The organism is Methylobacterium soli (assembly GCF_008806385.1).
Classification (GTDB): domain Bacteria; phylum Pseudomonadota; class Alphaproteobacteria; order Rhizobiales; family Beijerinckiaceae; genus Methylobacterium; species Methylobacterium soli.
In genome coordinates this window covers 55,787-109,617 of sequence record NZ_VZZK01000019.1, presented here as the reverse complement: position 1 = coordinate 109,617, position 53,831 = coordinate 55,787, and the positions used below count along the sequence as shown (strand labels likewise).

Here is a 53,831-nt window from a genome sequence, read left to right as displayed (position 1 = left end):
ATCAACGTGGCCGATCGTCCCAATGTTGCAGTGCGGCTTCGTGCGCGAAAACTTCTCTTTGGCCATCGTCTCTTTCCTGCGGCAAGGTCCGCTGCGGCGCGGACCTGAACGGTCGCCCTCAAGTCTGCGAGCCGGGCGAAAGGCGCGGACCGCTTAGAGGGTCGCCGTCCTTTGATCAAGGGGCAGCGCTCACGGAGCCCGGGCGCTGCGTGAAACGCCTCGGGCCGCGATCACTCGGCGGCCTTCCCGTATGCCTCGGGCGGTGGACAGCTGCACATCAGGTTGCGGTCGCCATAGGCATTGTCGACGCGGTTGACCGGCGGCCAGTACTTGTCGATCCCGAGGGTGCCGGCCGGGAAACAGGCGGCTTCGCGCGAGTAAGGCCGTTCCCAGGCTCCGATCAGGTCCTGCACCGTATGAGGGGCATTCTTGAGCGGGTTGTTCTGGCGATCCGACCGCTCCTCCTCGATCGCCCGGATCTCCTCGCGAATCGCCAGCATGGCGTCGCAGAAGCGGTCGATCTCGGCCTTGGTCTCGGATTCGGTCGGCTCGATCATCAGGGTGCCGGCCACGGGCCAACTCATCGTCGGCGGGTGGAAGCCGCAATCGATCAGGCGCTTGGCGATGTCGTCGACGCTGATGCCGGCGCTCTTCTGGAACGGCCGGACATCGATGATGCATTCATGCGCGACGCGGCCGTTCCGGCCGGCATAGAGGACCGGGTAGGCGGGCTCCAGGCGCTTGGCGATGTAGTTGGCGCTCAGGATCGCGATGCGGGTCGCCTGCGTCAGCCCGCGCCCGCCCATGAGCAGGCAATAGCTCCATGAGATCGGCAGGATCGAGGCCGAGCCGAAGGGTGCCGCCGAGACGGCGCCCTCCCCGCCCGTCTCCGGATGGCCGGGAAGGTGCGGGATGAGATGGGCCTTCACGCCGATCGGGCCCATCCCGGGGCCCCCGCCCCCGTGCGGGATGCAGAACGTCTTGTGCAGGTTGAGATGGCTCACGTCGGCGCCCACGGCGCCGGGCTGCGCGAGCCCCACGAGGGCGTTGAGGTTCGCCCCATCGAGATAGACCTGGCCGCCGTGGGCGTGGACGATGTCGCAGATCTCCCGCACCCCCTCCTCGAACACGCCGTGGGTCGACGGATAGGTGATCATGCAGGCCGCGAGGTTCGGCCCGTGCTGGGCGGCCTTGGCGCGGAAATCGTCGAGGTCGATATTGCCGTGCGGGTCGGCGCCGACCACCACCACGCTCATGCCGCACATCTGGGCGGAGGCCGGGTTCGTGCCATGCGCCGAGGACGGGATCAGGCAGATCGTCCGGTGCCCTTCCCCGCGGGCGAGATGATAGCCCCGGATGGCCAGGAGCCCGGCATACTCGCCCTGCGCGCCCGAGTTCGGCTGCATCGAGATGGCGTCATAGCCGGTGACGGCGCAGAGCTTGGCCGCCAGATCGTCGATCAGTTCGCGGTATCCCGCTGCCTGGTCCGCCGGCACGAAGGGGTGGATCTCCGAGAATTCTGGCCAGGAGATCGGCAGCATCTCGACCGTGGCATTGAGCTTCATCGTGCAGGAGCCGAGCGGGATCATCGCCCGGTCGAGGGCGAGGTCGCGGTCGGCGAGGCGGCGCATGTAGCGCGTCATCTCGCTCTCGGCCCGGTTCATGTGGAAGATCGGGTGGGTGAGATACTCGGAGGTGCGCACGAGGTCCTGGGGCAGCCGCGAACCGGGCCAGCCCTCATCGCAGGTCAGGTGCTCGCCGCCGAAGGCCCGCCAGACCGCCTGGATGATGTCGGGGCGGGTGCGCTCGTCCACCGTGATGCCGATGCGGTCGGCGCCGACCTTCCGCAGGTTCACGCCGTTCGCGACGGCATTCCCGAGGATCAGGCCCTGGAACGGGCCGACCTCGACCGTGATCGTGTCGAAGAAGGTCGCGGGCTGCACCGTGAAGCCGATCTGCGTCAGCCCTTCGGCGAGCCGCACCGCATCGCGATGCACCCGCTCCGCGATCGCCTTCAGGCCGCGCGGCCCGTGATAAACCGCGTACATCGAGGCGATGACGGCGAGCAGCACCTGCGAGGTGCAGATGTTCGACGTCGCCTTCTCGCGGCGAATGTGCTGCTCGCGGGTCTGCAGGGCGAGCCGGTAGGCGCGATTGCCCTTGGCATCCACCGAGACGCCGACGATGCGGCCGGGCAGCGCGCGCTTATGCGCGTCGCGGGTCGCCATATAGGCCGCGTGCGGGCCGCCATAGCCCATCGGCACGCCGTAGCGCTGCATCGAGCCGACCGCGATGTCGGCGCCCATCTCCCCCGGGGGCTTCAGCAGGGTGAGGGCCAGCGGATCGGCCGCCACCGCCGCCACGGCCCCGGCCTCATGCAGAGCCGCGATCGGTCCGGTGAAATCGTGGATCTCCCCGCAGACGCCCGGATACTGGAAGATCGCGCCGAACACCGCCGTCGGGTCGAGATCCGTGAAGGGGTCGCCGACGACGATGCGCCACCCGAGCGGCGCGGCGCGCGTCTTCAGCACCGCGATGGTTTGCGGCAGGCAATTCGCATCGACGAAGAAGGCATCGGCCCGCGTCTCCGCGCCGCGGCGGGCCATGCCCATCGCTTCGGCGGCGGCCGTCGCCTCGTCGAGGAGTGAGGCATTGGCGACGTCGAGCCCGGTCAGGTCGCAGACGAGGGTCTGAAAGTTGAGGAGCGCCTCGAGCCGCCCCTGGCTGATCTCCGGCTGATAGGGCGAGTAGGCGGTGTACCAGGCCGGGTTCTCGAAGATGTTGCGCTGGATCGCGGGCGGCATCGTGGTGCCGTGGTATCCCTGTCCGATCAGCGAGACGAGCAGCCGGTTCTTGTCCGCCGTCGCGCGCATGTGCTCGATCACCCGCCGCTCCGTCAGGGCGCGGCCGAAATCGAGCCGCTCGTCCTGACGGATATTTGCCGGCAAGGTCTCGTCGATGAGGCCCGGGAGATCGGGCGCGCCGACCACGGCGAGCATCTCGGAGATCTCCGCATGCGTCGGGCCGATGTGACGGCGATTGGCGAAATCGTAGGGGTCGTACCTGTCAGCGCTCATGGAAGGGTTCCGGCTCGACGTTGCGGCGGGTGGGCGGCGGGGAGGGCTGCGCCTGGAGCGAGCCCTCCGTCGCGACGCCCTACTTGGCGAAGGCGGCGTAGGCCGCCTCGTCCATGAGGCTGTCCAGCGCGCCCGGGTCGGCGAGGCGGATCCTGTAGAGCCAGCCGGCACCCTGCGGGTCGCCGCCGACGATCGTCGGATCGTCCACTACCGCCGGATTGACCTCGGTGACCTCGCCGGAGACCGGCGCGTAGACGTCGGAGGCCGCCTTGACGGACTCGACCACGGCCGCGCCTTCGCCCTTCTTCAGCGCGGCCCCGACCTTCGGGAGTTCGATGAAGACAAGGTCGCCGAGCTGCTCGGCGGCGTGGGTGGTGATGCCCACAGTGGCGATGTCGCCTTCAAGCTTCAGCCACTCGTGCTCCTCGGTGAATCTCAGCATGGTCCGTTCCTCAGGGATTGATCGGGGGTCAGCCGCGCTTGAAGCCGGCCGGGACGAAGGGAAGGCGGGTGACGGCGAGCGGCAGGCGCCGGCCGCGCACTTCGGCGAAGACCTGGCGGCCGGGCTCGGACAGGGCCGTCGGCAGGTAGCCCATGGCGACCGGCGCCTCGACGCTCGGCCCGAAGCCGCCCGAGGTGACGGCTCCGATGGGCTCAGCTTCGTCCAGATCCGCGAAGAGCGGGGCTCCCGCCCGAACCGGCATGCGGCCCTCCGGCCGGAGGCCGACGCGCAGCCGGGCCGGGCCGTCGGCGATCTCCCGCAGGATCCGCGCCGCGCCCGGGAAGCCGCCCGCGCGGGCGCCCACCTGCCGGCGCGCCGGCGAGACCGCCCAGGTCAGGCCCGCTTCGATCGGGCTCGTCCCGGGATCGATGTCGGAGCCGTGCAGGCACAGGCCCGCTTCGAGGCGCAGCGAATCGCGGGCGCCGAGCCCCACCGGCATAACCTCCGGGTGGGCGAGCAGCGTCTCGGCCACGAACGCCGCGGAATCGGCCGGAAGCGAGATCTCGAAGCCGTCCTCGCCGGTATAGCCGGATCGCGTCACGAGGGCCGGCACGCCGCCGACCGCCATCTCTCGCACATCCATGAAACGCATGGTCGCGAGGTCGGGGGCGAGTGGCGCCAGGACCGCTTCCGCCTTCGGGCCCTGCAGGGCGATCAGGGCGCGGGGCAGCATCTCGATGCGGATCGATTCGGGAAGGTGGGCGCGCAGATGCGCCGCGTCGGCCGCTTTCCGGGCGGCGTTGACGACGAGGACGAACCGGTCACCCAGATGAGCGATCATAAGGTCGTCGAGGATGCCGCCATCGACATCGGTGAGCAGCCCGTAGCGCTGCCGCCCCGGTTTCAGCCCGAGAATATCGGCGGGGATCAACGTCTCGAGGGCGCTCGCGACCGCGGCCGGATCCTCGGCCCGAAGGGCGATCTGGCCCATATGGGAGACATCGAAGAGCCCTGCCGCCGATCGCGTGTGGAGATGCTCCTTCAGTAGCCCGGCGGGGTATTGCAGCGGCATGTCGTAGCCCGCGAAGGGCACCATCCGGGCGCCGTGCAGCAGGTGCAGCGCGTGGATCGGCGTCCGTTCAGGCTCGCTCGAAGGCGGGAGGGTATGGGCAGCCGGAGCAACGGGCTCGACAGCATCTTCGTGCATCTGGATTCTCCACGACAGCCAGCATCGACACAGCTCGCGCGAGCCATGCCTTGCCCCCATCTGTCGCGGTTACCTGAGAGCTTCTCTCAACCGATTGTAGCGGTTGAGATTTCTCCTTCGGTGGACGCCTTGCGGCGCCTCTCTCCAGATTGTCCAACGATACGGTGATTGTGCCTGAGAGTTTCCGGGGGTGGTTGCTCCGTCGGCGCCATGGCTCGAACTGATCGGATGGATCTGCGCGGCCTGGGCTCTCCCGCATCGTCGTTTCGGACGCTGCAAGCCTGTCATGCTGCGGCGCATCGTGCAAGCGCGCTCCGCCTCCGACGCCAACGCTCACGCTGATTTGTCAGGTGACAGGCTCATGCCGCGGGGCGATGACCTTGCCGGATCAATGTCGCCTGTCCGGTCGACGTCGCCGCGCCGCAGCCTCTGCATCAGGCTTCCGAACGGAGCCCAATCGGTACGCAAGCGCACGAGGTTCGTGTCCTGGACCCTCCTGCACTCACGTTGTGGTGAGAAAACAACCGTTACTGAGCATCCAGCCCTGCGTTTCAGCCGCATGTGTGGCCCGGCGGGCATAGGGGACGTTCTGGCTGCGCCCTAAACTTAGCCGCATCATCCTCCGGCCTTCGGGACAGCAGACACATGATCAAGAAGCTTCTTCTCGCGAGCGCCGCCACGGCCCTCGTCGTCGGGTCCGCCCACGCCGCCGACCTGCCGCGCCGGGCGGAGCCGCCGCCGGTCTTCACGCCGATCCCGGTCTTCACTTGGACCGGCTTCTATGCCGGCCTGCATTCCGCCTACACCTTCACGGACCGTCAGCGCGTCAACACCATCGGCAACACCGCCGCGACCGCCGCGAACGTTGCGGCCGGGCGCCGGGTCCCCGCCGTGCTCACCACGACCGACGGCATCGCCAATATCGGTGGCGGCTTCGGCTACAATTATCAGTTCACGCCGGGCTCGGGCTTCGTCATCGGCTTCGCGGCTGACTGGACCTGGACCGATCTGACCAAGAACCGCTTCGTGCTCGGCGCGCCCTTCCCGGGCACCGTGGCGCCGAACCCGGCCTCCTACCGCCAGAGCCTCGATTGGCTCGGCACGCTCAACGGCAAGGTCGGCTACGCCTTCGACCGGTTCATGGTCTACGGCCTCGGCGGCTTCGCCTACGGCAACGTCTTCTACGACGTGAACTTCTACACCCCCGGCAACGCCCTTCAGTTCGCGGGTCGCTATGACGACCTCGAGACCGGCTTCTCGTATGGCGGCGGCGTCGAGTGGGCGATCCCCACCGACAGCTTCCTGAACCGCTTCGCCATCGGCTCGCTGCTCGGCATCAAGTCCGAGGCCGTGACCCTCAAGGCCGAGTACCTTCACTACGACCTCGGCAGCCGCAACGTCCTCGTGGCCGCGATCCCGAATGTCGGCACCGGGTCCTACACGGCGCGCTTCCGCACCGAGGGCAGCATCGTCCGCGCGGGTCTGAACTACAAGTTCAGCGCCTACTAAGCGTCGGATCCCTTCGATCCTTGGATCGCGAAAGGGCGGGCGTCCGAGAGGGTGTCCGCCCTTCTTGTTTGGGCTCGGGAGAAGGCCCGCAATATTCTGTCGGCGCCGATGAAGCCGGTGGAGTCAGCCTGATGGGGGCGGCCGCCGTCGGGGCCTAGCTGTCGCCGGGCTCGGGGGGCAGGCGCCGCTCAAGGCAGCCGAAATCGAGGTCTCGCGCGCATCTCGACTGGGATTCAGGAGAGCAAACCGCGACCGGATCCGTCAACCGAAGCGGCCGGGCGCCGAACCGACGCTTTCCGGGGCTCGCCTCGCCGAAGCTTTTTACGGTCCGCGGCTGATCGCGCTTGCCGCGGTGTCGGCCGCACGCATCAGGGGCGGGCGATGTCTCTCACGTCTGCGCGAGCCGGCCCGATATCCAGCGCTCGGCCTCGCCGAGGTCGCGGAAGATGGGCTTGCGCGGGTCGTCGACGCACCCGAACCCGACTTCCAGGAACCACTTGCCCGCATCCGACTCGTGCCGATCCGAGAGACGCACCAGCACCGCGACGAGACGCTCGTCGTCGAACACCAATCGGCTCTCGGTGTCGTCGCTCCCCGTTTCGACCTGCGCGGGCTGGAGGCGAAGGGTCATGCGGCCGCCCGTTCGCCCAGATGTAGGTAATTGGCCTTGAACTCGGCCATGGCTTTCAGACGGGGCAGATTCAGGATCTTCAAGCGCTTGCCCCGCAGTTCGATCAACCCCTGCCGCCTGAGGTCCTGCAGCACGCGGTTCACGTGGACGTTCGACAAGCCTGTCGTATCGCCGAGATCGGCCTGCGTGATGGGCAACTCGTAACTGTCTTCGCCAGCAAGGCCAACTGCGCGCAGGCGCAGGAGAAGTTCACAGAACAGATGGGCGATGCGCTCGATGGCCGAGCGGCAGCCGACATTCACGAGCCATTCACGAAGCGTCGCCTCGTCCACGAGGCGCGCCAGGCGCAGCGAGCGGGCGACGCGCGGATGGTTCTCGAGGAGATCACTGGCCGTCTCGGGTGAAATCCGAACGATCGTGCAGGCCGAGAGCGTGGTGATCGTGTGATCCATCGTGTCGAGGAGCGCCACGTCGAGGTCGCACAGGTCCCCGGGCATGAGATAGGCCATGATCTGCCGCGCGCCACTCGCCCGCAACTTGTGCCGGCAGGCGATGCCGCTCATCACCAGGAACACGCCGTCCGGGGCGTCGCCCTCGCGGACGAGGTCGGTATGCGGGGGAACGACACGGGGATGGGCGCTGATCTGCGCCAGCATCGCGCGGTCCTCATCCGTCAGGGCGGTGAAGCACTCGAGCTTGCGGATGAAGGGATTGCTGGCATCGCCTGCCTGGCCCGCCCATCGCACCGGGGCGTCGAGGGCCGATCCGCCGCTCGCCGATGCACAGATCTCTTCGAGGAGCGCCACGATATCGGAGGGCAGAGCCGGCTTGGCAAGGCATGGCACGCCCTGCAATTCCTGCGCGCGCGGCTCGGTGAGCACCGCGTCCGCATGGATCAGGAAAGGGACGCCGCAACGGCGCAAAGCCGCGGTCAGGACGAGGCTGCTTTGATCCTTCAGCGGGAGCCCGAGGATTGCGACGGTCGGCACCTGTTGCCGAAGCAGCGCGAGGGCGTCGGCCGCGCTGGCGAATGGCCCGAGGACCCGGTAACCGGCATGCTCCAGAGCGTCCTTGAGGTCCACGGCTACCAAGGCATCGCGTTCGGTCAACAAGACTACGGGCGGCTGATTCATCAATCCCTGCTGACTACCCGACGAACGGTCTGCCTATCGCGATCATGCCTCGCGAAGATTAGGAACGGAAGTTGTAAACATAGAATGTTATCCGAGCAACCGATCCTGATGCCCGGTGTGGTTTCAAACGGTCGAATAGCGCCCAAGCGACCGCTTAATTTAACCCATGTTGATTTGTGACCGATCATATTCATTCCTATGACATCGCGCGCAGGTCGATCGCGCAGAGGCGAAAGGCAAGGCAGCGTCCGCTCTTGCCTCAAGGGAAGCAAAAATCGGTTTCAAGGCCGAAATGCTGTGAGCCAAACCGACCGCAGTAGATCGTGGCGAGCGAAGATTATGGGCTCTTGCGAAGATGTCTTGAATTTAGCGGGCCAACTCTGTATCAGATTTTGATCATTGCTAGGGTCCATGGCGGGTATCTCTACTTGCTGCGAAGCAGTGTTGGCTCGCGCACTCGGAAAAGCTTGATTGGCCGGATCGCGATCGGATTGGCCGACCCGGAAAGAATGGTACGAGCGGCGCCGGGTCTCCTCGGCTATGCCTGAGTTTCCGACGACCCCATCATCCAAGGTCCCGGCGCTGCCGCCGCATTCCTTCCGGCAAGCCGAAGCCGGCGCGTCACGGGCTTGGCCGGGCGCGGGACCGGCCGGCGGACGAACCTGCCGAGCCGCATGGACAAGCTGGTCGTCGCAGGCGCAATTCTGTTGCTGATCGCGCTGGGGTCGATCCCCCTGCCCGCTCACTGTCCTCTGCTGCGCGCGGCGCCCGAGCCGCGCGGAGACCGGCGCGGCGCCTTTGCGGTTCGGGGAGACGGAGGTATCACGGGCACGAACCCGACCCATGCCAACGCTGTCCGCGCCGTCCTGATCACCGACCCGTCCCCGAGGAGGCGGCCGTCCGCGGCCGAGTCGACCATGCGCCGTCACCGCCACGCCAAGATCATCGCCACCGTCGGGCCTGCCAGCTCCTCGCCCGAGATGCTGCACGCCCTGTTCCTGGCCGGCGTCGACACCTTCCGGCTGAATTTCAGCCACGGCACTCAGGCCGATCATGCCAAGGTCCATGCCGCGATCCGCGCTCTGGAGCATGAGATCGGCCGCCCGATCGGCATCCTTCAGGACCTGCAGGGCCCGAAGATCCGCGTCGGCACGGTGGCGGGCGGCCGCCTCGACGTCGTGCCCGGCGAGGTCATCCGCTTCGTCCTCGATGGCGACGAGGGCGACAAGGGCGCGATCCCGCTGCACCATCCCGAGATCTTTGCTGCCGTCGCCCCGGGTCAGGAACTCCTGATCGACGACGGGCGCGTGCGCGTGAAGGTGGTCGGCCTCACCCAGGACAGCATCGATGCGGAGGTGGTGATCGGCGGGGTCATCTCGAACCGCAAGGGCGTCAACCTTCCGGGCACGCTCCTGGACCTCTCGCCGCTCACCGCGAAGGACCGGGCCGACCTTGCCTTCGGGCTCGAACTCGGCGTCGACTGGGTGGCGCTCTCCTTCGTGCAGAAGCCGGCCGACCTGATCGAGGCCCGGGCCCTCATCGGAGACGGCGCCGGCATCATGACCAAGGTCGAGAAGCCGCAGGCGCTGGAGCGGATCGACGATATCATCCGGCTGTCCGACGCAGTGATGGTCGCGCGCGGCGATCTCGGCGTCGAGATCCCGCACGAGGACGTGCCTGGCCGCCAGAAGGAGTTGATCCGCGCCTGCCGCCTCGCGGTGAAGCCCGTCGTCGTGGCGACGCAGATGCTCGACTCGATGGTGTCCGCCCCGACTCCGACCCGGGCCGAGGCCTCGGACGTGGCCACCGCGATCTACGACGGCGCGGACGCCGTCATGCTCTCGGCCGAGTCCGCCACCGGCCGCTTCCCCGTCGAGACGGTCTCCATGATGGCCCGCATCATCTGTCGGACGGAGGAGCATAAGCTCTACCGGTCCCTGATCAGCGCCTCGGAGCCCGGCGAGGAGGAGACCCCGCCCCACGCGATCGCGACGGCGACGGCCGGCCTCGCGGATGCCGTCGGGGCGGCGGCGATCGTCGCCTACACGCTCAGCGGGACGACGGCCGCCCGCGTGGCGCGCAAGCGGCCCGCGGTTCCGATCCTGGCGCTGACGCCGGATCTCGGGACCTCTCGGCGGCTCTGCCTCCTCTGGGGGGCGCACAGCGTCCGGGCGGATGAGGTGAGCTCCTACGAGGAGATGGTGACGAACGCGGTCGCCCATGCGGTGGAGGAGGAATTCGCCAAGCCCCACGATCTCGTGGTCGTGGCGGCCGGCATTCCCTTCGCGGTCGCGGGGAACACCAACAACATCAGGCTCGCCCAGGTCTGACGCCGGCTCGGGAATTCGGCCGCTCTCCGCTGGAGAGCGCGTCACGAAATTGACTTGAGGTCGTTCCCGATTGCAGCCCGCTCGGGAACGGCTTCAATGGCCCTTGCGGGCCCGAGCCCGTCGGGCGGCCGCGGCCGGATAAGGGCCCGGCCCGACACCCCGCGCGCCTCACACCAGCCTCGACGGACAGCCAGCCATCGGCGGCATATCGCCGAGCCGAATGCGCCCGCTCGGCATTCCCGCATCCGATCAAAAGGGTTCTTTCGGTGATGGGGCCGGAGCTCATCCGTGCTGCCAGGCAGCCGCTGTTCGTCCACCGGGCCTGTGAAAAGGCACCGGAGAAATTTTGGAACAGTTTTTCTCGCGGTGCCGTTCCTCGGATTAGAGCTTCGAAAACGCAGAGTGGAATTCAGAAAAGACGAGACAAATTCCTTCTACATGGATTATATGCCATGTATCGGTTGGCATAAATAGCAGCAAAAATTCCTGCCTCTACATCGGTTAAGCGCGAGCCAGCCCTGATTTCATAATCATCTTTCATGTCATCAGCCTCGGATCATATGATTTCGTGGGCTCTTTTAGTGTGTCGAAATAACAAAAGATAAATATACTTTTGCTGTGCAGTTTTGACGCGGTTGTGCATTGCAGCAAAAGTGTTTACCAATAACGCAAATCGCGGCTTGAGAGCGGGTTATCCTGAGTCTCAACCGTCTTATGCTCGCCTTCGACTGGCGAGATATCTTTTTTCGCTTGCCGGATGGCCGCTCGGCGGTCTGACGACAAGTCATGCCGGAGATATCGATGCCGCAGAAGCTTGCCGCAGACGTTGGGGCTGCGTCCGATCGTGCATCGCAGGCCAGCCGCCAGAGGACCCAGACGCGGATTGTCCGGATCTCCTCGTACTCGGTCGCGGGTGTGCTGGCCGTCCTGATGACCACCGCGACGCTGCCGCCGCTCCTCGCCGATCAATCGGACCGCGCCGTCATCAACGCACCGATCACGCTCCTCACGGCGCCGATTACCGGCGAGGTCATCGACCTTCTCGGCCGCGTGGGACAGCGGCTCGAACCCGGACAGGCGGTGGCCTACCTGCATAATGGCCGCGTCGACCGAAGTACGTTGATCGGCCTCGACAGCAAGGTCGATGAGCTTGAGGGCTCCCTCGTCGCAGCACGCGAGAAGAAGGACTCGGATCTCCGCTATGTCGCGGCACTGGACGGCGAGATCCGCCAGCAGACCGAGCAGATGATCGCGCGCCTCCAGGGTGAGGTCGCCGAAGCCCGCGCGCGGGTGTCGTCGGCCGATGCGGAAGGCCAGTCGACGAAGGCCGTGGTCGATCGTCAGCAATCCATGGTCGACCGGAACACCGCCAGTATCGATCTCCTCCGCCCGACCCAGCACAAGCTCGAGGCGGCCCGCTTCGACAAGGACGCCGAGACGGCGAAGCTGAACCAGAAGCTTGCGCAGCTCGAGGGTGTCAGGAAGGGCGTCTTCGTCGGCAACGAACTGAACAGTCTCGCGGTCCTCGCCCAGAAGCGTCGCGACCTCGCCTTCGATGCGCAACGCCTCGCGATCGAGGAAAGCCAGCTCGCCGCGAGCCTCAAGGCACAGAGGACGCTCCTCGGCGCGGAGAAGAAGCGCCTGGACAGCCTCACGGACGCGCAGATGCGGGCCATGAACGGTGGCGTCGTGATGAATCTGGGGGTCGCGCCGGGCCGGCACGTCAATCCTGGCGATTCCGTCGCAACGCTGATCGATTGCGACCAGGCCTTCGTGGTCGGCATCTTCTCGTACCGTCAGGCACAGGATCTTGCGGTCGGCACGCCGGTTCGGATCTCCGGATCGAACCCGGACGGCCCTCGCCGGGGCACGGTCAGCGAGATCCTTCCGAAGACGAGCGACAAGACCGACGAGCAATACGCTGTCCCGTTTCCGCAGACGGAGCGGCGCGAGATGTACGTCCTCGTCAGCCTCGACCGCGACCAGCCGGCCCGCCCGGCGGCGAGCGTGCTCGCGCCGACCCAGAGCAGCCCCTGCTCGGTCGGCCAATGGGTGACGATCACCCGCGAGAACAGCTGGCTGCCCTCTGCCTCGGTGGCGTGGAGGACGGTCGCGGACGGCGTGTCCGGCAAGGAGGTGGGCAACGCCCTCAACGCCGTCGCGGGCGGTGTGTCGAGCGCCTCCGCGGCCGTCCTGCGCGGCGTCACCTCACCGGAAGCGAAGGACGCATGGGGCGCCGTCTCCAGCGGAGCGGTCCGCACCGCGGGCCTCGTCGCGAACGGTGTCTCGGCGCTCGTCGAGAAGGTTACGGCTCCGAAGATCACGGTGCCGGCGCAGGGCAAGGAACAGGATGGGCGTCGCGCAGAGAACGGCCGTTGATCGGCCGCATCGGTCTCGGCCTCCTCGCGCTCGCCGTGGTGGCCCGGTCGGCTGAGGCCGAGCCGGTGCCCGCTCGGGAAACCCTGGCGCACGCGCTCTGTTCAGCGCTCGCGTCGGCCGTCGATGCAGCGGGCGGCGACAAGGCCGGCCCGGTCTTCCTGGTAAGCTACGCGCCAGGACCCGACCGACAGGAACTGCCGCCGGCCCTGCACCAATCGGCCTTCACCTACGACAACGCGCTCGCCGCCATCGCGCTGACGGCGTGCGGCGGACGCGAGCGGGCCCGACGGATCGGGGACGCGTTGCTGCACGCCCTCGCGCAGGATCGGACCTTCCACGACGGCCGCATCCGAAACGCCTACCGGGCAGGCCCCCTCGACGCTGGCCCCCCTGCCCTGCCGGGCTGGTGGGATGCACGGCAGAATCTCTGGGCCGAGGACGCGTATCAGGACGGGACGGCGACCGGGAACGTGGCCTGGGCGGCGCTCGCGCTTCTGACCCTCGATCAGGACGCGCCCGACCGGCGCTACCGCGCGGGAGCGGAGCGAATGCTCGGCTGGATCATCGCCAATACCCGCGATGAACGCGAGCCCGCGGGCTTCTCCGGCGGATTCGATGGCTTCGACCCGTCCCAAACGAAGCTCGCCTGGAAATCGACGGAGCACAATCTCGACATCCATGCGGTCGCGGCCTGGCTCGGGCGCCTGAACGGCAGCGCCGAGAGCCGCGAGGCGGCCCGCCTCGCCCGAGGCTTCCTCGACGCCGCCTTCGCGGAGGGGCCTGGTCTGTTCCGCCTCGGGACGCGGCCGGACGGACGCCTGCAGACGCTGGACCATCTGGCACTCGACACGCAGCTCTGGCCACTTCTCGGCGTGGCGACGCCGCCGAATGCGTGGCGCCGCGCGGTGGCGGGCGCGCAGGAGCGTCTCGCGGTCCCGGGCGGCTTCGACTTCAACGAGGATCGCGACGGGCTCTGGGTGGAGGGGACGGCACAGGCCGCCCTGACCCTGAGGGCGCTGGGGCGCATTGAGGATGCGAGGCCGCTCCTTGCCACGCTCTCCGGCCAGATCGCGCCGTCCGGATATCTGTTCGCGGCGCGTGAGCCCCGCATCACCACCGGCATCGCGGTCGGCCCGGCGAGCGCCGAGCCGGATTTCTTCTATCACCGGCGCCCGCATCTCGGCGCCACCGCCTGGGGGGCACTCGCGGCCCTGGGCTGGAATCCCTTCACCGGACGGAGCGTGGATTAGGCGTCATGTTTCCCTCATCCCCCGACGTCTCCGCGGTCCTGACGACCGATCTCGGCATCCTGCTCGGCCTGCTCGTCATGGCGGCATTGCTCGATCGCGCGAGCGCGGCGGCCCGCATCCTGTTCGGATCCGCGACCGCAACCCTGATCCTCTGCTACGCCGCATGGCGCTGGCACGACACCCTGCCGCGCTTCGAGCCCGGCCTCGATCACCTCTGGCCCTACCTGTTCTTCTCCTTCGAGATGGTGGCCATCCTCTACACGCTGATGTCGATCGTGATCCTGTTCCGCTTCAAGGATCGCTCGGCGGAGGCCGACCGCGAGGAGGCACGCCTGAAGGAGAACGGCGATTGGCCAGCCGTCGACATCTTCATCTGCACCTACAACGAGCCCGAGGAGGTCGTGGAGAAATCGATCATCCCGGCGCTCGCGGTCGATTACCCGAACGCGACGGTCTGGGTCTGCGACGACACGCGCCGCGGCTGGCTCAAGGCCTATTGCGAGCGGGTCGGAGCGAACTACATCACGCGGCCCGACAACAAGGGCGCCAAGGCCGGCAACCTCAACAACGCGCTCGCCCACACCGCGGCCCGCACGAATGCGCCGATCATCCTCGTCCTGGACGCGGATTTTGCGGTGGCGCCGAACATCCTGCGCCGCACCGTCGGGCTCTTCCACGATGAGCGGGCGGCGGTGGTGCAGACGCCGCAATTCTTCTTCAACGCGGACCCGATCCAGCACAACCTGATGGCGGCGGAGGCCTGGGTCGACGACCAGCGCATCTTCTTCGACGTGTTTCAGCCGGCCAAGGACGCGTGGGGCTGCGCCTTCTGCGTCGGCACCTCCTTCCTGGTTCGGCGCGACCGGGTGACGGAAGCGGGCGGCTTCCCCCACGATGCGATCTGCGAAGACATCAACCTGACCTACACGCTGATGCGCGACGGCTACGAGACGCATTGGCTGAATGAGCGCCTGAGTGCTGGTCTCTCGGCGGAAGGATTGCCGGAATACATCACCCAGCGCACTCGCTGGTGCCTCGGCACGATGCAGGTGGCGCTCCTGCGGGTGGGACCGTTCCTCGGACGGAACTACACGCTGATGCAGCGTCTGCACTACCTGCACGGCGTCCTGAACTGGCTGTGCAAGCCGTTCATCGTCCTGATGCTCGTGGCGCCGTCGATCTACTGGTTCTTCGACATGCCAGCCTTCTACGCCGACTATCTCTCCTTCCTGCGCTACGGCCTGCCCGCCTTGATGGCCCTGTGGATCTACAGCAGCTGGGTCTCCGGCGGGCGGACGCTGCCCCTGTTCATGGAGGTGACCCACACCATGACGGCGCTCGCCATCACCTTGACGTTGATCTCGGCTGCGATCCGCCCCTTCGGCCGGCCGTTCAAGGTGACGGACAAGGGCGGCGACCGCTCCGTCTCGATGGTGCGCTGGCGGATGGCCGCCGGGTTCGGGGCGATCTCGCTCCTGTCGGCCGGCTCGATCATCTGGTCGTTCGTCTCGCCCTCCGGCGCGAGCGAGATTTCGCCGATCGATTACTTCAACCTTCTATGGGCCGGGGTGGCGATGCTGTTCACCTTCGTGGCCTTCCTGGTCTGCTTCGAGCGGCCCCGCGAGCCGGAAGCCTTCCGCATCGACGAATCGAGCTGGATCGGCCTGGAGGGGACGGCCCATGCCTGCACCATCACCCGAATCGGCATGGACTCGGCGGTGCTGCAGCTTCCCGCCACCGCGCCGCCCCTCGTGCCTGGATTGCCCATGCATCTCTATATCGAGAGCGCCGGCTGGGTGGCTGCCCATGTCGATCGCCGCGACGGCGATGCGGTGAGCCTCGGCCTCGAACCGGAACCGGCGCAGCGCGAGGCCCTCATCCTCCGTCTCTTCACGACCGCCGTCGATCCGATCGCCAGAACGGCGAGCCTCGGCATCGCCCTGCGGGGACTCGCCCAGCGCTGCTTCCACGCAGCTTAGCCCGGCATTCCATCGCATTGTCTGAGATAACCTTGCGGAGAGCATCGGAGATCTACGAGCCGTGCCGGTCCTGCTCGGGCACAGGAAGACTACTGCATCCCACTCCTCGCCTTGATCACGCGTGCGTGATCCGGGCCACGAGCCGGCAGGTCCAGGCGATATTCCAGGCGAAGGGCGAGACCGTCTTCGGATTCACGCGATCGCAGGTTCGCCGGACGGGCTCTGGAACGCACGGATGAAAGTACCCCGAGGCGGTCTCAAGGGGGGCCTAAGTCGTGATCCGTGCAGGAAAATCGAGTGGAGCGGGTACCGGGAATCGAACCCGGGTATTCAGCTTGGAAGGCTGCTGCTCTACCATTGAGCTACACCCGCGCGAGGGCCGGATAGCACGGCCCCGATGGCTTGAGAAGGCGGATCGGCCGGGGCGCGACAACAAAAAGGCGACCCGGAGGTCGCCTCGAACATGGAACATTTCATGAACGATGTTTGGTGGGGGAAGTAGGACTCGAACCTACGAAGCTTACGCAGCGGATTTACAGTCCGCCCCCTTTGCCGCTCGGGACATTCCCCCAAACTGCGGCCTCTCGGCCGCGTGCGAGGCCCTTATGGTGAGGGGGGAGGCGGGTGTCAACCGGGCGGGGCCGGATCATTCCGACGGTGCGAGATCGCAGATCCGAAGCTGGGCCCGCTCGGCCCCGCGCCAGCGGTCGCAGGACAGCGTTCCGGCCAGGTGGAACTCCCGGCCGATGCCGTTGAGTACCGCCTGGCCGACGGGGCCCTGCGCGGCCCGGAACGCGATGGCGCCGATCGCCTGGCCGTCGCGGCTGCGCAGGCGGGCGCGGACATGGCCGTTCCCGACGATCCCGGCATCGACGACGCGGTGGCGCGGCAGGGCGAAGACGGGCTCCGGCGCGCCCTGCCCGAAGGGGCCCGCACGCTGGATCAGCCGCACCGTCTCGGCGGTGGCGCCGCCGGCGCTGACGGTGCCGTCGAGGAGCAGGGCCTCGACCGCGCGGGCATCGTGGACGGCCTCGGCCAGGGTCTCGCTCAGGAAGGCCTGGAACCGGGCGAGGTCGGCGGTCAGGATCGTGGCGCCGGCCGCCATGGCATGGCCCCCGCCCTTGAGGGCGAGGCCGGCCTCAACGCAGGCCCGCACCGCCCGGCCGAGATCGGCGCCCAGGATGGAGCGGCCCGAGCCCACGGCCTTGCGGTCGGGGCGGAGCGCGAAGGCGAAGGCCGGCCGGCCGAAGCGCTCCTTGAGCCGCGCCGCGATCAGCCCGACGATGCCGGGATGCCAGTCGGGGGAGGCCGCCACGAGGACCGGCCGGTCCGGATCGAGGCTGAGCGCGTGGTCCATCTCGGCTTCCGCCGCCGCGACCGCCTCCGCCTCGATCGCCTGCCGCTCGCGGTTCAGCCGGTCGAGCTCGGCCGCGATGCGGGCGGCCTCGGCCGGATCGTCCGTGGTGAGGAGGCGCGCCCCGAGGGAGGCGTCGCCGATGCGCCCGCCCGCATTGATCCGCGGGCCGACGAGATAGCCGAGATGCCAGGCCTCCGGCGGCTCCTCGAGGGAGGCGGCGTCAAGGAGCGCGGCGAGGCCCCGGCGCCCGCGGGCGCGCATCACGGCGAGCCCCTGCACCACGAAGGCGCGGTTGAGGCCGACGAGCGGCACCACGTCCGCCACCGTGGCGAGCGCCACGAGATCGAGGGAATCCGCGAGCGCCGGCTCGGGGCGGCTTAGCCCAAACAGCCCGTCCCGGCGCAGGCGCCGGTTGAGCGCCACGAGGGTGAGGAAGACGACCCCCGCCGCGCAGAGATGGCCGAGGCCCGAGAGGTCGTCGAGGCGGTTCGGGTTCACCACCGCGCGGGCCGGCGGCAGCACTTCCGGCGCCCCGTGGTGATCGAGCACGATGACGTCGAGGCCGAGCGTCCGAGCGAGGGCCAGGGGCTCGTGGCCGGCGGTGCCGCAATCGACCGTGACGAGGAGGCTCGCCCCCTCCCCCGCGAGGCTGCGCATGGCGGCCTCGTTCGGGCCGTAGCCCTCGGTGATCCGGTCCGGGATGTGGATGCGGGTCGGCACCCCGAGGCTCCGCAGGTAGCCGGCGAGCAGGGCGGCGCTCGCGGCCCCGTCCACGTCGTAATCGCCGAACACCGCCACGGATTCGCTCCGGCGCACCGCCTCCGCGAGACGGTCGACCGCCGCCTCCATGTCGAGGAGGCAGTCGGGGTCCGGCATCAGGTCGCGCAGGCGCGGGCGCAGATGGGCCTCGGCCCCTGCCGGCAGGATGCCGCGGCCGGCCAGCACCCGGGCCAGGAGGTCCGGCAGCCCGTAGGCCTGGGTCATGGTCGCCGCATAGGCCTGGAGGGCCGGCTCGGCGCAGCGATCGCGCCAGGGCCGTCCGAGCACCGAGGCGGTGACGTCCAGGAAGGCGCGCGGCTGAGGGATGACGGATGCGGCTGACACGGGGGCGATCATAGCCGGATCGGCGGCGGAACGCTGCCGCCCGGATGCGACACCTGCGTGGCGCGGAGCGCGGAGCGCGGAGCGCGGGGCCGAGCCGCACGGGCTGCACGGGCGGCTCGGCCCCCTGCCCTGCCGGGCCCCGTCCTGCGCCCTCCAGCGCCGCGCCTCGCGAACGGAAACGGGGCCGGCGTCGACTGCCCGCCCCGTTTCCGTCCGCGACCGGGGCGCGTCGGCGCCCCGGCAATCTCGGCTCAGAGGTTCTTGAGGATCGAGTCGACGACCTTCTTGGCGTCGCCGAACAGCATCATGGTGTTGTCGCGGAAGAACACCTCGTTCTCGACGCCGGCATAGCCCGAGCCCATGCCGCGCTTGATGAACAGCACGGTCTTGGCCTTCTCGACGTCGAGGATCGGCATGCCGTAGATCGGCGAGGCCTTGTCGGTCTTGGCGGCCGGATTGGTGACGTCGTTGGCGCCGATCACGAAGGCCACGTCCGCCTGCGGGAACTCGCCGTTGATGTCCTCGAGCTCGAAGACCTCGTCGTAGGGCACGTTCGCCTCGGCCAGCAGCACGTTCATGTGGCCCGGCATACGGCCCGCGACGGGGTGGATGGCGTATTTCACGTCCACGCCCTCCTTCTTGAGCATGTCCACCATCTCGCGCAGCGAGTGCTGGGCCTGCGCCACCGCCATGCCGTAGCCCGGCACGATGATCACGCGCTCGGCATTCTTCATGATGTAGGCCGCGTCGTCGGCCGAGCCCTGCTTGACCGGGCGCGTCTCCACGGCACCGGCGGGGCCCGCGGCGGCATCGCCGCCGAAGCCGCCGAGGATGACCGAGAAGAACGACCGGTTCATCGCCTTGCACATGATGTAGGACAGGATCGCACCCGAGGAGCCGACCAGCGCGCCGGTGATGATCAGCGCGAGGTTGCCGAGGGTGAAGCCGATCCCGGCCGCGGCCCAGCCCGAATACGAGTTCAGCATCGAGACGACGACGGGCATGTCGGCGCCGCCGATCGGGATGATGAGGAGCCCGCCGAGCGCGAAGGACAGGAGCACGATCAGCCAGAAGATGGCCTTGCTCTCGGTGCCGATGAAGATCGCGATCAGGACCACGAGGGCGATGCCCAGCGCGATGTTGATGGCGTGCCGCTGGGGCAGCATGATCGGCTTGCCGGACATGCGGCCGTCGAGCTTCGCGAAGGCGATGACCGAGCCCGTGAAGGTGATGGCCCCGATGGCGACGCCGAGCGCCATCTCGAACAGCGATTCCTTGTGGATGTGGCCGTTCTCGAGGATGCCCACCGCCTGGGGGGCGTAGAGGGTGGCCGCCGCGCCCGCGACCGCCGCGAGGCCGACGAGGGAGTGGAAGGCCGCGACGAGCTGCGGCATCGCCGTCATCGGCACGCGCTTGGCGATGACCGCGCCCGCGCCGCCGCCGATGGCGAGGCCCAGGATGATCAGGGCCCAGGCCCCGACGCCCGCCGGCGGATGGCCGACGAGGGTGGTCAGCACGGCAAGCCCCATGCCGATCATGCCGTAAAGGTTGCCCTGTCGCGACGTGGTCGGGTGCGAGAGCCCCCGCAGCGCCATGATGAACAGGACGCCGGAGACGATGTAGAGGAGGGCGGAGACGTTCTGGGACATCGTCTCAGGCCTTCTTCTTGTACATGCCGAGCATGCGCTGCGTCACGAGGAACCCGCCGAAGATGTTCACGCTGGCGAGGATGATGCCGACGAAGCCGAAGAAGCGGGCCCAGCCGGTGCCGTGCTCGAGATAGGGCACGCCGGCGGCCAGGATGGCGCCGACGATGATCACGGACGAGATCGCGTTGGTGACCGACATCAGCGGGGTGTGCAGCGCCGGGGTCACCGACCAGACCACGTAGTAGCCGACGAAGATCGCCAGCACGAAGATCGCGAGCTGGAACACGGTGGGGTCGACGGCGCCGTGGGTCACGGCGCTGACGCCGTGACCGAGGCCGTCCGCGATGGAGGTGGCCTGGTCGGCGGCGCGGCGGGCCGCCTCGGCTGCGGCGCGGGCGGTATCGGCGAGCACGCGGGTCTGATCGACCGCCTGATCGGGAGGGAGGGTTGCCATCGGAGTCTCCGGCGAGATCAGGCTGCTTTGGGCTGGAAGGAGGCGTGCACGACGTCCCCGTCACGGGTGAGGTTCGTGGCCTTGACGAGCTCGTCGTCCCACTTGATCGCGAGCGCCTTCGCCTCCTTGTCGATCAGGGTCTCGACGAAGGCGAAGAGGTTGCGCGCGTAGAGGCTCGACGCGGTGGCGGCGAGGCGCCCCGGCACGTTGAGGTGCCCGACGATCTTCACGCCCTTGTCGGTGGTGACGACCTCGCCGGCCTTGGCGCCCGCGACGTTGCCGCCGCGCTCGACGGCGAGGTCGATCAGGACGGAGCCCGGCTTCATCGCCGCGACCATGTCCTCCGAGACGAGCTTCGGGGCCGGCCGGCCGGGAATCAGCGCCGTCGTGATGACGATGTCCTGCTTGGCGATGTGGGTCGCCACCAGTTCGGCCTGCTTCTTCTGGTACTCGGCCGACATCTCCTTGGCGTAGCCGCCCGCCGTCTCGGCCTGCTTGAACTCGTCGTCCTCCACGGCCACAAACTTGGCGCCGAGGGATTCGACCTGCTCCTTGGTGGCGGGGCGGACATCCGTCGCGGTCACCACCGCGCCCATGCGGCGGGCGGTGGCGATGGCCTGGAGGCCGGCGACGCCGACGCCCATCACGAAGACGCGCGCGGCCGGGACCGTGCCGGCGGCCGTCATCATCATCGGCATGGCGCGGCCATATTCGGCGGCCCCGTCGACCACCGCACGGTAGCCCGCGAGGTTCGCCTGGGAGGAGAGGACGTCCATCACCTGGGCGCGGGTGATGCGGGGCATCAGCTCCATCGCGAAGCTGCTGATGCCGGCATCCGCCATGGCCTTCAGCTCGGCCTCGCGGCCGTAGGGATCCATGATCGCCACGACCGCGGCGCCCTTCTTGAAGTTCCCGAGTTCCTCGGCGCCCGGGCGGCGCACCTTCAGGACGAGGTCGGCCTCACCCGCGGCCGCCTCGGCGCTCGGCACGATGCTGGCGCCGGCCGCCTCGTACTCGGCATCCGGAACGCCGGCCTTGAGGCCGGCGCCCGACTGCACCACGACCTCCGCGCCGAGGGCCTTGAACTTCTTGACCGTCTCCGGCACCGCCGCGACCCGCGGCTCCGCGGGATCCGCCTCCGACAGCACAGCGATGCGCATTCAGGAATTCCCCTTCGATTGACCGCCAACGAATGCGCGAATCTTCGCGACGTTTCGAGGTGGGTGGCCCGGTTGATCTGATGGAAACGCGTCTCTTGTAACCTGAGGTCGCCCCTGACCTTAATCCGTTCGGGTCGAGGGCGACACCAACCTCAGGCGAAAGCCAGATAAAGTGCCAGGAGTACGGCGACGACGAACGGCGCCTTCCACCCAATGGCGGGCGCGAAGGCGCCGACTGCGCCGGCCACGCTCGAGAGCACCACGCCGAGAATCGCCGTCAGCCAGGCTTCCCGGATGCCGCCGACCGCGAGGGCGAGAACCCAGCAGATCACCACGCCGGTGGCGATCTCGACGAAGCGAACGAAGCCGCGATACGTCTGCTCGTGCGTCTGTGCATCCATTGCCGGGCTGTAGGTCACCCCGGATACGGTCTTCGTATCAGCCATCGCGCGCTCGTTCCCTTGACATCGTCATGCTTGGTCCCGAGCGGATTTAGCGCAAGCCTCGACGGCTCGCAATCAGCAGACCGGCGGCTGATTTCGTATGGCTCAGTTTCTGGTATACCAGAGCCGTTGTCCAGCGCCTTCACGCCTTTGCGGGCTGAGAAATTTTGGGTTTTCGCCGCCGTCTCGGACTTTCGTGGGGGGACGGCGCCCGGACGCCCGCGCCTCAGCGCGGCAGCGGGAGCCCGGCCGCGCTCAGCGCCTCGCCTTGCCGAGTCGCGAGGGCATCGAGGGAGAAGCTCTCGATCTCGGCCTCGAACAGCCTGTGGTAGTTCAGCTCCGAGCGCAGGTGCAGGAACACGGCGCCGAGACCCACCGCGGCCCGGTCCATGAAGACGAATTCCTGCGGCACCGTCACGGGGCCGCGCGCCTTGAGCGCCTGGTGCACCTCGAAGGCCTGGCGCCGGCCATACTCGCCGGGCTTGACCCCGTCCGCCACCGTGCGAGTGCGGTCCTCCAGGAGCGGCCCGTAGATGAAGCGGGCCCAGATGTTGAGGATGTCGATCAGCTCTCGGTTCAGGTTCTTGAAGCCCCAGACCTCGTAGGCGTGGACGATGCGCGGCTCGTCCCCGGTGAGGAGGCCGCGATAGAGATCGACGACGCCTCCGACGAAGCGCGGGTGGAAGATGCGCACGCAGCCGTAATCCAGCAGGTTGATGCCCTGCGCCTCGCCGCCCTCCCGGAACACCGTGTAATTGCCCAGATGCGGATCGCCGTGGATGACGGCGGCCCGGCTGAAGGGATGCCACCACGCCTTGAACATCGCCTGGGCGATGCGGTTGCGGATCTCGACCGGCGATTCGGCGAAGCCGAGGATGCGCTCGCCCTCGAGCCAGCCGAGGGTCAGCAGGCGCTTGGTCGAGAGCTCCGGATAGACCGCCGGCACCCGCACGGCGTCGACGTCCTTGAGGACTGCACCGTAGAGGGCGGCGTGCTTGGCCTCGCGGGCATAATCCAGTTCCTCGCGCACGCGGGCGCCGATCTCCTTGGCGATCTCGCGGGTGTCGAGCCAGGAATTCATGCGCCGGTGCAGGGCGAAGGCGACCTCGAGCTGCTTCAGGTCGGCCTCCACGGCCGATTGCATGTCCGGATATTGCAGCTTGCAGGCGAGATCCGTCCCGTCGAGGGCGGTCGCCCGATGGACCTGGCCGAGGGAGGCGGCGGCGGCGGGCTTCAGGTCGAAGCTGCGGAAGCGGCCCTGCCAGTCGGGCCCGAGCTCGGCCATCAGCCGGCGCTTGACGAAGGCCGCCCCCATGGGCGGCGCGTCGGCCTGGAGCTTCTGCAGCTCGGCCGCGTATTCGGGGGGCAGCAGGTCCGGCACGGTGGCGAGGAGCTGCGCCACCTTCATGATCGGCCCCTTCAGGCCGCCCAGAGCCTGCGCCAGGGCGGCGGCGTTGGTGGTGCCCTCCTTCCCGAACAGGCGGGCGCCGGCCATCCGGGCGGCGACGCCGCCCACATTGGCGCCGACGCGGGCGTAGCGGCTGGCGCGGGCGGTGAAGCGGTTGGCTTCCGGGTCGATCTCGGCCATCGGGGCTCTGCTGGGCTCTCGTGCTGCGGCACTCTCGGGACTGGACCGGAGATAAGCCACGATGGCCCGAGCGCCAGGGCGCTGGGTCCCTGCGCCGCGGCCCGGCTCAGCCGGCCGGGAGGTTGTCGCGAATCCAGCGGGTGAGGCCGGCCTCGTCGATCTCGCCGGCGGCGAGGCCGAGGATCATCACCACGGCCTCGGCCTCGTCTGCGACGAAATCGATGTCGTTGAGCCCCAGGAAGGTGACCAGCGCGAGCAGGGCGGCGCGCTTGTTCCCGTCGATGAAGGGGTGATTCTTGGCGATTCCGAAGGCGTAGGCTGCGGCCAGCTCCGCGAGATCGGCTTCGCCGTAGGCCAAGCGATTGACCGGGCGGCCGAGGGCCGATTCGAGCGCACCCGCGTCCCGCAGACCCGGTGGTCCGCCGAACTGCTTGAGCTGATGGGCATGGATGGCCTGGACGAGATCGCTCGTCAGCCAGACGATCTCGCTCACTTGGCGAGTTCGGAGAGCGCGTTCCGGTAGGTCTTCATCGCCTTCTCGGCGATCTTCATGCCCTTCTCGAAGGTCGGATCATACGGCGAGAGACGCACGGAGCCGTCGGCGTTCTCCGTCACGTAGAGCCAATCCCCCTGCGCGAGGTTCAGGGTGCCGAGCAATTCCCGCGGCAGGATCAGCCCGGTCGAGTTACCGATCTTCTTGACTTCGAGCTTCATGGGGTGCCGCCGCGGGATGTTGTACGAATCGTATAACATCCCGCGGCGACGGTACCAAGCCTCAGTTCTGCCCCTCCATGGCCTCGAGCTCGGCGATCATGCCCTCGATCATGCCGAGCCCGATCTGCCAGAAGGACGGGTCGCTGGCATCGAGGCCGAAGGGTGCGAGGAGTTCGCCGTAGGGCTTCGAGCCGCCCGCCGAGAGGAGCGCGAAGTAACGCTCGACGAAGCCGTCCTCGGCCTTGGCATAGACCCCGTAGAGGGAGTTCACGAGGCAGTCGCCGAAGGCGTAGGCGTAGACGTAGAAGGGCGAGTGGATGAAGTGCGGGATATAGGCCCAGAAGGGCTCGTAGCCGGCATCGAGCGTGATCGCGGGCCCGAGCGATTCGGCCTGGACCGAGATCCAGAGGGCGTTGATCTGCTCGGCCGTCAGCTCGCCCTGCTGGCGGGCGAGGTGGACCTTCCGCTCGAAGGCGTAGAACGCGATCTGGCGCACCACCGTGTTGATCATGTCCTCGACCTTGGCGGCGAGCATGGCCCGGCGCTGGGTCGGGTTGCGGGTGTTGGCGAGGAGGCGGCGGAAGGTCAGCATCTCGCCGAAGACGCTCGCGGTCTCGGCCAGCGTCAGCGGCGTCGGCGCCATCAGGGCGCCGTTCGGTCCGGCGAGCACCTGGTGCACCCCGTGGCCGAGCTCGTGCGCCAGCGTCATCACGTCCCGCGGCTTGCCCTGGTAATTCACCAGCACATAGGGGTGGACCGAGGGCACGGTCGGGTGCGCGAAGGCCCCCGGCGCCTTGCCGGGGCGCGTCGGCGCGTCGATCCAGCGCCGGTCGAAGAACGTCTTGGCGATGGCCGCCATGTCGGGCGAGAACGCCCCGTAGGCGTCGAGCACGGTGTCGCGCGCCTCGGTCCAGGGGATCGTGCGCTGCTCCACCCGCGGCAGGGGCGCGTTGCGGTCCCAGTACGGCAGGGCGTCGACGCCGAACCACTTGGCCTTGAGCCGGTAATAGCGGTGCGACAGGCGCGGATAGGCCGCCTGGACCGCCTCGACGAGGGCCGCCACCACCTCAGGCTCGACCCGGTTGGCGAGGTGGCGGGCATCGGCCACATCCTTGAAGCCGCGCCAGCGGTCGGAGATCTCCTTGTCCTTGGCGAGCGTGTTGGTGATCAGCGTAAAGACCCGAAGATTCGCCCGAAACACCTCGCTGAGCGCGCCCGCCGCCTCCTTGCGCACGGCGCCATCGGGGTCCTGCAGCTTGTTGAGGGTGGGTTCCAGCGTCAGCGCCTCGCCCCCGATCGTGAAGCGGAGCGACGCGATGGTCTCGTTGAAGAGCCGGTCCCAGGCGGCGTTCGCCGTGACGGACTTCTCGAGGAACAGCTTCTCGATCCGGTCTTCCAGCTGGAACGGCTTCTCCCGGCGCAGGTCCTCCAGCCAGGGCGTGAAATGCGCGAGGGGCCCCGAGGCCATCGCGGCATCCATCACCGCGTCGTCCACCCGGTTCAGCTCGAGGGCGAAGAACAGGAGGTCGCCGGACGCGTTCGTCAGGCGCTCGCGGGTATCGCCGTAGAACTTGGCGCGGGCCTCGTCCGTGGTGTCGCCCGAATAGACGAGGCCCGCATAGGACATCAGCTTGCCGAGGAGCTCCTCGATGCCCTCGTAGGCGCGCAGGGCCTCCGCCAGGGCCGCCGAGGCGTCGGGGCTGCCCGCGATCTCGGCGATCCGGCCGGCGTAGCGCGCCGCGAAGGCCCGGCAATCGGCCTCGGCGCGCGCGAGGTCGGCGCGGAAATCCGGGGCGTCGAGGCCGGAATAGAGGTCGCTCAGGTCCCATTCGGGCAGCGCCCCGAGGTCGAGCGCGCGGGCGGCGGCCTTCGCCGCGTGGCTCCCGTCCGCGTTGTGCGCGGGTTCGGGCATCAGGACAGGCGCGACGGCTCGGCTCGACATTGACTTCTCGATTCCTTGAACCGCGGGACGCCGGCGCCCCGCTCGGCAAGAGATATCGGCCCAAAGCCGGCGCGATCAACCGGAGCCCGCACCCTTGTGGCCAGGCTCGCGGCGCAAGCGTCACGGTCAAGGCGTCGCAGCCCCCGCGGCGGCGGATGGACGGGGAAAAACTCGGATTGTCGTTAAGCGGGACTTTACGCTCTTGAGCCACCCTGCGGCTCGAAACGAAACATCCGTCGGCCGCAGAGGCGGGCCCGTGCTCCGGCACGGCGCGCCGACCCGGCCGCGCGGACGAGCAAGGGACGCCCTCATGTCGACAACGGTCCTCATCGTCGACGACGATCCCGTGCAGCGCCGCCTCACCGAGGCGATGGTGCGCCGCTTCGGCTTCGAGGCCCGGGTCGCCGAGAACGGTGTGGACGGCCTCGCGGCCCTGCGCGCGGGCGACGCGATCGACGTCGTGCTCCTCGATCTCGTGATGCCGGGCGGCCTCGACGGGCTCGGGGTGCTTGCCGGGATGCGCAAGGCCGGCCTCGACACCCCCGTCATCGTCCAGACCTCGAACGGCTCGATCGACACCGTGGTGACCGCCATGCGGGCGGGGGCGGTGGATTTCGTGGTGAAGCCCGCCGGCGCCGAGCGCCTGCAGGTCTCGATCAAGAACGCCCTCAAGGTCGATCAGCTGGAGGAAGAGGTGCGGCGCATGCGCCGCCGGGCCTCCGGCTCCCTCACCTTCCGGGACCTCGCCTCGCGCAGCCCCGACATGGACCGGGTGATCCGGCTCGCCGAGCGCTCCGCGAAATCGAACATCCCGGTCCTGATCGAGGGCGAGTCGGGCGTCGGCAAGGAGGTGCTGGCCCGCGCGATCCAGGGCTCCGGCGAGCGCCGCGGCAAGTCGTTCGTCACCGTCAATTGCGGGGCGATCCCCGACAACCTCGTCGAATCGACCCTGTTCGGCCACGAGAAGGGGGCCTTCACGGGGGCCACCGAGCGGCATGTGGGCAAGTTCGTCGAGGCGTCGGGCGGCACGCTCTTCCTCGACGAGATCGGCGAGTTGCCCCTCGACGCGCAGGTGAAGCTCCTGCGCGCGCTCCAGGAGGGCGAGGTCGATCCGGTCGGGGCCAAGCGCAGCGTGCGCGTCGACATCCGCCTGATCTCGGCCACGAACCGCTCGCTCCTCGACCTGGTGAAGCAGGGCCGCTTCCGCGAGGACCTCTATTACCGCCTCAACGTCTTCCCGATGACCCTGCCGCCGCTGCGCGCGCGCCGCGAGGACATCCCGGACCTCGTGCGCTCCTTCTGCGCCCGCTTCGCGGCGGAGGAGGGCAAGCGCGTCCGCTCGATTACCCCGGAGGCGATGGCGCTGCTCACGCGATACGGCTGGCCCGGCAATGTCCGCCAGCTCGAGAATGCCCTGTTCCGGGCCGTGGTGCTGGCCGATGGCGACGAGCTGACGGTCGCGGAATTCCCCCAGATCGCCGCGCAGGTCGAGGGGTTCGACGTGCGCATCCCCCCGGCCCCGAGCCAGCCGATCCTGCCCGTCGGGGCGCTGGAGCCGGTGCGCGAGATCGTCCGGGTCGAGGTGCGCGATCCCCACGCCATGTCCCTCGTGGTCGAGGATACGGGCGAGATGAAGCCGATGGATGCCCTGGAGGCCGAGATCATCCGCTTCGCGCTGCAATTCTACCGCGGCCGGATGTCCGAGGTCTCGCGGCGCCTCGGAATCGGCCGATCCACCCTCTACCGCAAGCTCAAGGACCTCGGCCTCGAAGGGGACGAGAAATCCGAGGCTGCGGCCTGACGTCCGGAATCGCGACGCGGTGCGGCCGGAGTGCGATTGCACACGGCTCCGCTTGAGATGATAACCATACGAACGGGTTGGCCCGCCTGAGGCCGTTCCCGGGAGAGACAGACATGGGCGTCTCGCGCTCTGCCACCTTCGCACTGGCCGCCCTGCTCGCCGGTTCCGTCGCCCATGCGAGCCTCGCGCGCGCGCAATCCGCGTCGGGCGAGGCGGATGCCGGCGGGCCGGCATCCCTGCGCCAGGCCGCCGTCGAGCCCGCGGCCCCGATGGTCCCCGAGGCCTCCGTTCCGGCCGGCGCGAGCACCGAGGCGCAGGGTGGCGAACCGGGCTTGGCGCCTGCCGCCGCTGCCCCGGCTTCCGACGCGCCGGTCTCCGCCGGCACCCCGGACGGCAAGGACCAGCGCGACGCCTCCGACAAGCCCGCCGCGCCGGCGCCGCAGGATGGTCCGGCGCCCGCCTCGGCTTCCGCTCCGGACGCCACCTCTGTCCCGGGCGCCGATCCGGCGCCGGTCGCGGCCGCGCCGGCCCCGCCGCCTCCGCCGAGCGACCCGCAGGCGGCCGCCGTGGCGGCCCGCCTCACCGGCGCGGCGCCCCTCCTGCCCCGCCTCACCACAAAGGAGCGCGAGGCGATCCAGGCCTTCTACGCGCTCGGCGCCTTCAAGCCGGTCTGGATCGTCGACGGGCGCTTCACCCCGGCGGCGAGATCCGCCGCCGGGCGCCTCGCCAAAGCCGGCGAGGACGGGCTCGACCCGAATGCCTACCCGGTGCCCGTGCTCGGCGTGCTGCGCCGTCCCGATACCGAGGCCGAGATCGCCGAGGCCGACCTGAAGCTCTCGGCCGCCGTGGCGCTCTATGCCCGCGATGCGCGGGGCGGGCGCATCAACCTGGCGAACCTGTCGCGCCTGATCACTCCGGCCCTCGACCTGCCGGCGCCCGAGGCGGTGCTGGGGCAGATCGCGGCGGCGGGGGCCGGCGCGGGGGACCTGCTGCAGCGCTACAACCCGCAGGAGGCCGGATACCGCGCCCTGAAGGATCGCCTCGCGGCCCTGCGCGACCGCAACCCGGCCGCGACCCCCGTGGTCAGGCTGCCCGCCGGCCCCGTCTTGAAGCTCGGGATGCGGGATGCCCGCGTGCCGCTGATCCGGGCCCGCTTCGGGCTCGAGCCCCATTCCGGCGGCACCCTCGATGCCGCCCCCGGCGAGGCCGAGGATTACGATGCCGCGGTGGTCGCCGCGGTGACGGATTTCCAGCGCAGCCGCGGCCTGCCGGCGAACGGCCTGCTCACGGTCCAGACGACCGTGGCGCTCGCCACCCCGGCGGCGCGGGGACCCGTGAGCGGGGACGAGCCCACGCTCCTCGTCAACATGGAGCGCTGGCGCTGGCTGCCGGCGGATCTCGGGCGCGACTACGTGATGGTGAACATCCCGGAATTCCGCCTGCGGGTGTTCCGCAACGCAAGCCTGCGGGACGAGGCCCGGGTCATCGTCGGCAAGACCGAGTCACCGACGCCGATCTTCTCCGGCGCCATGGAATACGCGGTCGTCAACCCGTCCTGGAACGTGCCGCCCTCGATCCTCAAGAACGAGTTCCTGCCCGGGCTTGCCCGCGACCCGAACTACGCGGCGCGGCGCGGCTACCAGGTCGTCCGGCACGGCAACGCGATCTCGGTGCGCCAGCCCCCGGGCGAGCGCAACGCGCTCGGCTTCATCAAGTTCATGTTCCCCAACAACCACGCGGTCTATCTGCACGACACGCCCAACCGCTCGCTGTTCTCGGCGAGCCACCGGGCCATGAGCCACGGCTGCGTGCGCGTGGACGACCCGTTCCGCTTCGCGGACGCGGTGCTGCCGGATGCCTGGTCGAGCGAGCGGTTGAAGAAGCTCATCGGCAAGGGCGAGCGCTCGATCCGCTTGAGCGAGAAGCTGCCGGTTCACCTCGCCTATTTCACGGCCTATCTCGACGATTCCGGCCAGTATCGCACCCTGCCCGACCTCTACGGCTACGATGCCCGCATGCGGACTGCCCTCGGCCTGCCCGGCGGCGCTCCCGCCCTGGTGCGCGGGCCGAGCGAGCCGAAGCGCAAGCTCGCGGAGGCGCCGCGTGCGCCGAAGCCCGTGGCGCAGCGCGCACCGCGCCGTACCGTCCGGGCGACCGCGGAATCGAGCGGCGATTTCGGCGAGCCGAGCCTCTGGACACCGCGGCCCGCTCCGGTCAGCCGGGGCTGGTGGTAGCCCCTGCCCGACTGGCGACACCCGGCCCGGACAAGGCCGCCGGGACATCCGTCCACACGCCATGCCCCGGGTGTCTGGCGCATTCGTGATCGATATCGAACACGCGCGTGCGGCGGCGCTCTTGCGGGCAACATTTCGCCACGGTTCAGCCTTAGCCGTTTCCGCGCGGCGGTGTTCAGCCCGAGGACCCGATAACCGGGCATTTACGGTTTTCGGCAACCTTGCGTTCACCATGACGCCCGTGCCCGGCACGGGATCTGGCAGAGGGTGAGGACCATCGTGCGTAGGCTGCTGCGAGACGGGCCGATCGGGGCCACATCCCACCCGCACGGTCCGGTATCCGCGCCTCTGCCGATTCTCCGCCGCCTGCGCGACCGCCTTCGGCCCCTGGCCGCCCGCCGCCTCGGCCTCGCGCTTCCGGCCATCGCCCTGGCTCTGGTCGCCGGCACCAGCGGCACGCAGGACGCCATTGCCAACGGCGACACCCGCACGCTCACGATCTTCCACACCCACACCAAGGAGAGCGCCACCATCACGTTCAAGCGTGACGGGCGCTACGACCGGGCAGCCCTGGAGCAGCTCAACTGGCTCCTGCGCGACTGGCGCGTCGACGAGCCGACCAAGATGGACCCCCGCCTGTTCGACACCGTGTGGGAGGCCTATCGGCAGATCGGCTCCGGCGAGGCGATCCACATCGTCTCCGCCTATCGCTCCCCCGGCACCAACGCCATGCTGCGCCGCCGCTCGAAGGCGGTGGCCGAGTACAGCCAGCACATGCTCGGCAAGGCGATGGATTTCTATCTGCCCGACGTCTCGATCGATCAGATCCGGTCGGTGGGCATGCGGATGCAGCGGGGCGGCGTCGGCTGGTACCCCCATGCCGGATCGCCCTTCGTCCATCTCGATGTCGGCTCGGTCCGCTCCTGGCCGCGCATGACCCACGACCAGCTCGCCCGCCTCTTCCCGGACGGCAAGACGGTGCACCTGCCCTCCGACAACCGGCCGCTGCCCCGCTACGAAGAAGCCCGCGCCGAGGTCCTGGCCCGCGGCGGCACCGTGCTCGGCTACACGGCCGTGGCCCAGGCCGACGAGGATGACGGCCCGAGCATCAAGAGCTTCTTCGCCGGCCTCTTCGGCGGCGGCGCGAGCGAGCCCCCGGCCGCCGCGACGGCCGCCGCCCGCGCCAGGGCGAAGCCCGTGGTCGCGGTCGCCAGCGCCGACCCGGAGGACACCATCGGCACGCAGCGCGCCCTCGCCTACGCGGCGCCCGCCGCCGGCGAGGCCTTGCGCGGATCGGGCTTGCGCCGGGACGGGCGCGACGCCCAGAGCCTGCTCACCGCCGAGGCGGCGCCCGCGCGGGAGACCGGCAAGGACGCCCCGGCCGGCGCCCTCGCGGACGTGTCCGCGCCCTTGCCGCCGCGCCGCCCGGCCGACTTCGCCGCCGTCGCGGCGGCCCTCACCATGCCGCTGCCGCCTCAGCGCCCGGTCCAGCTCGCCGGCCTCGGCGGGATCGGCATGGCCAATTCGAGCGTCGTTGCGGCCGCGGAGCCCGCCGCCACGACGGGGCGCGAGACCAGGCCCGCGCCGGCCCCGAAGGGGAGCGTGCTGATCCCGGCCGACGCCTCCCCAAAGGTGCAGCTGCGCGCCCTGTTCGATGCCGTCGCGGCGACCGACGGCGCGGCGCCCGCGAGCCGCTCGGCGCCGGTCCACGTGGCTCTCGCCCGCGCCAGACCTGACGCGGTGCCGGATGTGCTGGTGGCGGAGCCGGCCGGCAAGGTCGCGACGCGCTTCACCCGCCACAGCCCCGGCGACGAGCTCGCCGCCTCCCGCTTCAGCGGATCGGCGGTGCGGGCCGTGCCCGGACAGCGCTGAGACGCGGGGCGGCGATCGGCCTCGATCCTAGAAGGGCTTGCGCCCCTGGTTCGTGGCAAGGGCCGAGACCAGCGTGTCGAGATAGCGGCCGCCGCTCGCCTGGCCGGCGGCGATGCGGGCGGCATCGTCGTTGCTCTGGGTCGCCACCGCGAAGATCAGCAGGGCGGCCGTGGCGAGGCCGCCGAGGCCGGCGACGAGCCAGAGATAGGCCCGCTCGAACGCCCGCGGAATCGGGACCGAGACGGGGCTTTCACCAACATAGAGGGGGGTCGGGCTCGGGTCGTTCATGGCCGTCGTTCCCGCACGTGACTGGCGCCCGGACGGACCGGGAAGCGCCCACGCGCGCCGGTCCGCCATTAGCAGCTAACGTGCCGTTCCGACATGGGTTCGACGGCGTCGGGGAATTTTCCCGCAGGTACTTTGGCACACGGTTGACGAACGGTTGAGGCCGCCCCGATCCGCCGCCGCGAACGGCCCCGGAGCGTTTCCGGAGCCGCGCGAGCGCGTGCTTCAGGCCTTGCCGGTCCCCTTCGCCTGCAGGGCCGCCTGGGCGGCGGCGAGCCGCGCGATCGGCACCCGGTAGGGCGAACAGGAGACGTAGTCGAGGCCGACTTCCTGGCAGAACCCGATCGAGGCCGGGTCGCCGCCATGCTCGCCGCAGATGCCGAGCTTCAGGTCCGCCCGGGTCTTGCGCCCGCGCTCGACGCCGATGCGGACGAGCTCGCCGACGCCCTCCTGGTCGATGGTCACGAACGGGTCGGCGGCCAGGATTCCCTTCTGGGTATAGGGCCCCAGGAAGGTGGCGGCGTCGTCGCGCGAGATGCCGAGCGCGGTCTGGGTCAGGTCGTTGGTGCCGAAGGAGAAGAACTCGGCCGTCTCGGCGATCTCCCCGGCCTTCAGGGCGGCGCGGGGCAGCTCGATCATCGTGCCGACCTGATAGTCGAGGGTGGCGCCCTTCTCCTGCGAGACCGCCTTCGCCATGGCGTCGATGCGGGCCTTGACGATGTCGAACTCGGCCCGCGTGAAGACCAGCGGCACCATCACCTCGGGCGTCACCGGCGCGCCGGTCTCCTCGGCCGCCTGCACGGCCGCCTCGAAGATGGCGCGGGCCTGCATCTCGGCGATCTCCGGGAAGGCGATGGCGAGGCGGCAGCCGCGGAAGCCCAGCATCGGGTTGAACTCGCTGAGCTCGGTCATGCGCCGGCGCAGCTTGTCCTCCGAGACGCCGGTGCTCTGGGCGACCTCGGTCACCTCCGCGTCGGTGTGGGGCAGGAACTCGTGCAGCGGCGGGTCGAGCAGGCGGATCGTGACGGGCAGGCCCGACATGATCGTGAACAGCTCCACGAAGTCCTGGCGCTGGTAGGGCAGGATCTTGGCCAGAGCCGCGCGCCGCCCCTCCGCGTCGTCCGCGAGGATCATCTCGCGCACGGCCACGATCCGGTCGCCCTCGAAGAACATGTGCTCGGTGCGGCAGAGGCCGATGCCCTCGGCGCCGAAATTGCGCGCCGCGCGGGCATCCGTCGGGGTGTCGGCGTTGGCGCGCACCTTCATGCTGCGGACCTCGTCGGCCCAGCCCATCAGGGTGGCGAAATCGCCCGAGAGCTCGGGCTCGAGCATCTTCACCTCGCCCTGGAGCACCTGGCCGGTGGAGCCGTCGATGGTGATGCGGTCGCCGGCCTTGAGGGTGACGCCCCCGACCGAGAGGGTCCGGGCCTTGTAGTCGATCCGGATCGAGCCGACGCCGGAGACGCAGGGCTTGCCCATGCCGCGGGCGACCACGGCCGCGTGGCTGGTCATGCCGCCGCGGGTGGTGAGGATGCCCTCCGAGGCATGCATGCCGTGGATGTCCTCGGGCGAGGTCTCGATGCGCACGAGGATGCATTTGCGCTCGGCCTTCTTGGCGGCCTCCGCATCCTCGGAATTGAACACGATCTCGCCCGTCGCCGCGCCCGGCGAGGCGGGCAGGCCGGAGGCGATCACCTTGCGCTCGGCCTTGGGGTCGATCGTCGGGTGCAGGAGCTGGTCGAGGGCGCCGGGCTCGACGCGGCCGATCGCCTCCTCGCGGGTGATCAGCGCCTCATTCGTGAGGTCGACCGCGATGCGGAGCGCGGCCTTGGCGGTGCGCTTGCCGTTGCGGGTCTGGAGCATCCAGAGCTTTCCGCTCTCGATGGTGAACTCCATGTCCTGCATGTCGCGGTAGTGCTTCTCAAGGATGCCGTAGATCCGCGTCAGCTCGGCGAAGCTCTCCGGCATCGCCCGCTCCATGGAGGGCTTGTCGGATTTCGCCTCGATGCGGGCCTTCTCGGTGATGTCCTGGGGCGTGCGGATGCCCGCCACCACGTCCTCGCCCTGGGCGTTGATCAGGAACTCGCCGTAGAGCGCGCTCTCGCCGGTGGAGGGGTTGCGGGTGAAGGCGACGCCGGTGGCCGAGGTGTCGCCCATATTGCCGAAGACCATGGCCTGCACGTTGACCGCCGTGCCCCAGCTCTCCGGAATGCCGTTCAGCTCACGGTACTTCTTGGCGCGCGGGATCATCCAGGAATCGAACACGGCGCTGATGGCGCCCCAGAGCTGGTCCTCCGGCGCCTGCGGGAAATCCGAGCCGTGCTCGTCGCGCACGATCGCCTTGTACTTGGTGACGAGCTGCTTCCAGTCCTCGGCGCCGAGCTCGGTGTCGAGGGTGATGCCCTTGCCCTCCTTGTAGTGCTCCAGGGCCTCCTCGAAGGCATGGTGCTCCACGCCGAGCACGACGTTCGAGTACATGGTGATGAAGCGGCGGTAGGAATCGTAGGCGAAGCGCGGGTCGCCCGCGCCCGCCGCGAGGGCCTCGACGGTCTCGTCGTTGAGGCCGAGATTGAGCACGGTGTCCATCATGCCGGGCATCGAGGCGCGGGCGCCCGAGCGGACCGAGACGAGGAGTGGCGCCTTCGCGTCCCCGAAGGTCTTGCCCGCCAGCCCGCCGACCTGCGCGAGGGCTGCGGCGACCTGATCCTTCAGCTCCGGCGGGAACTGCTTGCCGTGATCGTAATAATAGGTGCACACCTCGGTGGTGATGGTGAAGCCCGGCGGCACCGGCAGCCCGAGATTCGACATCTCGGCAAGGTTCGCCCCTTTGCCGCCGAGCAGGTTGCGCATCGAGGATTTGCCCTCGGCCTTGCCGTCACCGAAGGAGTAAACCCACTTCGTCGCGCCGTCGGTCGCCATATCGATTCCGTCCAGTTTGCAGGTGTGTGACAGCCCCGATCTCATCGTGGCGGGTTGGACCATCTGATTCCGCAATGCAAGATGAACGGCACAGCTGCGCACATCGCGGATCTCGGCGCGCCCTGCCTCCCGTCACCGCCACGGTTCCGTCCGCGATGGCACGGCGCAAGCGCGGCCCTGAGCGGTTCAAGATAGAGCGCCGTTCCGCGCAAGGCCAATCACCGGCGTGCGGATCCGCGCGCAGCCGGTGAGCCTCAGGGTCAAATGTCAGATCGCGGGCCCGGGCAGGCAGCGGGCCGGGCGGAGTCGCCGGCTCCGCATGGGCCGATTCGCGGCGTCGCCCCTCTCTTCGGCCTGGATCTGCGAGGCGCCCTGGCCACCCGGATTGCTGCAGGTGCGAAAAGATTGCCGGGTGCGGGCACGCAATCCCGATCGTGGGCCGGCTCCTGCCACGGAGGATCCGCCGGGCGGCGATGCGCCGGGAGAGGCCGCGGCGTCAGGTGAGGGCGCGGAACACCCCGAGGCCGATCAGCCCGACGAGGATCAGGTAGGCGGCCACGATGTAGTGCAGGAGCTGAGGCCGAAGCAGGATCAGGACGCCGGCCGCGATGGCGAGGATGGGCTGGAGCTTGGCGATGGTGATCGTCATGGGCATCGCCATAGCGGGCGCATGCGGGGCGGTTCAAGGCGTTTCTCGCCGCACCGCGCCGCGCGACACCGGGCGGGCAGCATGCCGGCTTTTCCCGAGGCGATGAGGCCGAATCAGCAAATACAACCCAAGGGTTTGAAAGTATTGATCCGCAACTTGACTGGAAAAGACTGTTGAGAGCCAGCTCGGACTTAACCTTTCCGAGGGATCTGGGTCGTAGAATCACCACTCGACCGCCCTGAGGTGTCGCGCGTGGCCCAGGATCACTCCATCTCCGCAACCGAGATTGCGGCCCTGATCGCCCGCCGCGGCCGGTCCCTGACGTTTCCGCCCCGGATCGAGGCGATCTTCGAGGCGCGCACGGGCGCGGGGCGCTGCCGCGAACTCAACCGGACCGGGATCATCGCCCTGATCCTGTACGAGTGCCTGATGCTGGCGGATTGGATGATCATCCCGGACGTGATCGTCGCTTCCGTCCTGATCCACCTCCTCGTCGTCGGACCGGTCGCCCTCCTGGTGGTCCGCATCGAGTACCGGATGCCGCCGCCCTGGCTGCGCGAATTCGCCCAGGTCGCCATCAGCGTCATGATCGCCGTCAGCCTGCTGGTGCTGACCTATCTCAGCCGCTCGTTCGGGCGGATCTTCCTGCATTTCAGCATGGTCGAGGTCCTGTTGTTCCTCGGCATCGTCCAGCAGGTCCGGTTCGCCTACACGGCGGCGGCGAGTGCGGCGGTGGTCGTGCTGCACCTCGCCACGGTCATGATCTGCGCCGAGATCCCCCTGGAGCTTCGCGTCTCCGCGAACGCGCTGGTGACGTTCTCCGCACTCCTGATGCTCATGGCCAACCGCCGGGCCGAACGCGCCGAGCGGAACGCTTACCTGTTCGGCCTCCTCGATACGATGCGCCTCGCCGAACTCGATCGCCTCGTCCGGCTCGACCCGCTGACCGGCCTCCTGAACCGCCGGGGCCTCGACGGCGCGCTGGCGTCGCTGCCGAAATCCGGCGGGGCCGTGCTGCTCCTCGACGTGGATTGCTTCAAGGCCTTCAACGACCGGTACGGGCACGGCGGAGGCGACATGGCCCTGCGCAGCGTCGCGCAGGCCATCCGGGACAATGTCCCGCTGGCGCAGGGCGTCGCCGGCCGCTACGGCGGCGAGGAATTCATGGTCGTCTGCCCGGGTGAGGACGCGGCCAGCGCGCAGGATTGCGGCGAGCGGATCCGCGCGGCCGTCGAGGCCTTGGCGATCCCGCACGCGGCGAGCCTCGCTGGCCCGATCCTGACGCTGAGCGTCGGGGTCGCCCTCGCGCGTCCGGGCGGCGACGGAGACCCTCAGCGCGTCGTCCTGGAGGCCGACGCGAATCTCTACCGGGCCAAGGCGGCGGGCCGCAACCGCGTGATCGGTTCATCCGGATCGGGCACGGCGCTCCAGGGCCGACAGGAGGCGCTGGCGCTTGCCTCCTGAGGTGGACAAGCCCTGAGGCGGGCCCCGGCCGCGCTTTGCCGGGCTTCCCCGGAGCGAGGCCCTGTCGTCAGGCCCTGTACTTGCCGTTGCGCTTGACCAGGACCGCCGCGCCGACCGGCACCCGCTCGTAGAGATCGACGATGTCCTCGTTGAGCATGCGGATGCAGCCGGACGACATCTGCTCGCCGATGCTCCAGGGCTCGTTGGTGCCGTGGATGCGGAACAGGATGTCGCGATTGCCCTGATAGAGATAGAGGGCGCGGGCCCCGAGGGGGTTGTCGACGCCACCCTTGCGGGTGCGCGGAAGATCCGGGTTGAGCGACACCATGGTGGTGGTGGGGCTCCAATCGGGCCAGACGCCCTTGCGCCCGACGCGGGCCTCGCCCTTCCAGGAGAAGCCGAGCTTGCCGACGCCGACGCCGTACTGGACCGCGGTGCCGTCCTCCTGAACCAGGGCGAGCTGGCGCTTGTCGATGTTCACCACGATGGTGCCCGGCCGCTCGGGCCCGGTATAGCTCACGACCTGGCGGCGATACTTCGGATCGAGGCGCGACTTGTCCACGAGGGGCACGTCGTAGGGCTTGTCCGGCATCGTGCCGATGTACCAGGCCGAATCATCGTCGGCGGCCACCGTGACGGGGCCTCGCTGGTTGCAGGCGGCGAGCGGCGCGATGAGCATCGCGGCGATCAGGATCCGGCGGATGTTCATGGTCCTCACCATCGGCTGGTTCGTCGTGATCTGAGGCCCTGACTACCCTCTCGGGCCTGGTTTCTGTGTGACTTTTGGGCCGCATCCGAGCGGTAAGCGCCCATCAGGCCGCGTGCGCGCCGTGCATTTGAGAGCATTTCGGGCAGGACGGTAGGGCACAGGACCATGCCTCGCTGGAACCTCCCCGCCGCCCTATCTGGCCTGGGGAGAGAGCCGAATCCGGGGTGACCATGGCCGATACGCAGACCTTGCCGAGCGATGCCGTGGAGGGGCCGGAGGCCGAGCTTCGCCCCGCGATCCATCTCGACCATTGCGTCATCCACGTCTCGGATTGGGAGCGCTCCACCGCCTTCTACCGCGATGTGCTCGGGGCCGAGGCGATCCCGCTGCGGCGGGGCTTCGTCTATCGCTTCGGCGGCGTTCAACTGAACGTGCACGGGCCCGGACAGGTGGGCGAGCCTGTCGCCGCCAAGCCAGTGATGCCCGGCAACAGCGATCTCTGCTTCCGCTGGTCCGGGACGATCGAGTCGGCGATGACCCACCTCGCCCTGCACGGCGTCCCGGTCGAGCGCGGGCCGGTCCAGCGCCACGGCGCCGCCGGCGAGGGCGTGAGCGTCTATTTCCGCGATCCGGACGGGTCGCTGATGGAATTCATCACCTATCCGCCGACGTGACCGGCCCGTGCCTATGCGCCTCGCGGCGGCGCGGCCGGCGCGGATCAGACGCGGCTCTGCGCCAGGGCCTGGTTGGTCTGTTCGAGGCGCAGGGCGAGTTCGCGCATGACCGCGATGCCGATCTGGGGGAATTGGGCGAGCAGCTCCAGGAACACGCCGCGGTCGATGCGCAGGGCGGTCGTGGCGGTCTCGGCCGTCACGGTGGCGGAGCGCGGCTGGTCGGCCAGGATGCCCATCTCGCCCACCAGCGCGTTCGCCCCGAGCAGCGCCAGCCGGAACGGCCCCTGCGGCCCCTCGATCGAGACCGCCGCGCTGCCCTCGAGGATCAGGTAGGCCGCGTCCGCCACGTCGCCGCGGGCGAAGAAGCGCTGCCCGGGCTCGAAATGCACGCGCTCGCTCGTGAAGGCCAGGAGCTTGAGCCGCGAGGGCTCGACTTCCCGGAACAGCGGCACCTGTCTGAGGGACGTAACCTCGGTGTCGAGGGTCATGGCTGGACTCCGAAACGGATCGCGCCGGGGCGCGAGGCCGGCCGGTGACGGTGGGAGCCTGCACCATGCGGGTCTCGCACGCCTTGTCCAGCCTCCCGGACCTGCGTCGCTGTGACGGGCTGCCCTGCCGCGCCCGATCGGGCAAGCCGTGCGGTGGGCCGGCAGGGCCCCCGAGACGAGGACGCAGGAGGTTTCCGGTGCCCGACGCACGTCTCCTCCTGCGCGCCGCCCTCGCGTCCGTGGTCCTCGGGCTCGCCATCCTCCGGGCCGACCCGGCGGCGGCCCGTCTGACCCAGGCGGAGCTTGCCCGCGTCGCCGTCGCGCCGGGCCCGCAGGCGCGCGTCCCCCTCGATCTCGTCTTCCTGGACGCGACCCGGGGACGAAGCCTGCGCCTCGTCGAGGCGATCGGCGGGCGCCCGACCCTGTTGCTGCCCGTCGATTACACCTGCGGCAATGTCTGCGACCCGATGCTGTCGATGTCCGGCGATGCGCTCGCCGCCACCGGGCTGGCGGCCGGGCGCGATTACAGCCTCGTCCTGGTGGGCCTCGATCCGCGCGACGACGCGGCGGCGGCCCGGCACATGCTCGACCAGGATCTCAACCTTCCCGCCATCGCGGGCCGGGTGAGCGCCCTCGTGGGCGACGAGGCGGCGGTGCGCAGGCTCACCGGGGCCCTCGGATACGGCTTCGTCCGCGACCCTGGGACGGACAGCATCGCGCATCCGGCCGCGGCCCTGCTCCTCACCCCAGAGGGGCGGGTGGCCCGCATCCTCTCGCCGCTGGCCCTTAACGGGCGCGACCTGCGCCTCGCAATGGTGGAGGCGAGCGAGGGGCGCGTCGGTGGCCTCGGCGACCGCCTCGCCCTCCTGTGCTACGGGTTCGACGCCGCCCGCGGCATCTACACGCCGCTAATCCAGCGCATCCTGAGCGTCGCGGCGGGCGCGACCGTGATCGCGCTGGCTCTCCTGATCCTCTATCTCAGCCGCAGGCCGCGCCTCGCGCCCTAATCCCGCTCCGTCGCGAGGCCCGGGCGGCCGGGGGCCGGCGGATCGCGCTTGACGCTCGCATTGGGTTGGGGCGAGTCGATCGGCTCCACGTCGGTCGTCGGCGTGGCGCTGTCTTCGGGTGCCGGCATCGGCGGCAAGGGCTGCGTGTTCGGCTGCGGCGCCCGAGCGGCCCCTGCCGCCGCACCCCTGGCCATCTCGCGATTCGTCATGGTCCGGTCCCTCGCTTCGGTCCGCGATCGCACGATCGGGATCGTTCAACTGCCCGCACAACGCATCGTCGCCCGCGAGGTTGCCGATTTCGTGACGCAGGCTGAGCAGAGGAACCTTCGGTTATTGGTGAAGGTTGTTCCGGGTGTGAGACAAAGCCTGAGGAGGCGCTGATGGCATCTGGAAATTCAACCTCGAAGCGAGGTTTCGCGTCCATGGATCTCGAACGCCAGCGCGAAATCGCCAGCAAGGGCGGACGCAGCGTTCCGGCCGAGAAGCGGTCGTTCTCGCAGGACCGCGAACTGGCCTCGTCCGCCGGCCGCAAGGGTGGCCAATCGACCGGCACGGGACGCGGCGGCGCAGAGTAAGAGCGGAGGGTGGCGTGCCCCGGCCCCGGGGCTACGCCACCGCCCCCCGCGAGGCCGTCCCGGTCTCCCCAACGACGAAACCCTCCGGCTCGCGCGGGAGGGTTTCGTCGTTCGAGGGTGTCGTCGGAGGATCGCGCTTCGGTGGCGCCCGCGATGTAGGGCGGGCGCTCAATCGATCAGGAGATGCAGCGGCCCGGGACCATGCGGCGCGCCTCCGGCCCGACGAGCGAGCTGAGCGCCCCCTCGCAGCCCTCGCGCATGCGACGCGGCTTCAGCGGCGACTTCTCGTTCACGTCGGAGGTCGGCTGGTTGGCGACGGCGGCGGGCCGCTCGCTCGGGCGGGCGACCGCCGCGACCCGTGTCGGGCTCAGGGCCAGCGAGACCGGGCGCATGCCCGGCAGGGGCGCCGGCGCGATCGAGGCGGTGGCCGGGATCGAGATCGCCAGGGGAGGCGTCCACTCGTCGGCGGTCTGCCGCACCACGGGCTGGACGAGAATCGTCAGGATGGCAGCCGGTCCACTCATGCCGAGAATCAAGCCAGACCGAAGCATCGTCGTGATCTCCCATGGGAGCTTGACAGGATGTCGGGACAACGCTTGCTGCGCGAGTTCGGTTCCTCGACTGTCACGCTTCCTTAAGGAACTGTATTCGACCGTGCATTGCGCGGCGCCGGCGCCGGCCTTCCACCGCGATTCACAGGCCAGCCTGTGGCAGAAAAACCGCAGGATTGTTAAAAACGGGCAGGAGCGGAACCCCAGGGGGCGCCGCCCGTTAGCATGACACCCGGCCACCTGGTCCTCCCCGCATTCCCCTTGTGCATCGGCCGGAACCTCTCAACGGGTCGGATTTCATCCGGCCCGTTTTTTCATGCCCGGATTGTGCCTGCCGCCGTTGGGCGCGCGCCGCCAGCGATGGACCTGTGCGCGAAAAAACCCCCGGCGCGGAGCGCAGGGGGCTTGAGCCGTGTCGGGCTCGCCGCCCCGGGGACCGGGCGGCGCGGTTGACGAGGCCTCGCGAGAGGCCGCCGCGTCAGGCGGTCTTGGCCTCGCGGCGGCGGGCGCTCTGCTGGAAGAACAGCGCTTGGCTGATCACCGCCGAGACGTTGGCCGGCTGGAAGGGCTTGGCGATGAGGAAGGCCGGCTCCGGCCGCTCGCCCGTGAGGAAGCGCTCCGGATAGGCGGTGATGAAGATCACCGGAACCTCGAAGGTCTTCAGCAGGTCGTTGACGGCGTCGAGGCCCGAGGAGCCGTCGGCGAGCTGGATATCGGCCAGGATCAGGCCTGGGCGCTTGCCCTCCGACGCGATCTTGATGGCCTCGGTGCGGGTGCGGGCGACGCCGATCACGTTGTGGCCGAGGCCTTCCACCAGGGCTTCGAGATCCATGGCGATCAGCGGCTCGTCCTCGATGATGAGGATGTCGGTCGCCATGTCGGCGGCGAGTTCGCGGCCGGCCTCGTCCACGAGGTCGCGGACTTCCGAGACGTCGACATCGAGGATGATGGCGGCGTCCTCCTCCGAGAAGCCTTCCAGGCAGGAGAGCAGGAAGGCCTGGCGCGGAAGCGGGGTGATCTGACCGAGGCGCACTTCCGCCGGCAGATCATGCTGAACCTGATCGCTCTGGCCGTTCACCGAGAGCGAGTTCCAGATGCTCGTGAACACGCGAAACAGGTCGGCCTTCACGTTCGCGCTGCGCCCGAGCGTCTCGGGCTCGTTCACCAGCGTCTCGAGGGTTGCGGCCACGTAGGCATCGCCGGCCACCTGGCTGCCGGTCAATGCGCGCGCGTAGCGGCGCAGATACGGCAGATGCTGCACGACGAGTTGAGATGTCGACATTAGATCCCCTGGGCCTAGCCGTTCTTCTGGTAGCTTCCGCCCCAACGCGGATCGCCCGACTCCGTTCCGGAGCGGCGGAACCGTTTGTGTGGCACGGCGTTGCTGCTGCAGCCATGACGTATGTCAAGCCGCAAAACAATCGCGGTGGTGCCGACGGCCGGCATCGAGGGGACCTGTGAATGACGGACGACAGGAAGGCCGGCGGCCTCCGCTCGGAAGAGCGGATGCGACCTGCGCACGGGCAGGCTCGCGGCAACGGTCCCGACAGAGACGCGGTCCCGGCCGAGCCCGGACATGGATTGAGCGACCTGACGCAGAGACGCCTCGGCACGCATCTGCGCGCCATGTATGATTCCATCGTGCAGCAGCCGGTCCCCGACCGCTTTCGGGATCTCATCCTGAAACTCGACGCCGCCGACGCCGACAAGGCCTGAGGGTCTCGGCCTCGGTGGATAGGAAAAGGCCGCCTCGCCGGTGTGGCAGGGCGGCCTTTCCGCGCGCGGGCCTCAAGGGCCCGCCGGTCAGAGAGTGGGCGAGCGGCCCCGCATCAGGCCGATGACGGCCGAGATCGCGAACAGGACGATGGCGACGAAGAATACCAGCTTGGCAGCTTCCATTGCCGTGCCGGCGATGCCGCCGAAGCCGAGCAGAGCAGCCACGAGGGCCACCACAAGAAACGTTACGGCCCAACCGAGCATTGGCGTGATCCTCTTAAAGACAGTGGTGCGCGCTTAGCCGTCACCTTCTGATGGCAATAACGTCAAGGTTTCAGTTCGGTTCCTCTAGAGTCTCGCCATGTGTTCAGGACCCTGGGGACATTCGGATCGATCCCGGTCCAGGCCCGATCCACCCGCGTAGTGCGACCCATCGCCTCCGGCCTTTCGCTGGCCGCCATGGCATCCCACATGCGTCTGATCGATCGCGGTGCCCGGAACAGTCCGGGCCGGCGCCGCGTTCGTTGCCATCCCCTGAACGTGAGTTCTGCGATGAGAGACACAGCCGCCGCGATTGCCAAGCGTTTCACCGAAGCAGCCGTCGCTGCTGCCGAGGCCGCCATGAAGGGCGTCGACCGGCTTCTCGAAGGCACGCTTCCGGCCCCCCGCCCGCAACTCGTCCCCGTACGGGTCCGCAGCCAGCCGCAGCACGGGCGCCGCTAGGCCAGGCTCTCGCCGGGCATCTCCCGGCGCGCAGGGTCCGTTCCGATGATCGACCGCAAGCCGCCCGGATGGGCGGCTTTTTTCGTGGAAGCATGACCGACGCTGTGGCAATCCGGGTCGGACGCGCAGTCGATCGGCGCGTCTATTGAGTGCTTTCCCGGGTTTTCTGCCACATCCGTGGTCTTCCGCAATTGTCCCTCGGGCCTAACCTGGCTTAGTTCTGCAGCTGACAATCGTCGCTGGATAAATTGGCCGCTCTGCTGACCGCTCGCAGGATGCGGAGCTTGGGCCGGGCGGGCGACGGTCGGGGGGCGGGATGACGATCAGCGTGCAGTGGCGCCGGTTCATGGCGTCGGGCGGGACCCGGCGGCAGATGGTCGGGACGGCGCTTGCCGGTCTCATCCTGGGGATCGGCGGCGTCACCATCGGCACGAGCCTCGTCCAGGCCTCCGAGCGCGACGGGCTGTTCAACTTCCTCGAACAGATTTTTCGTGCTCCTCCGCCCCCGGCGGCCCAGGTCGTCCCGCGCCAGCCCCTGCGCTACGCCAACCTGCCCGATGCGCGCCGCATCCATGCCACGCGCCCCGTCGCCCAGACGCCCCGCCGCTTCGCCGAGCGGCCGGCACTGCGCCCGCTCCGGCGGCGGGCCGAGTTCCGGCGCGGGCCAGACCGCGCCGATATCGCACTGGGGACGCGGACCGTCTGCGTGCGCAGCTGCGACGGCTTTCTGTTCCCCCTCGGCAATCTCGCCGCGCGCCGCGACCTGCCGGTGCACGAGGCCGCCTGCGCGGCCGCCTGCCCGAACGCCGCGACCAGCCTCTACACCCTGCCGGCCGGTGAGATCGACCTCGACCGCGCCGTGAGCCTGAAGGGGCAGCCCTATCGTGCCTTCGCCCTGGCCAATGTCTACCGGCAGAAGCGGGTCGCGGATTGCTCCTGCCAATCCGCCGACGGTCAGCCGCCCCTGGCGCTGGCGAAGGACCTGACGCTCCGCCGGGGCGACGTGGTCGCCACCGAGGAGAGTGCCGGCGTCGTCACGCGGATCCGGCCCGGCGCCGTGGCGATGGTCGATTTCCGCAAAGCCCGCGACCTGTCCCGGGCGCAGAGCCGCGCCATCGAGGACAAGGTCGGCGCCCTGCGCCGGGAGGCCGATGCCCGCGCCTTCCGCCGTGCGATGCGCGCCGCCGACCGGCCCGGCATCATCCGCGTGGCGGCGGGCCCCGGCTTCCAGGGCACGGACCGCGCCGGGACGGGCGGCTTCGCGCCGGTCCGGATCGTGGCCCCCTCCCCCTTCACCCCCTGAGGCCGGTCGTTCGCGCCTCTCCGGGCGCCCTTACGTTGTCGCGCATCCTGCAATGGCGTAGGCCGGCCCGCGTCACGGGTCCGGTCTGCGCAGGCGTCCGGGGATTTCCGCGAGCCGAGGGGTGAATGGCATGAGCGCGTTGAAGGACGAAGCCGGTTCGTCGGACGGCGATGCCGCGGCCGAGCCGGCCTTCGACGTGGCGGCCCCCGCGCCTGGCGTGATGGAGACTCTCACGCCCCTGATTCGCCGCCGGATCGCGCCGAATGGCAGCCCCTTCACGGCGAGCGGCACCTGCAGCTACGTGGTCGGGCATGGCCGCGTCGCGGTGATCGATCCGGGGCCTGAGGAATCCGGTCACTTCGAGGCCCTCCTGGCCGATCTCGCGGGCGAGACGATCGAGGCCATCGTAGTCACCCATACCCATCGCGACCACTCGCCCGGCGCCCGCCGCCTCGCGGCCCGCACGGGCGCCCCGATCGTCGGCTGCGGCCCGCACCGGGCCGCGCGCTCCCTCACCGAGGGGGAAGTGCCGATCCTGGACGCCAGCGCCGACCGCGCCCACGACCCCGACCGCGTCCTGCGCGAAGGGGATCGGGTGGCCGGGCCGGGCTGGACCCTCGTGGCGATCGAGACCCCCGGCCACACCATGAACCATCTCGCCTTCGCGTTGCCGGAGGAGGAGGCGCTGTTCTCGGGCGACCACGTGATGGCGTGGTCCACCACCATCGTGGCGCCGCCGGACGGCTCGATGCGCGCCTACCTGGATTCCCTCGACAAGCTCCGGGAGCGCAGCGAGCGGATCTACTGGCCGGGCCATGGCGGGCCGGTGCGCGACCCGCGCCGCTTCGTGCGCGGCCTCGCGGCCCACCGGCGCCAGCGCGAGAGCGCGATCCGCGGCCGGATCGCGGCCGGCGATGCCGACATCCGCAGCATCGTCGGGGCGATCTATCAGGGGCTGAACCCGGCCCTGATCGGGGCCGCCGCGCTCTCGGTCTTCGCCCATCTCGAGGACCTCGTCGAGCGCGGCCTCGTTCTCACCGAGGGGCCGGCGCGGCTCGACGGGCTCTACCGGCCAGGGACGGCCTCCGCCTGAGCCCGCCTGGTTCGCCGCCTTCGCCTGAGCGCGCCTACTTCACCGCGATGGCGAGGTTGGCGACTTCGTCGAGATAGGCCCGGATCCGGTCGGCATTGGCGCCGAGATCGCGGGGGCCGAGGCGGGAGGCCGAGCGCACGTCCACGCGGGCGCCGTCGGCACGGGGGCGCACCCGCACCGTGACGTCGTCGGGCAGGTTCAGGAGAAAGCCGCGGGACACCGCCTCGATGCGGCCGTTGCCGATGCGCCCACCCGGGCGGATCGCCTCGACGATCTGCCAGCGCCGGTTCACCGCGGCCTTGCGGGCGAGTTCGAAGGCCTGGTCCGCATCGATGTCGAGGGTGAGGGGCGCGATCTGCGGATAAGCGGCGCGCTGCTTCTCGCGGGCACTCGCGCCGGGATCGGGCGGGTAGCGCCCGTCGCGGGCCGCGAAGGCGATCCGCGAGTGCGAGAAGGCCGGCGGGTTCTCGGTGTCGGTGGTGACATCCGTTAGAGCCGGGAGACGAAGACCGCGCAGGCCCGCATAGGCCGGATAGGCGAGAACCAGGGTCGCGATGAAGAGGCCGCCGAGAGCTGCGCCGAGGCCGCGCGCGCCCTCGCGCCAGACCCGCACGAAGGCGAAGCCCGCGAGCGCGACCGCCAGGATCGCGATGACGAGCCCGGCCCCGAGCGTCGCCAGCGCCGGCCCGGTCTCGGCCCGCGGATCGCGCACCAGCAGGAGGGCGATGAGGGTGACTAGGAGGGCGAACAAGGCGAAGCGGCGCGAGAGCGCGCCGGCGCGCGTGACGGGTTCCTCGATGAGCAGACGACGCATGAAACGATTGACTTGTCCGGGCTGCGGTCGAGGCGGTGCGGGGCGCGGGCCAAGCTTTACAGCGCCAGGCCGCGGGAGGCCAGCCAAGCGCCCCGCCTGCCTGCCCCGCCGCGTTGCCGCAAGAGGCCTCTTGGGCACCCGCTTGGCCGGCCTTCCCCGCGTAGCACCCGCGACCCACAGTTGCGTCGTGCGTCGCCCATGCCCCGGCGCCGCAGGTCTGCTATAGGCTCGCTCCACGATGTCGCGTCCGCCAGCCACACCCCCTGCCCGTCATGTCTCCTGAGCCGAGCCCGGGGGCCGAACCCGTCGATCCGCTCCGGGTCTGGTTCCGCTTCATCCGCCTGAACCGGCGGGTCTCCGCCGCCGTCGGCGCGGAGCTGCGCGAGATCGGGCTCTCGATCCCGCAATTCGACGTGCTCTCGACCCTGACCGAGCGCGAGGGCCTGACCCAGCAGGAACTGGCCGCGCGCCTTTACGTGACCAAGGGGAACGTCTCGGGCCTGATCGACCGCCTGGTCGAGGCCGGGCTCGTCGAGCGCCGCGCGATCCCGGGCGACCGCCGCTCCCACGCGCTGCACCTGACCCCGGCCGGGACCGATCTCGCCTCGCGCGGGATCGCCGCGCAGGAAGCCTACGTGGCCCGCACCCTGGGGCGCCTCGACCCGCGCGACATCGCGGCCTTCGAGCGGCTGGTGCTGCAATGGCGGGGTTTCGCGCGCGAGGACGCGCAAGCGAGCCGGGGCTGAGGGAGCGCGGCGCCGGGGCTTTTACGCCATCCTGGAGCTACGCCATTCCGAGAGCCTGCATGTAGAGCTCGAGGATCGCCTCCTCCTCCTGGCGCTCGGCATGGTCCTTCTTGCGCAGCGACACGATCTTGCGCAGGGCCTTGGTGTCGAAGCCGTTGCCCTTGGCCTCGGCATAGACGTCCTTGATGTCGCCCGCGAGGCCCGCCTTCTCCTCCTCCAGGCGCTCGATGCGCTCGATGAAGCTCTTCAGCTGGTCGGCCGCGACCGAGGATGGGTCGACGGCGGGGGCGGCGGAGGCGGCCATGGTGATTTCCTCGTGAGCATGCGCACCGTGCGATGCGCCCTGACCGGTTTCGTAATCCAGCAACCTTACCGGGAGATTATCCTGGACCGGCGCCTCAATGGGGCTCGGCCTGCGCCTTGGTGAAGGCGGCCTGCTGCTCGGGGCTCGCCTCGGCCTGATGCTGCGCCTTCCACTCCGCATAGGGCATGCCGTAGACCTGCTCGCGGCTCTCGTCCTTGGTGAGCGGCAGGCCGCGCGCGTCGGCGGCGTCCTTGAGCCAGTTCGACAGGCAGTTGCGGCAGAAGCCCGCGAGATTCATCAGATCGATGTTCTGCACGTCGGTGCGGTTGCGCAGATGCGCGACGAGGCGCCGGAAGACCGCGGCCTCGAGTTCGGTCTGGGTGTTGGCATCGATCTCACTCATGACATGCTCCTCTGAGGGACGGTCCGCAGGCGCGGGACATCTCTGCAGGTTTAAGACATCCGGTCGGCTTGAGGTCAGGGCTCGCGCCGGCCGCGTCAAGCGGCGCGTGCCAGGTGGGGCCGCAGAAGCCGCGCGAACCGTTGCGCCCAGGCGGCCTGACCCGCCTCGCCGGCAATCAGATCCTGCCGGATCTCCACGAGGGCGTTCGGCAGCTTCCGCGCCATGGCGTGCCGGTCGATCGTGTCTCCGGGCAGGCCGCCGCCATAGGGCTCGTTGTCGCCGACGGTGAGCCCGGCCGGGTCGGCGCGCAGGCCCGCGATCAGGGGGGCGCTGAGGCGGTCGTCCCGGTCGTACAGGATGCCGACCTGCCAGGGCCGGGCGACGCCGCGCCAATACGGCGTGAAGCTGTGGATCGTCACGATGGCGGGGGGGGCGCCGGCCGCCTCGCCGGCCGCGACCCCGGCCTCGATCGCCCGGTCGTAGGGGTCGTAGAAGCGGGCGATGCGCTCGGCCCTGCCGGCCTCGTCGATGCGGGCATTGCCGGGCACCACCGCCCCGTCCGACAAGCGCATCACCAGGGTCGGGTCGGCGCGGCCGCGGTTCGGGTCGATGATGAGCCGGGAGAACCGGGTCAGGATCGCCGGGACGCCGAGTGCGGCCGCGAGCCGGCGCGTCACTCCGGCCGCGCCGATGTCGTAGGCGATGTGGCGGGCGAACTCGGCCTCGGCCACCCCGAGGTCGAGATCCTCGGGCACGAAGTTCGAGGCGTGGTCGCAGAGGATCAGCATCCCGAGGGCCGGATTGCCCGGAACCGTCTCGACGGGATGGGGCGGGTGCGAGGCGGCCATGCGGGATCCGGTTCGTTTCAAGCTTGCCGATGCGTCGAGGCTCGGGCAGAGCACGTATCAAGGATCGTGCGCTCACGGCAACAATCCGGCCCGTCGCCCTCCCCTCGCTCAGGCGGGCGCGAAGGCGAGGACGCACGACAGACAGGACAGGACGCCCGAGGAAGCCCGCATGACCGCCAACCCTCCCGCCGTTCAGGACGCGCAGGCCAACGCCCTGCGGACGCTGCTCACCGGCTTCCTCGACGAGGCCATCGCGGCGGCCCACCCGGTCAAGTGCCTCCCCGCGCACCTGCCCCCGCCGAGCCCGGGTCGCCTCATCATCCTCGGCGCCGGCAAGGCCGGCGGCAGCATGGCGGCGGTGGCGAGCCAATTCTACCGCGAGCAGCACGGGCTCGGGGAGGACCGCATCGTCGGCCTCGCGGTGGCCCGCCACGGCTACGGTCAGGACGCGCCCGGCATCCGCATGGTCGAGGCCGGCCATCCGGTGCCCGACGCCGCCGGCATCGAGGCCACCAAGGAGGCCCTGCGCATCGCCGGGCAGGCCGGCCCCGAGGACGAGGTGCTGGTGCTCCTCTCCGGCGGCGGCTCCGCCAACTGGATCGCGCCCGCGGGCGACCTGACGCTGCCCGAGAAGCAGGCCATCACCAAGGCGCTGCTGCGCTCGGGCGCGCCGATCGGCGAGATCAACACCGTGCGCAAGCACATCTCGCGCATCAAGGGCGGCCGGCTCGCGGTGGCGGCCCGGAACGCCCGCTCGCTCCTGACGCTCGCGATCTCCGACGTGCCCTTCGACGACCCGGCCGTGATCGCCTCGGGCCCGACCGTGCCCGATCCCTCGACGCTGGCGGATGCGCGCGCCATCTGCGAGCGGCGCGGCATCCCGCTGCCCGATGCCGCGCGCGTGCTCCTCAACAACCCCGCCAACGAGACCCCGAAGGCCGGCGACCCCGCCTTCGCGCGGGCGGAGTACCGCATCATCGCCCGGCCGATCGACGCGCTGGAGGCCGCCGCGGCCGCGGCCCGGGGCGCCGGCTACGAGGTGGTGATGCTCGGCTCCGACCTCGAAGGCGAGGCCCGCGAGGTGGCGGCCGAGCACGCGCGCCTCGCCCGCGAGATCAAGGCCGCCGGCCGCAAGGCGGCGCTCATCTCGGGCGGCGAGCTCACCGTCACCATCCGGGGAGAGGGCGAGGGCGGTCCGAACCAGGAATACGCCCTGGCGCTCGCCATCGCGCTCGACGGCGAGGCCGGGATCGCCGGCATCGCGGCCGATACCGACGGCACCGATGGGGGCCGCGGCGAGGCCACCGACCCAGCCGGCGGCCTCGTCGACCCGACGACGCTGGCGCGCGCCCGCGCCGCCGGCCTCGATCCGGCCGCGATGCTCGCCGATAACGACTCGACCCGCTTCTTCGAGAGCATCGGCGATCTCGTCCGGCCCGGCCCGACCCGCACCAATGTCAACGATTGCCGCATCATCCTCGTCGGATAGGCGCTTGTCCCTCGCCCCCTTTCGAAACGCCCTCGCGACCGCGCTGGTCCTCGGGTTCGGGCTCGCGCCCGTGCCGGCCCGCGCGGATCTGCGCATGTGCAACCTCACGCCCAGCAAGGTCGGCATCGCGCTCGGCTACCGGGACCCGCAGGGCTGGGTCACGGAGGGCTGGTGGGATCTCACCCCGAAGGCCTGCGAGACCCTGCTCAAGGGGGCGCTCGCGGCCCGCTTCTACTACGTCTTCGCGGTGGACTACACGCGCGGCGGCGAGTGGAGCGGGCGCTCGCTGATGTGCACCAAGGATTCCGAGTTCACGATCCGTGGCGTCGAGGATTGCCTCGCCCGCGGCTACGACCGCAACGGCTTCTTCGAGGTCGATACCGGCGAGCAGAAGAGCTGGACGATCCAGCTCACGGACCCGAGCCAGCCCGGCGCGCCGCAGCCCTGAGGCCGGCCCGGCGGGCCGTGCGCGGGCTGCACCCCACCCCCTCGAAACCGTGGCCGCGCGCGCTCCGCGCTTGACGTGGCCGCCCTGCCGGTGCTTGTGGCCGCGCGCCCCGAAAGCCGGACAATGATGAATTCGGCGGGCTTCGCGCTGCCTGATGGAGGCCGGATTGAAACGCTCACGCCGCACGAAGATCGTCGCCACTCTGGGGCCGGCTTCCGACACCCCGGAGATGATCGCGAAGCTGTTCCATGCCGGCGCCGACGTCTTCCGCCTCAACATGAGCCACCTGCCCCGCGAGCGGCTGCCCGAGAAGATCGAGGTGATCCGCGCCATCGAGCGCGAGGCCAAGCGCCCGATCGCGATCCTGGTCGACCTGCAGGGCCCGAAGCTGCGCGTCGGTGCCTTCGCGGAGGGCAGCGCCATGCTGGAGAACGGCGCGAGCTTCGCCTTCGACAGCGATCAGACCCCCGGCGACGTGAACCGGGTCTACCTGCCCCATCCCGAGATCCTCTCGGCGCTGGAGCCCGGCCATTCCGTCATCATCGATGACGGCAAGCTGCGCCTCACCGTGACGGAGGTGAGCGAGGGCCGCGCCGTGACCCGCGTCGAGGTCGGCGGCCGCATCTCGAACCGCAAGGGCGTCTCCCTGCCCCACACCGTCATCCCGATGCCGGCGATGACCGAGAAGGACCGCTCGGACCTCGAGGCCGGCCTCAATGCCGGTGCCGACTGGATCGCCGTCTCCTTCGTGCAGCGACCTGAGGACGTCGCGGAGGTCAAGAAGGTCTGTGCCGGGCGCGCCCTGGTGATGGCCAAGATCGAGAAGCCGCAGGCGCTGACCCGCCTCGACGAGATCATGGAGGTCTCGGACGGCCTGATGGTCGCGCGCGGCGATCTCGGCGTCGAGATGCCCCTCGAACAGGTGCCCGGCGTCCAGAAGCGCATCACCCGCGGCGCCCGCCGCCTCGGCAAGCCCGTGGTCGTCGCGACGCAGATGCTCGAATCGATGATCACGGCGCCCGTCCCGACCCGCGCCGAGGTCTCGGACGTGGCGACCGCCGTCTACGAGGGCGCGGATGCCGTGATGCTCTCGGCCGAGAGCGCGTCCGGCGCCTTCCCGATCGAGGCGATCTCGACCATGAGCCGCATCGCCGAGCAGGTCGAGAAGGACGCCCTCTACTGGACGATCCTGACCGCCCAGCGCTCGGATCCCGAGGCCACCGCGGCCGACGCCATCGCGGCCGCCGCCCACCAGATGGTCGATGCGCTCGGTCTCAACGCCATCATGGCCTGGACGCATTCGGGCTCGACGGCCTTGCGCCTCGCGCGCTCACGCCCGAATGCCAGCGTGATCGCCCTGACGCCGAAGCGCGAGACGGCGCGCCGCCTCGCCATGGCCTGGGGCACGCACCCGATCGTCACCAACGACGCGAGCGACGTCGACGACATGGCGTTCCGGGCGGCGAAATTCGCCGTGCGCGAGCGCTTCGCCGAGATCGGCGACCGGGTGATCGTGGTGGCGGGCGTCCCCTTCGGAACGCCCGGGGCCACCAACCTCGTGCGCATCGCCTTCATCACCCGCGAACACGCCGCCAAGGCCTGAGGCTTCGCCCCCCGGGTTCGCCCCGGGGACGCTCAAGGGGCCGCCGGTTCCGCGGCCCGATCCGCGAGGCGGTCCGCCAGGCGTGAGACCTCCGTCGCGAGGGCGTCGGCCGCCACGTACTGCACCATGTGGCCGATGCCGGGCAGCACGACGAGGCGCGCGCCGGGGATTGCGGCGGCGAGCGGCTCCGCCTGCTGGTCCGTGCGCACCACCGGATCGGCCCCGCCCGCCACGATCACGGTGGGAACCCGAAGGGTTTCGTAGCGCGGGCTCAGGGCCTCGAGCGCCGGCCCGAGACCGATGAGGTCCTGCACGTTCGCCAGCATGGTCCCGGGCCGGAGCACCAGGGAGGCCCGGCTGCGCGCGAGGTAATCCGGGCTCGCGGCCTGCGGGGCGAAGACCGTTCGGGCGGCCCCCGCGAGGAATTGGAGCCCGACCGGCGCGGCGAGCGTGCGGCTCAGCAGCCAGGCGACCGGCGGTTGCACGGCCAGCCGTAGATACCAGGGAATCGCGCCCCGCGGCGGGAACGGCCGCGCGACCGGCGCGACCAGCACGAGGCCGGCGACCCGCTCCGGGTAATCGAGGGCGAGGCTGAGGGCGAGGGCGCCGGCCCAGGAATGCCCGAGCACGATTGCCGGGCCGATCCCGAGGCGTTCCAGGGCCTCCGCGATGGCGGCGCCCTGCGGGGCGGGGCCGGCGGCACCGGCCCCCGCGAGGCGGTCGCTCCAGCCGAAGCCGGGACGATCGAAGGCGATGACCCGGAAT

At 69.8% G+C, this 53,831-nt stretch carries 48 protein-coding genes, 2 tRNA genes and 1 riboswitch (1 of these 51 cut by a window edge); of the genes, 21 read left to right on the top strand and 29 right to left on the bottom strand.

The genetic code is table 11. The features are described 5' to 3' along the window. Positions 1-230: 230 nt before the first annotated feature. The 3 genes from gcvP to gcvT all read right to left on the bottom strand — a co-directional run bounded on the left by gcvP (position 231) and on the right by gcvT (position 4,726). Positions 231-3,077 carry an aminomethyl-transferring glycine dehydrogenase gene (gene gcvP, locus F6X53_RS18285; RefSeq protein WP_151001621.1) on the bottom strand — a complete coding sequence of 949 codons (2,847 nt, stop codon included), beginning with the start codon at positions 3,075-3,077 and terminating at the stop codon, positions 231-233. A gap of 79 nt (positions 3,078-3,156) precedes the next feature. Continuing rightward, positions 3,157-3,519, bottom strand: coding sequence for a glycine cleavage system protein GcvH (gcvH, locus tag F6X53_RS18280; protein WP_151001620.1), 363 nt, complete (start codon positions 3,517-3,519; stop codon positions 3,157-3,159). A gap of 28 nt (positions 3,520-3,547) precedes the next feature. Continuing rightward, positions 3,548-4,726 (bottom strand): glycine cleavage system aminomethyltransferase GcvT, encoded by a 1,179-nt coding sequence (gcvT, locus tag F6X53_RS18275; protein WP_151001619.1) that lies wholly within the window; start codon positions 4,724-4,726, stop codon positions 3,548-3,550. A 50-nt stretch (positions 4,727-4,776) separates the two neighbouring features. Next, positions 4,777-4,884, bottom strand: a riboswitch (glycine riboswitch). Between the two features lie 487 nt (positions 4,885-5,371). Between gcvT and F6X53_RS18270 the strand changes: the two genes are divergently transcribed. After that, the gene (locus tag F6X53_RS18270) at positions 5,372-6,235 is read left to right on the top strand and encodes an outer membrane protein (RefSeq protein ID WP_151001618.1); all 864 of its coding nucleotides are present in this window, start codon (positions 5,372-5,374) and stop codon (positions 6,233-6,235) included. Between the two features lie 388 nt (positions 6,236-6,623). Here F6X53_RS18270 and F6X53_RS18265 read toward each other — a convergent pair whose 3' ends face one another. Beyond that, the gene (locus tag F6X53_RS18265; RefSeq protein ID WP_151001617.1) at positions 6,624-6,866 is read right to left on the bottom strand and encodes a hypothetical protein; all 243 of its coding nucleotides are present in this window, start codon (positions 6,864-6,866) and stop codon (positions 6,624-6,626) included. Beyond that, a complete protein-coding gene (locus F6X53_RS18260; protein ID WP_244965590.1) occupies positions 6,863-7,975 on the bottom strand; it encodes a helix-turn-helix domain-containing protein in 1,113 nt (370 codons plus the stop codon). The genes F6X53_RS18265 and F6X53_RS18260 overlap by 4 nt, the downstream gene beginning before the upstream one ends. A gap of 941 nt (positions 7,976-8,916) precedes the next feature. Between F6X53_RS18260 and pyk (F6X53_RS18255) the strand changes: the two genes are divergently transcribed. The 4 genes from pyk (F6X53_RS18255) (at position 8,917) to F6X53_RS18240 (ending at position 15,937) form a co-directional block, all read left to right on the top strand. Then, on the top strand, positions 8,917-10,329 hold the full coding sequence (gene pyk, locus F6X53_RS18255; RefSeq protein WP_151001615.1) for a pyruvate kinase: 1,413 nt from the start codon (positions 8,917-8,919) through the stop codon (positions 10,327-10,329). 801 nt (positions 10,330-11,130) lie between these two features. Continuing rightward, positions 11,131-12,708, top strand: a complete 1,578-nt coding sequence (locus tag F6X53_RS18250; RefSeq protein ID WP_191970889.1) for an HlyD family secretion protein — start codon at positions 11,131-11,133, stop codon at positions 12,706-12,708. Between the two features lie 65 nt (positions 12,709-12,773). Beyond that, on the top strand, positions 12,774-13,958 hold the full coding sequence (locus tag F6X53_RS18245; RefSeq protein WP_151001633.1) for a hypothetical protein: 1,185 nt from the start codon (positions 12,774-12,776) through the stop codon (positions 13,956-13,958). A gap of 5 nt (positions 13,959-13,963) precedes the next feature. After that, complete coding sequence (locus tag F6X53_RS18240) at positions 13,964-15,937, top strand: glycosyltransferase family 2 protein (protein ID WP_151001613.1); 1,974 nt, start codon at positions 13,964-13,966, stop codon at positions 15,935-15,937. Between the two features lie 298 nt (positions 15,938-16,235). Here F6X53_RS18240 and F6X53_RS18235 read toward each other — a convergent pair. The 11 genes from F6X53_RS18235 to F6X53_RS18185 all read right to left on the bottom strand — a co-directional run bounded on the left by F6X53_RS18235 (position 16,236) and on the right by F6X53_RS18185 (position 26,348). After that, a tRNA-Gly gene (locus F6X53_RS18235) sits at positions 16,236-16,309 on the bottom strand. A 115-nt stretch (positions 16,310-16,424) separates the two neighbouring features. Further along, a tRNA-Tyr gene (locus F6X53_RS18230) sits at positions 16,425-16,508 on the bottom strand. Positions 16,509-16,583: 75 nt separating this feature from the next. After that, complete coding sequence (gene recJ / locus F6X53_RS18225) at positions 16,584-18,410, bottom strand: single-stranded-DNA-specific exonuclease RecJ (RefSeq protein WP_151001612.1); 1,827 nt, start codon at positions 18,408-18,410, stop codon at positions 16,584-16,586. Between the two features lie 239 nt (positions 18,411-18,649). Further along, positions 18,650-20,047, bottom strand: coding sequence for an NAD(P)(+) transhydrogenase (Re/Si-specific) subunit beta (locus F6X53_RS18220; RefSeq protein WP_151001611.1), 1,398 nt, complete (start codon positions 20,045-20,047; stop codon positions 18,650-18,652). Positions 20,048-20,051: 4 nt separating this feature from the next. Beyond that, positions 20,052-20,501: a proton-translocating transhydrogenase family protein gene (locus F6X53_RS18215; protein ID WP_151001610.1), complete on the bottom strand. Its 450-nt coding sequence runs from the start codon at positions 20,499-20,501 to the stop codon at positions 20,052-20,054. Between the two features lie 17 nt (positions 20,502-20,518). Next, positions 20,519-21,661, bottom strand: coding sequence for a Re/Si-specific NAD(P)(+) transhydrogenase subunit alpha (locus tag F6X53_RS18210; protein ID WP_151001609.1), 1,143 nt, complete (start codon positions 21,659-21,661; stop codon positions 20,519-20,521). A gap of 152 nt (positions 21,662-21,813) precedes the next feature. Then, complete coding sequence (locus F6X53_RS18205) at positions 21,814-22,107, bottom strand: aa3-type cytochrome c oxidase subunit IV (RefSeq protein WP_151001608.1); 294 nt, start codon at positions 22,105-22,107, stop codon at positions 21,814-21,816. Between the two features lie 223 nt (positions 22,108-22,330). Beyond that, positions 22,331-23,692, bottom strand: a complete 1,362-nt coding sequence (locus tag F6X53_RS18200; RefSeq protein ID WP_151001607.1) for an ABC1 kinase family protein — start codon at positions 23,690-23,692, stop codon at positions 22,331-22,333. 106 nt (positions 23,693-23,798) lie between these two features. Beyond that, entirely contained in the window at positions 23,799-24,185 is a 387-nt protein-coding gene (locus F6X53_RS18195) for a type II toxin-antitoxin system death-on-curing family toxin (protein WP_151001606.1), read from the bottom strand. Beyond that, a complete protein-coding gene (locus F6X53_RS18190; RefSeq protein ID WP_151001605.1) occupies positions 24,182-24,406 on the bottom strand; it encodes an AbrB/MazE/SpoVT family DNA-binding domain-containing protein in 225 nt (74 codons plus the stop codon). The genes F6X53_RS18195 and F6X53_RS18190 overlap by 4 nt, the downstream gene beginning before the upstream one ends. A 61-nt stretch (positions 24,407-24,467) precedes the next feature. Beyond that, entirely contained in the window at positions 24,468-26,348 is a 1,881-nt protein-coding gene (locus tag F6X53_RS18185) for a M3 family oligoendopeptidase (RefSeq protein ID WP_151001604.1), read from the bottom strand. A 310-nt stretch (positions 26,349-26,658) separates the two neighbouring features. On the opposite strand from F6X53_RS18185, the gene F6X53_RS18180 reads away from it, so the two are divergent. From F6X53_RS18180 to F6X53_RS18170, 3 genes are all read left to right on the top strand, one after another. Beyond that, positions 26,659-28,149, top strand: a complete 1,491-nt coding sequence (locus tag F6X53_RS18180) for a sigma-54-dependent transcriptional regulator (protein ID WP_151001603.1) — start codon at positions 26,659-26,661, stop codon at positions 28,147-28,149. Positions 28,150-28,262: 113 nt separating this feature from the next. Further along, entirely contained in the window at positions 28,263-30,383 is a 2,121-nt protein-coding gene (locus F6X53_RS18175; protein WP_151001602.1) for a L,D-transpeptidase family protein, read from the top strand. 354 nt (positions 30,384-30,737) lie between these two features. Next, positions 30,738-32,255 carry a peptidoglycan L,D-endopeptidase MepK gene (locus F6X53_RS18170; RefSeq protein ID WP_373875862.1) on the top strand — a complete coding sequence of 506 codons (1,518 nt, stop codon included), beginning with the start codon at positions 30,738-30,740 and terminating at the stop codon, positions 32,253-32,255. Between the two features lie 27 nt (positions 32,256-32,282). Here F6X53_RS18170 and F6X53_RS18165 read toward each other — a convergent pair whose 3' ends face one another. From F6X53_RS18165 to F6X53_RS18155, 3 genes are all read right to left on the bottom strand, one after another. Beyond that, on the bottom strand, positions 32,283-32,543 hold the full coding sequence (locus F6X53_RS18165; protein WP_151001601.1) for a hypothetical protein: 261 nt from the start codon (positions 32,541-32,543) through the stop codon (positions 32,283-32,285). Positions 32,544-32,765: 222 nt separating this feature from the next. Then, positions 32,766-35,459, bottom strand: a complete 2,694-nt coding sequence (gene ppdK, locus F6X53_RS18160) for a pyruvate, phosphate dikinase (RefSeq protein WP_151001600.1) — start codon at positions 35,457-35,459, stop codon at positions 32,766-32,768. Between the two features lie 496 nt (positions 35,460-35,955). Then, positions 35,956-36,108, bottom strand: a complete 153-nt coding sequence (locus F6X53_RS18155) for a DUF3096 domain-containing protein (protein ID WP_151001599.1) — start codon at positions 36,106-36,108, stop codon at positions 35,956-35,958. Positions 36,109-36,360: 252 nt separating this feature from the next. On the opposite strand from F6X53_RS18155, the gene F6X53_RS18150 reads away from it, so the two are divergent. Beyond that, positions 36,361-37,572, top strand: a complete 1,212-nt coding sequence (locus F6X53_RS18150; protein ID WP_151001598.1) for a GGDEF domain-containing protein — start codon at positions 36,361-36,363, stop codon at positions 37,570-37,572. 67 nt (positions 37,573-37,639) lie between these two features. Here the strand turns inward: F6X53_RS18150 and F6X53_RS18145 are convergent, their stop codons facing one another. Next, positions 37,640-38,293: a L,D-transpeptidase gene (locus F6X53_RS18145; protein ID WP_151001597.1), complete on the bottom strand. Its 654-nt coding sequence runs from the start codon at positions 38,291-38,293 to the stop codon at positions 37,640-37,642. Positions 38,294-38,511: 218 nt separating this feature from the next. Here F6X53_RS18145 and F6X53_RS18140 point away from each other — a divergent pair, with 218 nt between their 5' ends. Next, complete coding sequence (locus F6X53_RS18140) at positions 38,512-38,955, top strand: VOC family protein (RefSeq protein WP_151001631.1); 444 nt, start codon at positions 38,512-38,514, stop codon at positions 38,953-38,955. 44 nt (positions 38,956-38,999) lie between these two features. Here F6X53_RS18140 and F6X53_RS18135 read toward each other — a convergent pair whose 3' ends face one another. Continuing rightward, positions 39,000-39,443 (bottom strand): cyclic nucleotide-binding domain-containing protein, encoded by a 444-nt coding sequence (locus tag F6X53_RS18135; protein ID WP_151001596.1) that lies wholly within the window; start codon positions 39,441-39,443, stop codon positions 39,000-39,002. Positions 39,444-39,640: 197 nt separating this feature from the next. On the opposite strand from F6X53_RS18135, the gene F6X53_RS18130 reads away from it, so the two are divergent. From F6X53_RS18130 to F6X53_RS18120, 3 genes are read left to right on the top strand one after another with little or no spacing between them, the layout of a single operon-like run. Further along, entirely contained in the window at positions 39,641-40,450 is an 810-nt protein-coding gene (locus tag F6X53_RS18130; RefSeq protein WP_238296100.1) for a thioredoxin domain-containing protein, read from the top strand. 48 nt (positions 40,451-40,498) lie between these two features. Continuing rightward, positions 40,499-40,831 carry a hypothetical protein gene (locus F6X53_RS33855; RefSeq protein ID WP_191970888.1) on the top strand — a complete coding sequence of 111 codons (333 nt, stop codon included), beginning with the start codon at positions 40,499-40,501 and terminating at the stop codon, positions 40,829-40,831. Then, positions 40,831-41,025 (top strand): con-10 family general stress protein, encoded by a 195-nt coding sequence (locus tag F6X53_RS18120; RefSeq protein WP_147027425.1) that lies wholly within the window; start codon positions 40,831-40,833, stop codon positions 41,023-41,025. Before F6X53_RS33855 ends, F6X53_RS18120 begins: the two co-directional genes overlap by 1 nt. A gap of 176 nt (positions 41,026-41,201) precedes the next feature. Here the strand turns inward: F6X53_RS18120 and F6X53_RS18115 are convergent, their stop codons facing one another. Together F6X53_RS18115 and F6X53_RS18110 are read right to left on the bottom strand one after the other, a co-directional pair. Beyond that, positions 41,202-41,549, bottom strand: coding sequence for a hypothetical protein (locus F6X53_RS18115; RefSeq protein ID WP_238296097.1), 348 nt, complete (start codon positions 41,547-41,549; stop codon positions 41,202-41,204). Positions 41,550-42,054: 505 nt separating this feature from the next. Continuing rightward, positions 42,055-42,858, bottom strand: coding sequence for a response regulator (locus tag F6X53_RS18110; protein WP_151001593.1), 804 nt, complete (start codon positions 42,856-42,858; stop codon positions 42,055-42,057). Between the two features lie 179 nt (positions 42,859-43,037). On the opposite strand from F6X53_RS18110, the gene F6X53_RS18105 reads away from it, so the two are divergent. Beyond that, positions 43,038-43,292, top strand: a complete 255-nt coding sequence (locus F6X53_RS18105; RefSeq protein ID WP_151001592.1) for a NepR family anti-sigma factor — start codon at positions 43,038-43,040, stop codon at positions 43,290-43,292. A gap of 87 nt (positions 43,293-43,379) precedes the next feature. On the opposite strand, the gene F6X53_RS18100 is transcribed toward F6X53_RS18105, so the two are convergent. Further along, the gene (locus F6X53_RS18100) at positions 43,380-43,556 is read right to left on the bottom strand and encodes a DUF1328 domain-containing protein (protein WP_003599466.1); all 177 of its coding nucleotides are present in this window, start codon (positions 43,554-43,556) and stop codon (positions 43,380-43,382) included. Positions 43,557-43,844: 288 nt separating this feature from the next. Between F6X53_RS18100 and F6X53_RS32475 the strand changes: the two genes are divergently transcribed. The 3 genes from F6X53_RS32475 to F6X53_RS18090 all read left to right on the top strand — a co-directional run bounded on the left by F6X53_RS32475 (position 43,845) and on the right by F6X53_RS18090 (position 46,411). After that, on the top strand, positions 43,845-44,015 hold the full coding sequence (locus F6X53_RS32475) for a hypothetical protein (RefSeq protein WP_191970886.1): 171 nt from the start codon (positions 43,845-43,847) through the stop codon (positions 44,013-44,015). A 316-nt stretch (positions 44,016-44,331) separates the two neighbouring features. After that, positions 44,332-45,318: a DUF2865 domain-containing protein gene (locus tag F6X53_RS18095; RefSeq protein ID WP_151001591.1), complete on the top strand. Its 987-nt coding sequence runs from the start codon at positions 44,332-44,334 to the stop codon at positions 45,316-45,318. Between the two features lie 130 nt (positions 45,319-45,448). Further along, positions 45,449-46,411 (top strand): MBL fold metallo-hydrolase, encoded by a 963-nt coding sequence (locus tag F6X53_RS18090; RefSeq protein ID WP_151001590.1) that lies wholly within the window; start codon positions 45,449-45,451, stop codon positions 46,409-46,411. Between the two features lie 34 nt (positions 46,412-46,445). Here F6X53_RS18090 and F6X53_RS18085 read toward each other — a convergent pair whose 3' ends face one another. Then, a complete protein-coding gene (locus F6X53_RS18085; RefSeq protein WP_151001589.1) occupies positions 46,446-47,225 on the bottom strand; it encodes a DUF1499 domain-containing protein in 780 nt (259 codons plus the stop codon). A gap of 272 nt (positions 47,226-47,497) precedes the next feature. Between F6X53_RS18085 and F6X53_RS18080 the strand changes: the two genes are divergently transcribed. After that, entirely contained in the window at positions 47,498-47,971 is a 474-nt protein-coding gene (locus F6X53_RS18080; RefSeq protein ID WP_151001588.1) for a MarR family winged helix-turn-helix transcriptional regulator, read from the top strand. A gap of 37 nt (positions 47,972-48,008) precedes the next feature. On the opposite strand, the gene F6X53_RS18075 is transcribed toward F6X53_RS18080, so the two are convergent. The 3 genes from F6X53_RS18075 to F6X53_RS18065 all read right to left on the bottom strand — a co-directional run bounded on the left by F6X53_RS18075 (position 48,009) and on the right by F6X53_RS18065 (position 49,526). Beyond that, positions 48,009-48,275 carry a DUF2312 domain-containing protein gene (locus tag F6X53_RS18075; protein WP_151001587.1) on the bottom strand — a complete coding sequence of 89 codons (267 nt, stop codon included), beginning with the start codon at positions 48,273-48,275 and terminating at the stop codon, positions 48,009-48,011. 94 nt (positions 48,276-48,369) lie between these two features. Beyond that, on the bottom strand, positions 48,370-48,678 hold the full coding sequence (locus tag F6X53_RS18070) for a DUF1244 domain-containing protein (protein WP_151001586.1): 309 nt from the start codon (positions 48,676-48,678) through the stop codon (positions 48,370-48,372). Positions 48,679-48,773: 95 nt separating this feature from the next. Then, positions 48,774-49,526 carry an N-formylglutamate amidohydrolase gene (locus tag F6X53_RS18065; RefSeq protein WP_151001585.1) on the bottom strand — a complete coding sequence of 251 codons (753 nt, stop codon included), beginning with the start codon at positions 49,524-49,526 and terminating at the stop codon, positions 48,774-48,776. A gap of 169 nt (positions 49,527-49,695) precedes the next feature. Here F6X53_RS18065 and F6X53_RS18060 point away from each other — a divergent pair, with 169 nt between their 5' ends. The 3 genes from F6X53_RS18060 (at position 49,696) to pyk (F6X53_RS18050) (ending at position 53,066) form a co-directional block, all read left to right on the top strand. After that, the gene (locus F6X53_RS18060) at positions 49,696-51,015 is read left to right on the top strand and encodes a glycerate kinase type-2 family protein (RefSeq protein WP_151001584.1); all 1,320 of its coding nucleotides are present in this window, start codon (positions 49,696-49,698) and stop codon (positions 51,013-51,015) included. Between the two features lie 94 nt (positions 51,016-51,109). Further along, positions 51,110-51,463, top strand: coding sequence for a DUF1036 domain-containing protein (locus F6X53_RS18055; protein WP_238296110.1), 354 nt, complete (start codon positions 51,110-51,112; stop codon positions 51,461-51,463). 166 nt (positions 51,464-51,629) lie between these two features. Further along, positions 51,630-53,066, top strand: a complete 1,437-nt coding sequence (gene pyk, locus F6X53_RS18050) for a pyruvate kinase (protein ID WP_151001582.1) — start codon at positions 51,630-51,632, stop codon at positions 53,064-53,066. A gap of 32 nt (positions 53,067-53,098) precedes the next feature. Here pyk (F6X53_RS18050) and F6X53_RS18045 read toward each other — a convergent pair whose 3' ends face one another. Next, positions 53,099-53,831 carry the 3' portion of an alpha/beta hydrolase gene (locus F6X53_RS18045; RefSeq protein WP_151001581.1) on the bottom strand. 281 nt of this gene lie beyond the right edge of the window, so the window shows 733 of its 1,014 coding nt (coding positions 282-1,014); the start codon falls outside the window, past its right edge; its stop codon occupies positions 53,099-53,101.

What these genes read in the sequence shown, in the direction of transcription:
- F6X53_RS18085 (WP_151001589.1), bottom strand. Translation starts at nt 47,225, where the DNA reads ATGCGTCGTCTGCTCATCGAGGAACCCGTCACGCGCGCCGGCGCGCTC.
- gcvH (WP_151001620.1), bottom strand. Translation starts at nt 3,519, where the DNA reads ATGCTGAGATTCACCGAGGAGCACGAGTGGCTGAAGCTTGAAGGCGAC.
- F6X53_RS18080 (WP_151001588.1), top strand. Translation starts at nt 47,498, where the DNA reads ATGTCTCCTGAGCCGAGCCCGGGGGCCGAACCCGTCGATCCGCTCCGG.
- gcvP (WP_151001621.1), bottom strand. Translation starts at nt 3,077, where the DNA reads ATGAGCGCTGACAGGTACGACCCCTACGATTTCGCCAATCGCCGTCAC.
- F6X53_RS18205 (WP_151001608.1), bottom strand. Translation starts at nt 22,107, where the DNA reads ATGGCTGATACGAAGACCGTATCCGGGGTGACCTACAGCCCGGCAATG.
- F6X53_RS18060 (WP_151001584.1), top strand. Translation starts at nt 49,696, where the DNA reads ATGACCGCCAACCCTCCCGCCGTTCAGGACGCGCAGGCCAACGCCCTG.
- F6X53_RS18185 (WP_151001604.1), bottom strand. Translation starts at nt 26,348, where the DNA reads ATGTCGAGCCGAGCCGTCGCGCCTGTCCTGATGCCCGAACCCGCGCAC.
- F6X53_RS18135 (WP_151001596.1), bottom strand. Translation starts at nt 39,443, where the DNA reads ATGACCCTCGACACCGAGGTTACGTCCCTCAGACAGGTGCCGCTGTTC.
- pyk (WP_151001615.1), top strand. Translation starts at nt 8,917, where the DNA reads ATGCGCCGTCACCGCCACGCCAAGATCATCGCCACCGTCGGGCCTGCC.
- F6X53_RS18110 (WP_151001593.1), bottom strand. Translation starts at nt 42,858, where the DNA reads ATGTCGACATCTCAACTCGTCGTGCAGCATCTGCCGTATCTGCGCCGC.
- F6X53_RS18265 (WP_151001617.1), bottom strand. Translation starts at nt 6,866, where the DNA reads ATGACCCTTCGCCTCCAGCCCGCGCAGGTCGAAACGGGGAGCGACGAC.
- F6X53_RS18180 (WP_151001603.1), top strand. Translation starts at nt 26,659, where the DNA reads ATGTCGACAACGGTCCTCATCGTCGACGACGATCCCGTGCAGCGCCGC.
- F6X53_RS18175 (WP_151001602.1), top strand. Translation starts at nt 28,263, where the DNA reads ATGGGCGTCTCGCGCTCTGCCACCTTCGCACTGGCCGCCCTGCTCGCC.
- F6X53_RS18240 (WP_151001613.1), top strand. Translation starts at nt 13,964, where the DNA reads ATGTTTCCCTCATCCCCCGACGTCTCCGCGGTCCTGACGACCGATCTC.
- F6X53_RS18200 (WP_151001607.1), bottom strand. Translation starts at nt 23,692, where the DNA reads ATGGCCGAGATCGACCCGGAAGCCAACCGCTTCACCGCCCGCGCCAGC.
- F6X53_RS18100 (WP_003599466.1), bottom strand. Translation starts at nt 43,556, where the DNA reads ATGCTCGGTTGGGCCGTAACGTTTCTTGTGGTGGCCCTCGTGGCTGCT.
- F6X53_RS18155 (WP_151001599.1), bottom strand. Translation starts at nt 36,108, where the DNA reads ATGACGATCACCATCGCCAAGCTCCAGCCCATCCTCGCCATCGCGGCC.
- F6X53_RS18090 (WP_151001590.1), top strand. Translation starts at nt 45,449, where the DNA reads ATGAGCGCGTTGAAGGACGAAGCCGGTTCGTCGGACGGCGATGCCGCG.
- F6X53_RS18210 (WP_151001609.1), bottom strand. Translation starts at nt 21,661, where the DNA reads ATGCGCATCGCTGTGCTGTCGGAGGCGGATCCCGCGGAGCCGCGGGTC.
- F6X53_RS18095 (WP_151001591.1), top strand. Translation starts at nt 44,332, where the DNA reads ATGACGATCAGCGTGCAGTGGCGCCGGTTCATGGCGTCGGGCGGGACC.
- F6X53_RS18120 (WP_147027425.1), top strand. Translation starts at nt 40,831, where the DNA reads ATGGCATCTGGAAATTCAACCTCGAAGCGAGGTTTCGCGTCCATGGAT.
- F6X53_RS18075 (WP_151001587.1), bottom strand. Translation starts at nt 48,275, where the DNA reads ATGGCCGCCTCCGCCGCCCCCGCCGTCGACCCATCCTCGGTCGCGGCC.
- F6X53_RS18145 (WP_151001597.1), bottom strand. Translation starts at nt 38,293, where the DNA reads ATGGTGAGGACCATGAACATCCGCCGGATCCTGATCGCCGCGATGCTC.
- F6X53_RS18140 (WP_151001631.1), top strand. Translation starts at nt 38,512, where the DNA reads ATGGCCGATACGCAGACCTTGCCGAGCGATGCCGTGGAGGGGCCGGAG.
- recJ (WP_151001612.1), bottom strand. Translation starts at nt 18,410, where the DNA reads ATGATCGCCCCCGTGTCAGCCGCATCCGTCATCCCTCAGCCGCGCGCC.
- F6X53_RS18115 (WP_238296097.1), bottom strand. Translation starts at nt 41,549, where the DNA reads ATGAGTGGACCGGCTGCCATCCTGACGATTCTCGTCCAGCCCGTGGTG.
- gcvT (WP_151001619.1), bottom strand. Translation starts at nt 4,726, where the DNA reads ATGCACGAAGATGCTGTCGAGCCCGTTGCTCCGGCTGCCCATACCCTC.
- F6X53_RS32475 (WP_191970886.1), top strand. Translation starts at nt 43,845, where the DNA reads ATGAGAGACACAGCCGCCGCGATTGCCAAGCGTTTCACCGAAGCAGCC.
- F6X53_RS18070 (WP_151001586.1), bottom strand. Translation starts at nt 48,678, where the DNA reads ATGAGTGAGATCGATGCCAACACCCAGACCGAACTCGAGGCCGCGGTC.
- F6X53_RS18165 (WP_151001601.1), bottom strand. Translation starts at nt 32,543, where the DNA reads ATGAACGACCCGAGCCCGACCCCCCTCTATGTTGGTGAAAGCCCCGTC.
- F6X53_RS18215 (WP_151001610.1), bottom strand. Translation starts at nt 20,501, where the DNA reads ATGGCAACCCTCCCTCCCGATCAGGCGGTCGATCAGACCCGCGTGCTC.
- F6X53_RS18055 (WP_238296110.1), top strand. Translation starts at nt 51,110, where the DNA reads ATGTGCAACCTCACGCCCAGCAAGGTCGGCATCGCGCTCGGCTACCGG.
- F6X53_RS18190 (WP_151001605.1), bottom strand. Translation starts at nt 24,406, where the DNA reads ATGAAGCTCGAAGTCAAGAAGATCGGTAACTCGACCGGGCTGATCCTG.
- F6X53_RS18250 (WP_191970889.1), top strand. Translation starts at nt 11,131, where the DNA reads ATGCCGCAGAAGCTTGCCGCAGACGTTGGGGCTGCGTCCGATCGTGCA.
- F6X53_RS18270 (WP_151001618.1), top strand. Translation starts at nt 5,372, where the DNA reads ATGATCAAGAAGCTTCTTCTCGCGAGCGCCGCCACGGCCCTCGTCGTC.
- ppdK (WP_151001600.1), bottom strand. Translation starts at nt 35,459, where the DNA reads ATGGCGACCGACGGCGCGACGAAGTGGGTTTACTCCTTCGGTGACGGC.
- F6X53_RS18105 (WP_151001592.1), top strand. Translation starts at nt 43,038, where the DNA reads ATGACGGACGACAGGAAGGCCGGCGGCCTCCGCTCGGAAGAGCGGATG.
- F6X53_RS18065 (WP_151001585.1), bottom strand. Translation starts at nt 49,526, where the DNA reads ATGGCCGCCTCGCACCCGCCCCATCCCGTCGAGACGGTTCCGGGCAAT.
- F6X53_RS18220 (WP_151001611.1), bottom strand. Translation starts at nt 20,047, where the DNA reads ATGTCCCAGAACGTCTCCGCCCTCCTCTACATCGTCTCCGGCGTCCTG.